Here is a 53,030-nt window from a genome sequence, read left to right as displayed (position 1 = left end):
AAAGGTAAAAGTTTAAAGGTCTTTGTACCTTAATTTCCTTATATAATTATTTAATTAAATCGCCTTTTTCACCAGCTACTGTGATTTTACCTTCTTTAATTTGATTGAATATTTCATCAACTTTATCTGTAGTTTCTTTACTTAAATTTGGATTTTCTTTTGGAATTCCAATTCCATCATTTTTAGCATCAAAAGTTAAAGTTTGTCCACCTGGGAATTTACCATCTAATTCAGCCTTAACCATTTCATATGAAGCTGAATCTACTTTCTTCATAGCAGAAGTTAAAATGATTGATTTATCATCTTTGTATATACCATCTGCATATTGGTCAACGTCAACTCCAACTATCCATGCTTCTTTTCCTGCTGTTGCTCTTGTCTTAGCTTCATTTATAGCTCCAACTCCAACTCCACCAGCAGCTGTAAATATAGCTTTAACTCCATTATCAAACATAGTTGCTGCTAATTGTTGTCCTGCTGCTACGTTATCAAATGAACCTTGATAAACTACGTTTTCTGCTTTAATATTCATCTTTGTTCCAAGATTTTCATTTGCATACTTAACACCTTGTTGGAATCCCCAGTTAAACTTTTGAACTGATGGTATTTCCATTCCACCTATGAAACCTAATTCACCTTCTTTTAATTGAAGAGAAGCAGCTACACCTGCTAAGAAACCAGCTTCATGTTCAGCAAAGAATATAGCAACTGCATTGTCACCAACTTTTTCTACTCTATCTGCTCCTGTTTTTCCATTGTTAGGAGCTCCGTCTATGATTACAAACTTAGCATCTGGATACTTATCTTGAGCTTGGAATATAGCTGTCTCAAATTTGAATCCAGGAGTAACTATAAATTTATAATCTGTATCAAAAAGATTTCCTATTTCTTTCATATAATCTGCTTCTGTAGTTCCAGCTGGCTTTAAATAATTACTTTCAATTTTTAAATCAGCTTTAGCTTTTTCTATACCTTCCCAAGTACCTTGGTTAAATGATTTGTCATCAATAGTACCTGCATCAGTAACCATACCTACTTTTAAATCTTTTTTAGCTTCTCCTTCTCCTTCATTTCCCTTACCGCCACAACCTACAAGACCAGTGACCATAAGAGCTGCAAGTGTTAGTGCTATTAGCTTTTTTTTCATAATAATCCCTCCATAAAATAATATATAGCAATCTTTGATATACAAAGAAGTGCGTCGTTAAATAATATTAATCATTGATACCGCTTACAAATCAGATTAAATTTTTTTATTGACCAACCTTATCTTCTGATCCATTTGAAATTACTTTAGGTGGTATCTTTATTCTTTTAATTTTATTTTTTTCATTAGATTCAAATATTTCTAGAAGCAGCCTTATAGATGATTGTCCCAATTCGATTGGAGAGTCTTCTATATAAGTTAAATTAATACCTACTATATCTATAAGATCAATTTTATTAAATCCAACTAAAGCTATATCCTTAGGAATCTTCTTTTTTCTTTCAAATAAAGCTTTAATAACACCTAAAGTCATTCTATTACTGCATGAAATTATTGCAGTAGGTGGATTAGTCATATCTAAAAATTCTTTAGTTATTTCATAAGCCTTATCTAAATTAAATTTTCCCTCTTTTATATAATGATCCATAATTGAAATATTATTTTCGATCAATGCCTTTTTATATCCATTAAGCCTATTTACTGCTGAACTTGAACTTATTATCCCTGTTATTATTCCTATTTTATTGTGTCCCTTATTTATTAATAAATTTGTAGCATCATATCCGCCTTTTATATCATCAACAAATACTCCATTTAAGTCTATATAATTTAGGTCTGCAGAAACCAATACAATTGGTATATTTATGCTGTTTATCATATCAGTAAATATATCTTGAAACTCAGTATCTCCAAATCCGGGCGTCATAATAACTCCCTTTAATCTATGTTTCTTAACCTCATCTAGAGCTTTTATCTCGCTTTTCACATCATTATTTGTGTTAAATAATATTATGTTCAAACCAACTTCTTCTGCAACTTTACTTATACCTTTTATTATCTCACCAAAATATGAATTTGTTATATCTGGTACTATTATGCCTATAGTGTTTGTCTCTCTTTTCGAAAGACTTCTTGCTATTGCACTTGGAACATAATTCATTTCTTCAATAACTTTTAGCACTTTTTCTTTTGTCTCGTCTTTTACATAAGATGAATTATTTAATACCCTTGAAATCGTTGCAGAAGATACACCTGCTTGTTTTGCTATATCATCTATGGTTACTGCCATTTCATTTCTCCTTATGCATCTCTGATCAAAATTAATAATTTTCTCCTATATGCATATTATATATCTATTATATTGATTTATACTAGTCCCAAATTCTAATAAATATAAATTTTGATATTTTTTTCTAACTTATAAGCTACGATAATAAAATTTTTCTGTCTTTTAATTAAACTTTTCTATAAATACAGGTAATATTACCATATACCATTAAAATACTTCTTACTATATTAAAATTTAGGTATTATTAATTCAAAAGTATTTAATATCCCTTAACTTCTTCATTATTCATTATTTTAATTATAGAACTTGTACCAAGTCTTGAAGCTCCCTTTTCTATAAATTCTTCTGCTTTTTCAATACTCTTTACTCCACCGGCAGCTTTAATCTTTACATCTTTTCCAACATACTTTTTGAACAACTCTATATCTTCAATAGTCGCTCCACCATTACTAAAACCAGTTGATGTTTTTATAAAGTCTGCTCCAGCTTTTGTAACACAATCACACAATACAATCTTTTCTTCTTCCGTTAAAAGACACGTTTCTATTATTACTTTTAATATTTTATCTTCACATGCTTCTTTTATTTCTCTTATTTCGTTAGTTATATAGTCATAGTTTTTTTCCTTTACCATTCCTATATTTATTACCATATCAATTTCATCCGCACCTTTTTGTATAGCATCTCTAGTTTCAAAAACTTTTACCTCTGTTGTATTATATCCATTCGGGAATCCTATTACAGTGCATATCTTTAAAGCTTCTCCAACATATCCTTTTGCTCTTTTCACAAAAGAAGGTGGAATGCATACTGATGCAACTCCATATTTCATTCCATCGTCACATATAACTTTTATTTCGTCCCATGTAGATGTTTGTAAAAGTAATGTATGATCAACTGTTTTTAATATATCTTTTATATCCATTTCTATCTCCTAACTCCTTTTCTTACTCAATTATCTTGTGTATTATGTCTACTTTAGCTGGCTTTTCATTGGACATTGTATATGCTGATAAAAGCATCTCTTCAGATTTTTCAATTCTGCTCATATCACTTGTATATATAGTAGCTAATATATCACCTTTATTAACATAGCTTCCCATCTTTTTAGATAATATTATACCTGCACCATAATCTATTACATCATCTTTAGTTTCTCTTCCTGCCCCTGCTAATAATGAAGCTATTCCTACCTTTTCTGCATTCAATTCATATACATACCCTTCTTCTTGGGCTTTTACTTCATGTGCTATTTCTGCAATAGTAAATAGATTCTTATCTTCTATTACGCTTACATCTCCACCTTGATTAGCTACAAGTTCTTTTAATTTTTCAAGAGCTTTTCCATTCTTAAGAACTTCCTCTAAAATAGCTCTTCCTTTATTTACATCCACCTCTATATTAGATAACTTAAGCATTTGAGCACCAAGTCTTAAACATAACTCTCTTAGATCTTCTGGACCTCTATCACTTAAAACTTCTATTACTTCTTGAATTTCCAACGCATTTCCTATTGCATATCCTAAAGGTTCTCCATTTAAAGTTATAGCTGCTGATGTATTTCTATTTAAGCCCTTACCTATAGAAACCATAGCTTCTGCAAGTTTTTCAGCATCTTCCTTAGTTTTCATAAATGCGCCATCACCATATTTAACATCTAATAATATAGCATCTGACCCTGAAGCAATTTTTTTGCTCATTATACTAGCTGCTATCAAAGGAATACTATCTATAGTAGCAGTAACATCTCTAAGTGCATATATTTTCTTATCAGCAGGTACTATATTCTGTGTTTGTCCAGCTATTACAAGTCCTGATTTATTAACAAAGTTTATAAAGTTTTCTTTTGATACATTTATATCAAATCCTGGTATTGCTTCAAGCTTATCAAGAGTTCCTCCTGTGTGTCCTAGACCCCTTCCTGATAATTTAGCAACCTTTCCTCCAGCTGCTGCAACCATAGGTACCAATATTAGAGACGTTTTATCTCCAACTCCACCAGTACTATGCTTATCAACTTTTATTCCATTTATTTCACTTAAATCAACAACATCTCCTGATTTAATCATAGCCATTGTTAAATTAACTGTTTCTTCTTTACTAAATCCATTTAAATATATCGCCATCAACAATGCAGACGTTTGATAATCAGTAACCTCGCCTTTAGTATAACCTTCTATAAAAAATTCTATTTCCTCTTTACTCAACTCTTTTTTATCTCTCTTCTTTGCAATAATATCAAAAGCTCTCATACTAAAACCTCCATTTATTCTTCGTATTTATTTAATTTAACCCAAGTTTCAAGTTCTTCTTTACTCTTAGGTATAGTTAATTCATCATTTACTATCTTTGATTTTATTTTGTTAACAGTTTTCATAACTATTGGATCTAATTCCACTTCTGATCCTTCCCTAGTAATATCTATAATCCCTTCTTTTAATCCTGATAAATGAACTCCATCATTCCAAGTATTATCATTCATATATTTGATTTCATTAAAAATAATTTGATTCATATATCTTGTAGCTGTAGAGATTATAACGCTCGGATCAAAATAGTTTTGATTTTCATCTACTCCAAAAGCATATCCGCCACTTTCCTTAGCTGCTGAGAATACCCCAAGCCCTGATGCTCCTGCTAAGTGTTGTATATATTTAACTCCTTTGCTATACATCAACAATGAAGTTTCTCTAGCCTTAAGCGGATTTTTAAAATCGTTTACTACTGCTGTAATTACTTCCCCATCTGGATTAATATATTTAAATCCAGCTTCAAACCCTATAGCTCCTTCTCTTAGATGTGGAACTTCCATTCCTAATATTACTCCAGCTTTACTCATATATCCTGTTTTTTCATAATCTCCTTTACTTAATATTCCTGAAATAACGCCATTTAAAAATGCTTGTTCTTCCCATCTTGTATAAATGGAACTTATATTTTTAGCATCAACCTTTGAATCTATTAAAGTAAACTTTTGATTAGGATATCTTTTTGAAACCGCTTTCACATCACCTTCTTGTTCAGGACCAACAGCAATTATTAATTGATATTCTTCTGTTTCTGCAAATTCTATTAAACTCTTTTCATATTCTTCAGGATATATAGGTTCTGAGTAATCAAATTCTACACCTAACTCCTTCTGTGCCTTTAGTAAACCATCGTAAATTAAATCATTAAAGGATTTATCTCCTAATCCACTTCCAGTAAAAACAACAGCTACTTTTAAATTTTTTTCTTCTTTTGGTTTTAAGCTATTATTCATATTAACACCTAAGGATGCTACAAAAATTATTGTTATAACTAATATTAATGCTCCCATCAATATTCTATTTAAATTTTTAATCATTTAATCTCCTTTATAATGGATAATAACTTGCAATATCTTTTATTCAATATAATTATACATAAATAAAATCCTACTTTATATAAAGAATATTGATATTGAATAGAATTATTTGGATATAATTTTATTAACATTTAATTATTATCTATCTTATATCTGTAAAATATTGATTTTTTATAATTTATTTGACATTTCGTTATAACATTATCAATATCTATCTTCCTCTGGTGAAATTCCTGTATACCTTTTATAGTTTTTAGAAAAATATCCAGCATTAGAATACCCTACTTCTAAGGCAATTTGAGATATCTTCATATCTGTATTTTTTATTAATTCTTTAGCTTTCTTTATTCTATAAATAGTTAAATAAGTGCTAAAGTTTTCTCCTACTTCTTCTTTAAAAAGTCTAGAAAAATATTCGTGTGATAAATATATATGTTTTGCTACATCCATAAGAGAAATATGTTTTTTATAATTATCATCTATATACTTTAAAGCTTTCTCTATAGATCTTGAATATGCTTTAGGCTTAACAATATTATGTTTATCCAATTTCTCTTCATCCTTAATTTCGATCTTGGATTTTATTATTGCATTTATTTTATTTAGTATTTCACTAAGCTCCTTGGGCCTAATATCTGATTTTATTAAATACTCATAAACTCCACAACTTATAGCTTCCTTAGCATATGAAAACTCTGCAAAATTTGTTAGTATTATTATATACACCTCTGGTATCACTTCTTTTATTCTTTTAGATAATTCTATTCCATCCATAACAGGCATCTTTATATCTGTTATAATAACATCCGGTGGATTTTTCAAAGCAATATCATAAGCTTCTTTTCCATTACTTACGCTCCCTATTATATTAAAATCATCTGAAATATTTTTTATAGTATATCTAATCCAGTCTCTTATTGGACCCTCATCCTCTACAACTAGTATATTTAACATAATTCATCCTCCTTTATTTAGGTAATTTAAATATCACTATTGTCCCTTTTCCTTCTTGGCTTTTTATCTCAATACCATATTCCTTTCCATAATTTAATTGTATCCTTTCATGAACGTTAATCACCCCTACCCTGTTTATAGATTCTTTATTCTTAAAAACATTATTTATTTGAATGCTACTCATTCCTTTACCATTATCACTTATTTCTATAATTATATATTCATGGTTTACATAACCGTTTATTTTTATTTCACCTTTATTATTTTCACTTTCCATACTATAAAAAATAGCATTTTCAACAATTGGCTGTAATATTAATGCTGGAACCATTGTATTTTTTATTTTTTCATCTATAGCTATATCTACTTTGAATCCATCAGGGTATCTAATTTGCTGAAGTTCTATATAAGTTTTAATTATTTCTATCTCATCTTCTAATGAAATAAGTTCGCTAGCTCTAGGCAATATATTTCTTAACAATTTAGAAAATTTATATAACATCTCTTCTGCATCATCATTTCTATTCATAGAAACTAAAAATCTAACCCCACTTAAAGTATTATATAGAAAATGAGGATTAATTTGAGCTTGTAAAAAGCTTAACTCTGCTATACGTTTTTGTTTCTCCTTTTCCTTTATTTCCTCTATGGAATCATCTAACCATTTAACCATATCGTTAAAAGATTCCTCTAACATACCGATTTCATCATCCCTATCAACTTTAACTTTAACTTTTAAATTTCCACACATTACTTTTTCTATTGTATTTTTTATATTTATAACAGGCTTAGTAACCCAAACAGAAATCTTATAAATAACTATAAATGAAACAATTACTACTAAAATTAAAGTAAGTAAGAATTTTTGTGTTATTTGCTTTATAGGTTGTCTAACTATATGTAGCGGTATTTCTTCAACTATTGACCATCCATATCTATCTAATGTAGATACTATCTTCATAAACTCTACATTATCTCTTTTAAATATGGAGTACCACTCCTCTGTTTCTATGTAGTTTCCGTAATCTAATTCTTTATAATAATTTTCTCCTATTAACCTTTTATCTTTACTTGATATTATATTTCCTTTTATATCTATAATATATATATTTCTACCATCTTTAATAATCTTATTATACCTATCATAAAGCATTTTTTCACTTACATCCATGATAAGCACTCCTAAGGTCTCACCTGTAATTAAGTCCTTTATTACTCTCCCCATTCTAAATATACATTTATAAGGACCTATCCCCTCTTCGTCTTCAAATGTACTAATAAGAACAGTTTTACCATTAGCCTCAATTATTTTGTTATACCAAAGCTCACTCTTTATTGAGTCCATAGTATATTTATTTTTAGAATACGTACTAAAATTTAAACCGTTTTCAGAAATTAAATAAAGCTCTGGCTTCATATTATACTTTCCATATTTCCATACTTGTTCGTTTAATAATCCTTCTACATATTTACTTGAATCAATAACATCCTCTGTATTTTCAATTACTTCATCTGCTCTAATAGATAATGCACTTACTAATTTATTATCTTCAACAATGTTATTTCCAATCTCTTCAATATTTGATACTAATATAGAAATATTATCTGAAACCTCCTCCAAAATTTCGCTGTTCATTTTCCCCATTTCAACTTGAACTATCTTATTTGTATCCTTTATCGACCATGTCCCTATGACTATAGAAACAGTTACTATAAATAAGTTTAAAAGTAAACATAACTTTAAAGTTATACTCTTTGTTTTCATAAGCTTAAATCCTCTTATAATATATTTGTATCTTTTATACAAATTATTTTACTAAAATTATCTCATATATGTCTATCTTTATTCCACTAAAAGTATTTAAATATATCAAATATATAAGTTACTATGATGATTTAATACTAAAAATATCTAAGTAATTTATAGTATATAAATACAGTCATTATTCTAGTAACTTATTTATATATTGTTATTAATAATAAAAGAAGCTGTATAAAAATAAATTTTGATATTATCTAATAAAAAGGGAAGTTCTAACTCGAACTTCCCTTTTTGCGAATATATAAATAATATATAAAAATTTCTATTTAAGTTTAAAAACGTCTTTAAGTAAGTAAAATAAATGGTTTAAAAGGGTCTCACGAAACGCAATTTCCTTTAGAAAAATAAAAGATTAACTTTTTTAAGTAAATAAATTTTACTTGAACTTAAATAAATTAAATTTTATATTAAATAGATTTCTGATATCTATTTTTTAACTAATGCAGCATTAATCAATCCAATAAATAATGGATGTGGTCTATTGGGTCTTGACTTTAATTCTGGATGGAATTGCACTGAAACATACCATGGATGATTTTTAATTTCAACAATTTCTACTAGTCTTCCATCCGGACTAGTTCCAGTGATATCCATACCGGCTTCCTCTACAGCTTTTCTAAACTCATTATTAAATTCATATCTATGCCTATGTCTTTCATATATTAATTCATTACTATAAACTTCATAAGCTCTACTATCCTTCTCTAACTTACAAGGATATAAGCCTAATCTCATAGTACCGCCTAAATCTTCTATATCCTTTTGATCAGGCATTATATCAATTACTGGATATTTAGTCTCAGGATCAATTTCAGCACTATTTGCTCCTTCATATCCCAATACATTTCTAGCAAATTCAATTACTGAACATTGCATTCCTAAACATATGCCAAGAAATGGCACCTTGTTTTCTCTTGCAAATCTTATTGCTTCTATCTTTCCTTCAATTCCTCTATCTCCGAAACCTCCTGGAACTAAAATGCCATTGCAATCCCCTAAAATTTCATTGCTATTATCTTTATTAACATCTTCTGCATTAATCCATTTAATCTCCACATTACAATTGTTAGCTAACCCACCATGATTTAAAGCTTCAACTATTGAAATATAAGCATCATGTAACTCTACATATTTTCCTACTAAAGCTATCTTTACATTTTCCCTTAGATTCTTTACTTTATGAACCATTTCTATCCACTCAGTATTATCTATATCTCTACAACCCAATTCTAACTTTTCACAAACTAATCTATCTAATCCTTCTTTATGTAACATAAGTGGAACTTCATACAAGTGTTCAGCATCTAAATTTTGTATAACACATTTAGCTTCTAAATTACAGAACAATCCTATTTTAGATTTTATATCTTCTGATAACTCCTTTTGTGATCTACAAACAATAATGTCTGGTTGTATGCCTATACTTCTTAACTCTTTAACTGAATGTTGAGTTGGCTTTGTTTTTAACTCTCCAGCTTTTCCTAAGTAAGGAACTAAAGTTACATGTATAAAGCATACATTTTCTCTACCAACCTCATATTTAATTTGTCTTATTGCTTCAAGAAATGGCTGAGACTCTATATCTCCAACTGTTCCACCAATTTCAGTAATTACTACGTCTACTTCTTTTTCTTTAGCTACTCTATAAACTCTATCTTTTATTGCATTTGTAATATGTGGTATTACTTGAACTGTTCCACCTAAGTATTCCCCTCTTCTTTCTTTAGATATTACAGACCAATATATTCTACCTGTTGTAACATTATTACTTTGACTTAAATTTTCATCTATAAACCTTTCATAATGCCCTAAGTCTAGATCTGTCTCTGCTCCATCATCCGTAACAAATACTTCTCCATGCTGATATGGACTCATCGTTCCTGGATCAACATTCAGATATGGATCGAATTTTTGTATAGAAACCTTAAGTCCCCTATTTTTTAATAATCTACCTAACGAAGCTGCTGTTATTCCTTTGCCTAAAGAAGATACTACTCCTCCCGTTACAAATACGTACTTAGTTTTCATACTTTTCCTCCAAAAAAATAAAATTTTTTAATTTATTTTCTTGACACTAAATCCCCTACTTGATATAATCATAATTACCTCACTATTTATGATGGGTTTATAATGCCTAAATTTAATAAGTAGTATGATATCATAGAAAAATAAAAAATTCTAGTACTTTTTTATTTTTATTTATATTATTTTATTTAATCCCTCTTCAATTTTGAAATACATTTCTCTAAACTCTTTATTTACCAATAATTTTTCTTGAGCTTTATTAATATTATAATTAATACTCTTATCACTAATAACTTCAAGCATTTCTTTTACTTTTTCCTTATCAAGACATTTATAATTCTTTAATAACAAAAGAAATATATATTTATTTTCTTTCTTTTTTAATTTTTCATTAATTTCTATTGCGTCAATTCCTAAGTGTGCACATAAAACATTTATAACTATAGTTGTTTTGTCTAAGTTATTTGCACAATTCACAATATCACCTCTATTTTCTATATTATTTCCATTATTTATATTATATATTCATTTCTATTTAAAAAATAAAAATCTTAGTAAAAAAGTTTAAATATCCCTTTAGTTACTAAGATTAATGATTTTAATTTAATTTGTCTTAACATTTACTGCTAATTTAGTTGTTATCGGAGGTTGTCCAGCAAGCTCCATTGAATATTTAGCTACTATGTCACCACCATTTTCATTTATATCCACATCTAAATATTCTGTATGTATTTGTAGATCTAAAACTCCGTATGGAGTATTATATAATGATATAGAAGTCTCACCTTTCTTAAAATCCATTTTTGCACTTGTACTACCTTCCCTCTCAAGTAGTAAAGCATCATCAAGCATAGTTAGAGTAGTTGTTGTTCCATTCATTCCTGATATTTCTGTCTCTTCATATACAGCTTTAAATCCATCTTCTGTTACAAAAAACTCTCCTGGGGTAACAACTTCTATAACATCATCCTTATCTAAATCATTAAAACTTCTTAATGATATAACTGCTTTCTTTTTCATCTAATCCCCTCCATTTAACTTTATATCCTTTAAATACTTTTGTAATTCTTTGTCCTTAATATCATAAAAACTAAAATAAGCTTGTCTAAATCATATATAAGCCTTTAAATATAATAAAATATTTTTATTTAGTAATATACTTTAGATTCATATTTAATTTTTATCATCTTATAATTTGTTTATAAAGTATAGTTTAAATTTATTATCATAAATTATCAAGATTTATATTTTAACTTTTATAGATTATTTCTCCTTGTCTTTAAACAGAACTTCAAATATTTTAGATTTAAATTTAATCTTAGCTTTTTTATTTTTATTTTTAGTTGTAGACTTTATATCATTTTCATCTTTATCTTTTCCTTCAGATATCTTTTTTTCAATTTCCTTAGAATCCACCGCATCCTTTGTTCCATCTACAAAGCACAAAGGAGGAAACATTACACACCACCAATTTTGTCCTTTTGCTTCACCTATTAAAATTCTATAAGCCTCATATTCTCCTTGAGGAAAAACTAAGTCACCATAAACCTTATCAGGGAAATTTTCTCTTGAAAGCATACTTGTTACTTCATATGAATGTCCATTTTCAATAATAGTATCTTTTGCAATAGATTCTATTGTAGATTTATTATTAACTATAAATTCTCTTGCTTCACTTAAATCTTTACAATCCTTTAATTTATCTGAAACATACTCTATAACTCTATCTCTTACCTTTAATTTTAAATTTTGATCTTCTTCACTATCGCTATTAGCTATAACATGAAATCTTATTATCTCATTTACAATATCTTCATAAGCCAATTCATTATTTTCTTCATTACCTTGTCCAATAATAGAGCTCGAGCATCCTGTAATACTAAATATAATAAATATTAAACACATAATAATAAAAATTCTTTTCCTCATTTTTAAAACCCCCTTATAGCTAAATTATTGCCACATTTCGGAGGTTTATACTTACAAACTAAATTGTTCTTGTAATAAATACATCAGAGTACTTTTCTTTCATTTTTTCGAAGCATCTTTGAGCTTTAAGCATATCATCAAAAAATGCAAAAACAGTAGGTCCACTACCACTCATCATAGTTCCCATAGCTCCATTATGCCTCATGTCCTCTTTAATATTTATAAGAATTTTATGTTTTCTCAAAGTAACATTTTCAAGTAAATTTTTCATATTGTCGCAAACCATTTTTAGATTATCATTATTAATAGCATCTATTATTAAGTTGGTATTAGGATGATTTCTAGCTTTTTCTATATTAAATTCTTGATATACACTATTAGTAGATACACCAAACGGTGGCTTAACTAGGACTATAACTTTATCTTTAAACCCCTTTAGCGCTGTAACTTCTTCGCCTATACCTTTACACAAAGCAGTTCCACCCTTTATACAATAAGGAACATCTGCACCTAATTTCAGCCCAAGAATCATTAATTCCTCATCAGATGCATTAATGTTAAATAGAGAATTCATTATCTTTAAAACAGTTGCTGCATCAGTACTTCCACCTGCCAAGCCTGCACATACTGGTATATTCTTTTTTATATTTATATTTACTCCACTATCTATATTATACTTTTCAATAAATAATTGGGCAGCCTTATAAGCTAAGTTTCTTTCATCCGTTGGGACATATGGTTTATTACATTTTATAGTTATTTCTTTTTTTTGCTTTTCTATAACTATTTCATCATACAAGTCTATAGATTGCATAATCATCTCTAATAAATGATACCCATCTTCTCTCTTTCCTACTATATCTAAAGATATATTTACCTTAGCATAAGCTTTCATTCTCATACTTTTTGTTTCCTTTCAACTATAATATAAATATTTTAAAATAAACTTCAGAGATAACTCTGAAGTTTATTTTAATTATATATTTTTTTAGTAATATAGTAAACTAGGAATACTTAAACTCTAATTTAAAGCTTCAATATTATATATATTTCTTTCTTCCTCGTAACTTGAAAATTTATTTATAATACTTACCAACGGTTTCATATCTTCAAAAAACACTATTACTGTATCCCCACGCTTAGCCATATTAAGTGCTTTTTCAAATGCATCTTCTTCACTTAATATAACCTCATATTTCTTTCCATCACTATCTTCCGTTATACCATCAACTATTAATTCAGCGACTTCGCCTTGTTTTCTTCCCCTTAAATCTTTATCTTCTTTAACTATAATATAGTCTAGATATTTAGATGATATCTTTCCTATTTCTTTTGCTGTACCGTTAGTCCTATCTCCCGGAATACCTATTACTCCATATAACATCCCACTATTAATTTCTTTCACTGCTGAAAGAACTGAATTATACCCATCTATGTTATGTCCATAATCTAATATAACATTTATACCATTTATATCATAACAATTAAATCTACCTGAATTTTTATGTGAATTTAATAGATAGGTTGTAATTCCATTTTTTATCATGCAATAGTCTATTCCCATTCCTACTAGAGCTCCACATATTGCTAATATATTTTCAATATTAAAAGTTAATTTTCCATCTAAAGTTATCGGAACTTCTTTTATCCCGCATATAACATATTCCTTCCCTTTATTGGAAACTACTATATCATCATTTTCTAAATAAACGGATATATTACTTATTTTACTTTGTTTTAGGAGTGGGTTATTGGAATCCTTGCTAAAAAATATTATATTAGCTTTTATTCTATTTAATATTGATTTACTCCAATAATCATCAGCATTTAGTACAACATACCCATCTTCTTTAACAGCCTCTCCTACTAATGATTTAACATAGCATAATTCTTCCATGCTATCTACTCCATCAATCCCTAAATGATCTTCTCTTATATTAGTTATTACCGCTACATCTGCTAAATCATAGGCTAATCCTTTTTTAATCATTCCACCTCTTGCTGTTTCTAGAACTGCTACATCAACATCGTGATTTAATAAAACAGCTTTAGCACTATCAAATCCTGTATCATCACCACTATCTATACATTCATCGTTTATATATATCCCGCTAGTACTTGTCATTCCTACACAGTATCCCATTTTACTTAAAGTATGACTTATTACCCTTGTTGTCGTTGTTTTACCATTAGTTCCTGTTATTGAAATAACAGGTATATTATAAGGTCTATCATTATATAACATATTAACTATTTCTTTACCTATATCCCTTGGAATACCAATACTTGGATTTAAATGCATTCTAAGTCCTGGGGCAGCATTAACCTCCATGATTATTCCATTATTATATATAGGTTTTGATATATCTTCTGTACATATATCTATTCCACATATATCTAAATTTAGAGTTTTAGCAGCTCTTATACATAAATTTATATTTTCTTCACATATTTCATCCGTATAATCTATAGCCTCTCCACCAGTTGATAAATTTGCATTTTTCCTTAAATATATAGTTTCTCCAGAAGCTAAAATATCATCTAATACCTTTCCTTTTTCATTTATACATTTAATAACTTCTTCATCAATCTTTATTTTAGTCAATGATTTTTCATGATCTTCTCCTCTTTCAGGGTTATCATTTAATTTATCTATAAGTTCTCTTATAGTATTAATTCCATTTCCCTTTACATAAGGTGGCATTCTAAGAGATACAGCTACAACTTTGTAGTTAACTACACAAACTCTAAAGTCATTTCCTTTATAATATTTTTCTATAATTATATCTTTAAACTTATCTTTAACAGTATTATAAGCATTTAGCAATTCTTTTTCATTTTTAATATTAAGAACTACACCCTTCCCTTGATTTCCATACTGAGGTTTTAGCACAACTGGATATCCTATTTCTTCCCCGCTCTTTAATAAATCTATTATATTTTTTACTTTAAGTCCTTTCGCAACTGGGATATTCTGTATTCCTAATAGTTCTTTTGTTAACAATTTATTGCAAGAAATATCAACTGAAACACAATTAGTATTAGTTCCTATCGATGCTTCAATTACCCTTCCTTGCTTACCATATCCTATTTGATGAAACTCCCCATTTCCAAGAGTAATGACTGGTAATCCAACTTTATTAGCATAATCACATATTGATTTTGTACTAGGTCCCATTGTTTCATCTTTCAAAATATATTCTAATAATTCTATTCTTTCATCATAATTTATAGGTATCTTATTTATCAATGCATTTATTATATCAACTGCTAGCTTAGAGCTTTCTATCGCTACATTTTCATATATATATTGATAAATTATATAATAATGGTCATCCTTTATTTCTCTAGATTTCCCATAATGCACGTCTATTCCTAATTTATTCTGTATTGCTATAGTAATGTGTTCACATATATGAGCTAAATATGTTCCTTCTCTTAACCTTTTTACAAATCCTCTTTCTTCATCAATTCCACATCTATGTGTATTTAGTTCTGGAATCATACTAATAAGATTATCATTAAAATCTTCTATATCTTTACTTGGTGTTTCACAGTATCCTTCTAAATCTACATCTATTCTTATGCACTTTTTATGAGAATAGATATTTTTCCCTTTAAAGACCTTAGTCTCTATTATTTTCATCTTTACTATTATCCTCCTCAAAAGGTAACTTAGTTAGGAGATTAAATTTATCCCCTTCTTTTAACACATGTAAACTTACATTAAACATACTTAATACTTCATCATAGTATTGCTCAGATACATTGCTATGTGTTATATTTCTAGCGTCTAGAAAATATACAGCCCCTGTACCTACAACTTGTGCTATTCCACTATCTTTTACCACTATAGCCGTGTCCTCATCTATTCCAATTCCTAAAACTTCTGGATTTTGAGCGATTCCTGTTAATAACCTCCCAATTCTTCCTCTTTGCGCAAAATGTTGATCTATCATTATTCCTTTTACAAAACCAAGACCAGGTGCCATTTTTAAAGTGCATTTTCTTGGGGACTCATCATCTTCCCCTTTAACCACCATAGTATCACTCATAACAGAAGCCCCTGCAGATGTTCCAACTATTATACATCCTCTAGAACTTGCCTCTTTTAAAGCATCATAAATAGGAGTTCCCCCTATTAAGCTTGTTATGCGTAATTGATCCCCACCTGTAAAGAATATAAGTGATGCTTCGCCTACCAGTTTTATATTTGCTTCCTCTAGTGAATCAGCCCTCTCTTTTATATTCAATCCTTTTATATTATTAACTCCTAATTGCTTAAATACTTTAGTATATTTTTCTAATGCTTCTTTTGGATATTCTGTTGCTATTGTAGCAATTAAAATATTATCTTTTTCTTTATCTATTGAACCACAGACTTTTTTTAATATTTCTTTATCGCCTTCTTTATCTTCTGCGCCTCCAATTATTATTAAATCGCCTTTAATTTTTTCTGACATTTTTTCACCTCTTATCTTATGCATTCCTTATTTTATCCACCCCAGCATAATATTATTCACTATAAGGTGTAATTACCATTTTTGTTGGCAAAAAAAATAATGATTATAGAACAAATAAAAATCTATTCTATAATCATTATTGAATATTCTAATTATTATTATAAATTAAAATGTGGCTCTACCTGGTATTATTAATTTATCTCCTGGTTTTATGTTTTCATTTCCATCTAATTCATTTAATTTATTTAATTCATCCATGGTTGTATTATATCTCTTTGCTAAATCCCACAAAGTATCATCTTCACCAACAACATATATAGTTATTGATGCTTTCTTTTCTTTGACTTCAGCTGGGCCTTCAATAACATTTATTACACATTCTTTATTTACTTTGTAACAAACCTTTATAGTAAGTCCAACATTAGCTCTTATAGAAATTGAGTTACCTTCTATATTAGCATCTAAAGTTTCTAGAGATACTTTAATTAATGCATTCATACCCTTTTTAGTATCTTTTATATCTGCAGCAGTAATAAATGGAACCTTACCTGTTACCATACCATAATTTAAGTCTTCACCTGCAAGTTTATAAATAACAGATACCTTAACTATTCCTTCAATTTTAACTTTATCATCCTCAACAATTTTATCTGTAATAATAGGATGACCAGTTACGCATATTATTTGTTCTAATCTCTCTTCTTCATTTTTTAGTTCTATGTTATCTTTAGCCATAGCTTCTATGTTTGTTATTGAATGTATAGCTCCAAACTCTTTATTATCTTTTTCAAGATCAATATTCATAGTTGGACAGTATGCATCTTTTAACATTTCAATCTTATCTCTTGAATAAACTTTAACTCTTCCTTTAACTAAGAACTCTATATCTACTACTCTATTTTCACCTAAATCATCTAAATTAATTGAACATTGTTGATCTTTAATACCTAAATTTAATGAACTAATCATATCACTTGATATTCCAGGCATTTCTTCTTCTTTTGATAAATAAACATCATCTTGTAAAGTTATAAGTTCCTTATTTTCTTTACCTTTATATAATACCTCAATTCTACAATAGCAACCAACATATACTTTATCTTCTACAATCTTGATTTCCTTTTTATGAACGTTCATTGCACACTTTAACACTTCTTCAATTTCAGGTTTATCCATAGTTACCTTAAGCATAGATTTTCCTATTAAATCAACTTCTTTTTCCCCTTTTACACCATTAAGAGTTTCATCCTTTTTCCTAATTTGTATATCTTCTTTACCTTCTATATCTTTTACGTATTCAAATTCGCCATTTTTATAAACTTCCCATTTTAAAGTTAGTATACCATCAATACCTACTTTTCTTTCATTCATCCAATCAGCTTCAATATGTTCTATCTCACCTTCAACATCGCATAATATATTATGTTCATCACTATTAAGATCAAGATAGTTGGCGAATTTATCAGTAAAAACAACTGAATGTATTTTATTTGATGGTGAATCTGTTATAGTTTCATCCTTTGGTAAATAGAATACTATATAATTTAATTGCCCTTCTACCATAATCTTGTCTCCAAGAATTTCCTTATTAGTTATGGTAGCTTTTGCATCTACTCCCAATACTTCTTTCATATCAGGATATTGTGAATCTCTTATTAGATATTCTCCCTTTAGTACATGATTAGTTGAATTTTCTCTAAGTAATTGTTCATAACGAACGACTTCTTTTATTACATCTATTTGTGACATATAATCCCTCCCATACGATACCTAGTATTATATATATTTATGACCATATATATTTATTCATACTTATTTAAAATGTTTCTAAAATAAAAAAATCAAATTTCAACATTTTAATTACTCTTATTTACATTATAGGATTGTTTATCTAAATAAATGTCGAATTATAAAAACAGTTTAAGTTTTTTTTGTATTTTTTTAAATAATATGTTGACATATAATAAAATATGTCGTATTATAAAAGAGGTTATTGACCATATAACCTCTCATAAATTCTCAATACCCTTTTATACCATAGTTGAAAGATGGAAACCCACCATCTTTCTTTTTTTATTTCCATACAAAAAAATATGGAGCTTCAAAAAAAAGAAGCTCCATTCTCTATAAAGCAAAATATAATTGTACTGTCTTAGTTAATACATCTGAATAGCTGTAAGTTACTGTCCTTTGAATATCATTCTCTAGCCTTACTACAAAAATGCTTGGGTGAGCACTTTCTATTACTCCGTTGTTTACTAGGATCTTTTTCCTCCCACCGTTTGCTTTTAGAGTTACTTTATCTCCTATATGGTCTTCTATATCTCTTTTTATAGCGGCGATAGTCTTTACTTTTTCCACATAAACACCTTCTTTCTAAATAATATTATACACCCAAACCCACTTTTTGTCAAACAAAATTTATATTTTATCACCTTTAATATAAGTTGTCAATGTAAACTTTTACCTTTTTTAGTGCTCTTTTATACATTTATTAGTATATCTATCTTTTGTTTTTTTATACATTTTATTTGTATATTTAATAAATTAGTCATATTTTAGTATAAAAATAAAAACCCACTGTATTTCAGTAGATTTTTAATAAAAAATTTTAAATATACGGTGACCTTGGATATCCTTCCCTATATTTCCCTCTAGTTTGTAAACCTCCAATCCCTTTTGTTCCCGTAATTGTATTATCTATAACATCTGTTATTGAAACAACCTTATCAATTCTTGTATATGCTATTTTTTCGCACACAAATACAGGGTCTAGGCAATGAATTAATACCCTATTAGGTGAGCTTGCAAAATTTGCTCCTGCATCTAACATACACTCATAGCAACTTTGACATGCTCCTGCAAAAATTACTAATTCATCATAACTAGAATTATAATTTCTTAAAGCTTTTACAGACTCTATATAATATCTTGAATTTCTATAATTATCTAGATTTAAATAATCATCTGTTACTCGCAGAACACTATCATGTCCTGTTAAAACAACTATATCCGGTTTCATTTCTTTAACTAAATCAACTATTAACTCTGGTTGCTTTCTTTCAGGAATCGCTCTACCTATAGCCTCTAAGGACAACTGCTTATAAACCTTAAGACACATTTCAAGGTATTCACTATCACCATCTATGTGTAGTATTTTCCCGGGTCTCCCAAAAATTAATTCTTTATTTTGCTGTGTCTTAGAGGACTTACTCCCCCTTGTTAAATTATTTATCATATTCATGGCTTCTGTATCGCCCCTCATTGATACAGCTTTCTTTATAGCTTCCTCTACTCTTGTATTTAATATCTTTTCTTTTGCCCCTACATATTGCCCATCCACTTCTTCTAGATCTTCCTTTTTCGAATCTGCTATAATTCTTATACTAATACCTTTTAATACATAAATAGGATTACCATTATCATCTTCTTTAATATCTATTATTTTGAACGTAATGTCTTTATCATATGATTTCCTAACTACTAAATCACCTATCTCCATTTTTCCCTCTTAGCTTATTACTTTATATTATCCTATGTCGAATTTTCTTTATTTGTACATAAAAAAAGTGCTCTTGGCACTTTTTTTAATCTAATTTATACTCTTTTTTAAATTCTTCTAAAAACTTAAGCATAGCTTCCTGCTCATTTATTATAGATTCAATTTTATTACCAAAAGTATTTTGCCCCCAGTTTACTTCGTTATAATAGTATCTATTAGCTAGTCTCCAATACCTTTGTGGAAATTGTAAATACGCATATAATACCTTATATTCACTATCTAAAAGCGGTGAAACTTCATTATATGATTCTATAATTGCATTTGCAAAATTTATATCCCAGTCAACTCTTTTTAGAACTTTTATCATAAAATTAGACATATCAAAAGTTCTTACTTCTCTTTTACAGTAATCAAAATCAATTACATTACAATTATTGATTTCATCCAAAATTATATTATGATATGTGAAGTCATGATGGCAAAAGCTTTTTTCATTTTCTGCTATTTCACATAACTGCATATATTCTGATTCTTCTAATGTTTTTAAAGCTTTTTTACCTATCTCTTTATAGAATTCCATTGATTTTAAATATAGTAAATCAAAACTATTTTTATTATTCTTCTTTCTTACCATATCTCTCATTTTATCAAAGGACTTTATTCTTTTATTCATAAGGTGAGTCCATCTACCCAAATCACTCTTCAGCTTAGAATTTTCTGGAGGATCATATCCCTTTGATGCCTCATGTAAGCTAGCAAGAGTCTTTGCTGCTAATTTCACCTCGTCTATGTTATGAAAATCACATTCTCTACCCTCTATCCATTCAGATAGCGTATAAAGATCTTCATTAACTAGGGCATATGGTTCCCCATCTATGTTCAAAAAATATCTATCAACACCTTTAAAGCCATTATTTATTAAATGCTCCTTAGCGCCATAAACAAATAATAGCTTTTGAGGACCATAATTAATCTTCTTTAAACACCTTTCACCCTTATTAGTCTTTAAATAATATACTCCTTTATTTGCTTTTAAAACCTCAATTTTTACGTCAAACTGCCTTTCTATTTCAAATTCTCTCATCATAACGCTCACCCCCATTATATTTATATGACTATATGTATTCTTTTATTAACATTTTATTCCTATATTTAATATAATAAATTAAAAACAATGTGAAAGGATTAAATCATGAAGATAGGCATAGATGGCAGAGCTGCAAAATGGTATAGAGGGACAGGAATTGGCACATATACTTATCAACTTATAAATAGTATAAATAAAGTTGATAAACTTAATGACTACTTAGTTTTTCTACCCGAAAATTCAGCTCTAGATTTAAGTGATAATTTCAAAGTTGAATCAGTAAAGGCCACTTCGAATTCTAATTTTTGGGATGAAGTTAGAGTTCCTAACATTTTAAATGATACTAATATAGATATCTACCACGTCCCTCAAAATGGTGTTGGTCTTTCTCAAAGCATAAATTGTCACAAAACTATTACTTTGCATGATATAATCCCATTGAGAATGCCAGAAACAGTTAGTGATCGTTATTTATATATATTTAATAACGAACTTCCTAAAATCATAAATAAATGTGATGGTATATTAACAGTTTCTGAATTTTCAAAGCAAGATATATCAAAAGAGTTTAATTTTCCTGAGGATAAAATTTTTGTTACACATCTTGCTGCTGAGGATATATATAGGCCCTTGAATAAGTGTCAATGCAAAAAAATTATTGAAGAAGAATATAATATAAAAGATAATTTTATTCTTTATGTAGGTGGTTTTAGTCCCAGAAAAAATATAGTAGGCCTAATTGAAGCCTTTTCTCTTCTTTCTAGGAATACAAACAAAAGTCTTAAACTAGTTATAACAGGTAAAAAAGGAATCTCATATGACATATATAAAAAGAGAACCGTAGATCTTAATATCGAAGATGATGTTATTTTTACTGATTTTATTCCTCTTGAAAAGTTACCCATTTTTTATAATGCATCTGAATTATTAGCTTATCCTTCATTTTATGAGGGATTTGGTTTGCCTCCATTAGAAGCAATGGCTTGTGGCACGCCAGTTATAACATCCAACGTGACTTCTCTTCCAGAGATCTGTTATGACTCGGCTTTGCTAATTAATCCTTATGATATAGATTCTCTAAAATCTGGGATGGAAAATGTTTTATACGATGACGCTCTTAAAGCAAGAATGATTAAACAAGGACTAATAAACAGTTCTAAGTATTCATGGAATATAACCGCTAAGTCAACACTTAAAGCTTATGAAAAAATTATTAAATCTTAATATATTTAAATTAAAAGGACATCAAATTTAAAAATATGATGTCCTTTTAATTATTAATAAAAATATTCGACCATTTCAGTTATAAAATTTTCTATAAAATCTTGTCTATGCTTTTCATTACCAATTTTATCTTTTAATCTATTTAAAAATACTTCGTATTCCCATTGCTTCTGTTTATAATAATAATCCCTTGATATTGTTATAAAATCCCTAGGGAAACTTATAATAGCATATATGAGTTTAATTTCTTGTTTGCTTAATTTTTCTATTGAATCATAAGAATCTAAAATTAATTTAAACTTATCAAAGTCATAACAACTATTTTTTATTACTTTTATTGAGTAATTTGCTATATCTACAGCTCTAGTATCTATCTTACAGTAATCAAAATCTATTATTTTAACATCATCTCCATCGATAATAAAATTATGATGTGCTAAATCATTATGACATAAAACTCTTTTATTAAAATCCTCTAACATTGAATTGTATTCACACATAGCTAAAAGTTCTATAGACTTTTGTATTTGATCAATATTACTATCAACATTTTCTAAAAATATTTTATCAAATTCACTTTTATGCCTAAATCTTAAGGCGTACTCTTTAATATTAATTAAATCTTCTTTTGCTTTGCTAAATTGATATGGCAAATATTCTCCTAAATTTCCTTTAACTATCTCTGTACTTAATTCATTAAATATTCCTTTTGATGCTTTATGCATATTAGCTATGCTTTTAGAACACATCTCAACTTCAACAGGATTAGTAAATGTTGCTTCCCTTCCCTCTATCATATTTAATAAAACGTAAGTATTAGAGCCAAATTTATAAGTTATTTCTCCATTCTTACCTTCATAATAACTAAGTACACTATTGTATTCCTTTGATATATAATTTAAAGCTTCACTTATAAATCTTATTCTTTCTTCGCTTGAATCAGTAAGTTTTAAAATTTTTTTACCTTCATTTGTTAATAAAACAAATACTTTTCTTAGAGGTATTATATCTTCAATTTCTAAAGATAACTCTTCAAAAAATTCCTCGTTCAAATCATATTGGCATAATATCTCTCTGTCTACATATCTAAATTTATTCATACTTGAAAATCCCCCACTAAATTATTAAGCATCTACTATCCATTCTTTTAGCTTTATATAGCATTTCTAAAACTCTATCTTCATTTGTATCTATCTTTTTTAGGATATATCTTTCTAGCACTTTAAACTCTTCATTTGGATATGAACATAAAGCTCTTAAATACTGCTTACTGTCACTTTCCAAATTAGCAATTTTAATATAATAATCTATTACTTCTTCTATGCTAAATTCTATATCCTTCCTCTTTATTTTCTTTATATATGAATATATATCATGCTCTTTTAGATTGTATGCTAGATATTTTATTGTCCCTATAAATATTTTATTATTTTCTTCCACAAATAAATTATTTTCATCAACCCTACTTAAGCAAACTTCATAATTCCTCATACTCCTATAAATTAATTTTCTATAATTATTGGAATATATATGATTTAATGCTTTTCTTCCCTTATTTAATAACATTTCTCCATTTCTTATTAAATAGAAATCAATTGAATTTAAGTTATTTTTATTTTCAATTTCTTTTATATACTTACCTATTAGAATCATTTGTGAGTTATAATTATCAATTTCCCTACCTATTGATGCTCCAATCCGAGGTAATAAGTTCTCCTTATAACACCCCATTCTATTATGAAATAAAACTATATTTTCAATTTGATTAAATGTACCTTCTAGATTTTGTTCTTTTACTTTGTTTGTCTTTCCATTTAATATATAAATATCTCTTTCTTCTAAATATGATTTTAGCTCTAACTTTTGCATCTCATCACCTCTATCAAATAAAGTTATCAACAAACTTTTCTCTTTCATTTCTATCTTTTAAATATTTATTTATCTTATTTAATAAAAACTCTTCTCCCCAAGGCTGCTGTTCCCAATAATATTGTAATCCTATTTGCCAAAACCCTTGCGGAAATCTAATAAATCCTTTTATAAGTTTTAATTCTTCCTCATATAACGAATGTGTTTTTGAATAACTATTTAATACAAGCTGAGCTTTATCATTACTCCAATTTCCATCCTTCATACACCTAATCAACAATGATGCTAAGTCATGTATATGAGTATCTAATAAACAGTAGTCAAAATCTATAATATTTAATTCACCATTCTTATCTATTAATACATTATGATTTGCATAGTCATGATGACAAAAGCCACGCTTAAGCACCTCATTCTCCATAATTCCAATATAATTATTCACTTTTAATTCCTCTATAGCCTTTTTACCTCTTTCTAATTCTTCATCTATGGCTCTTAAATATACTTCATCAAATTCAGATTTATAGGCTTTTTGATAAATTCTTTTCTTAAAATCTAGTATTTCATCGCATCTAGTTTCAAATACCTTTATCCAAGAAAACCAACCTATCCTCGGTCTCATAATATTGCTTGTTGTAAATCCTTCACTACATTTATGTAGTTCCCCTAGCTTCTGAGCTGCTAACTTCAACTCCCCTGAATTCTTATAGTTGCAGTTTCTACAATCAATCCATTTATTTAGATATGCGTAACTACTTCCAAGCTTTATATAGCCCAAATTTTCCTTAGTATTAATTATTTCAGGTATCTTATTAAACCCACGTTGTTTTAAATGATTTATTGCAGAAAAAATAAAATAAAAATGAGGAAATTGATATTTAATTACTTTAATACCATACTCCTCATCATCCGTTTTGATTCTATAACTATTTTTAACTTTTTCTATACTTATTATTTTTAATGGATAGTTAGATTCAATTTCTTTTTTTATATATAAAATATCCATGTAATTCTCCTTAATAATTACTCAATGCCATTATATGAAAGTCTATATTTTATTGTGTTTACTATCACAGAATTAAATTATTAATAATATTCTGTTATATATAAAAAAATAAATAATATCTATAAATATATAAGATAATTTAGGAGGATTAGTATGAAAATATCTATAGATGCTAGAGGAATTACCTTATACAATGGTAGTGGAATTGGTACTTATACTGAAAATCTTGTTAGAGAATTGCTTAATATAGATAAAGAAAATGAGTATTCATTATTTTGGACAGGTAAAAATTATGAAAGTTATAAAAGAGAAAATAGCCAAATAATCTTCACCTCAAGAAGGCATAGTGGATTTTACGAAAATTATTATTTTCCAAACTTTATTAAAAATAATAACATAGATCTTCATCATATCCCTCAAAATGGGATTGGGCTTTGTGAAAATTATGAAAACAACTGTATAGTTACTATACATGACTTAATTCCATATATTTTACCTGAAACTACTGGTCGAGGATATTTAGAGAGATTTTTAAAAAATATGCCTTCTATAATTGATAACTCCAAAGGAATACTTACAGTCTCAGAATATTCTAAAAAGGACATTTTAAAATTTTTTAATCACATTCCTGAAGAAAAGGTATTTGTTACTCCTCTAGCAGCAAACTCAAACTTCAAACCCCTTGATAAGGATTATTGTAAAAACTATATTAAAGAAAAATTCAATTTCAATAAACCCTATATACTATACATAGGTGGATTCAGTTTACGGAAAAATGCTCGAGGACTTATTTTAGCTTTTGATAAAATATCTAAAGATTTAAACGAGCCTCACATATTGCTTTTAGCTGGTTCACTTAAAGATGAAGGAAAGAAGCTTGCTGAGCTTGCAAAGTCATTGCCATCTAATGAAAATATATTATTTACAGGATTTATCGATGATGCTCTTCTTCCAACTCTATATAACGGAGCTGAAGCTTTTATTTATCCATCTTTTTATGAAGGATTTGGTCTGCCTCCTTTAGAAGCTATGAGCTGCATGACCCCAGTTATAACATCTAATACAACATCAATTCCTGAAGTTACTGGTGATTCATGTATATTAATAGACCCTTCTAATAAAACAGAGCTTGAAGAATCATTATTAAACTTACTAAATAACAATAATTTTAAAAAAGAATTATCAAAAAAAGGATATGAAAGAAGTCTCCAATTTTCTTGGAGGCAAACCGCCATAAAAACATTGGAGGCTTATAAAGAAATCTCTAAACACTAATTATATACGTTATATATTATTTCATTAAATTTATCATAACTTTTTATCTCTGGAGCCTTTTCCACTATATTGCTTAATATTAGGAAAGGGCTACTCCCTTGTACTTTAGTACCTTCTTTATTTATATTTTTTGTCCTTAAAGAATATAAAGAACTAGGTACAAAATTACACTCTAACATTTCCTTTGATAACAACTCCTTATTAGTTGATGCATATGAAATAAAACTTTTTATTGCTTCTTTATTATTTTCAATATTTAAAGCTACTAAGTTTTCACCACCTATATCATAAAATTTATTTTCACCTATATTAAGACTTGGTGGATTTTTACACTCCCATATTCCATCTATACTATTGTTTATTAAATCCTTATAAAAATCTATAGAGGCAATTCTACAAATATAATTGCTATCATTTATAAAAGATTCATTATATATTGAATTTATAATATCATTAATCTGATTATTTTCGTAACTTTTTTCTTCATAATCAACTAATTGTGCAGCTAACAAAAGCCTTATATTTTCTTTATCTTGACTAGAAAATATATTTATATCTCCATTGCTCTTAGTATAAATATCTTTACCAATCTCTATTAATCTTTCCCAACTATTAATATCCTCAGCCTTATATCCAAACTTCTTTAAAATATCACTTCTTAGATACAATGCTATTGGATTAGATGTAAAGGGAACTGCATAATAGTTATCCTTTATTTGCACTTCTTCTAACCTACTATTATTAAAATTTTTATTATATGTCTCTATTATTTGTTTATTTTCATTCGTAAATTCTATTTTATCTATAACACTATTTAATTCCTTGAAATTTAAATGAACTATACTAGGTAATTCATTTGGAACAGTATTTAATATTTTATATAAATAATCTTCTTGCTTAACACTCACGACTTTAATGCTAACTTTTTTATTATTTTTCTCAAACTCCTTTGCAGTAGAAGTAAAATATGAATAATATTTATCTTCAACCCATATATTTATATTTCCTTTTATTATATGATCATTTGTATTAGTTACTAGTGTATTTACCAACAATACAGTAAATATAATTATTATAAGATATATTGATAATTTTCTTCTAATTTTCATCTAAATCACGTCCTAATATATAATTAATAATACTTAACCACCCTAAATTTAATAACATTAAATAACTTTGCTTTTTAATGAGTATTATACTATAATAATTAAATATATAAAATATTAGATAGGAGATTGTTATGCATATAGATAGTTTAAATTATTTTTTTCAAGTTGCTAACTCAAAAAGTATTTCAACTGTAGCAAAAAATGCGCATATATCACAATCTGCACTAAGTCAACAAATATTAAAATTAGAAAACAAACTAAATGTAAAATTATTGAATAGAAGTAATAAAGGTGTTAGCCTTACTCCTGAAGGCGAAATTTTATTTAAGTATTGTGAATCTATACTTAGTGCTTATAATAAAATGCAAGAGGAACTATTAAACTCTGTAAATAAAAAAAAGTACATATCAATTGAAGCTGTAGAATCAATTAGCTTAACCATTTTACCTGTTATTGTATCAAAGCTAAAAAAAGTATATAATTCATACACAATAAATCTTAACACTATAGAGTGTTGCACAAACACAAACTTGATAAATAATATATGTGATATATATATATGTTATAGAAAACCTGAAGATCATGAAGGAATTATTACAAAAGAGATAGGACTTGATGAAATCGTTTTGATATCTGATGTTAATTTTCCAATTAACTCTATAAAAAAGGATCAGCTATTTGATTTACCTATAATATTTCCTTCTGATAAAACTTGTTTAAAAAAATCATTATGTTTAGCTTTAAATTGTGATGAAAAAAAGCTAGATAATTTAAATATACTATACAGCACTAATTCATATTTTGCAGCATTAAATGGAGTCTTATCCAGCAAAGCTGTTACTTTTGTTCCAATGAGCATATATAACAATTATTGTTCAACAACTAATATAAAAAGAATAAGGATTGAAGATTTTTCTCTTTCTCTTCCAATATACATAAATTATTTAAATTCATTTTATAAAATAAATACAGAATTCGTAAAATCACTAAAAAACATATTAAAGGGTTACTTAATTTAGTAACCCTTTAATATGTTCTAAGTAATAACCACTCGGCTATTTCCCTTAATATATTTTTGTATTCATTATTAGGAAGCATATCTATTCCTTTAAAGCATTTTTTCATATATTTTTCAGCTAATTCTTTTGCCATTTTTATTCCATTATTTTCTTTTACTAAGTTTACTATATTCCTTACTTCATCTTCCGTATAAAAGTCTTTTCCAAGAACATCATCAAATGCTGATTTATTATTTTTATATGCATAAATTAATGGGATAGTATATATTCCTTGCTTCAAGTCATTTGCCGCAGACTTTTTAATACTATTATCATTTCCTTCATAATCTAAAATATCATCTATTATTTGAAAAGCCATACCTAAATTATGTCCTATTTTTCCAAGTTCCTTACTAACCTTATCATCTGCATTACATTCAGCTGCTCCTAAATATAATGAAATTGAAAACAATTCTGCAGTTTTTCCTGAAATTCTATTTAAATAATCTTTTACTGATAGTTTCATAGAAAACCTAGAATTTAGCTGATTCACTTCACCCATACAAATTTTTGACATTGCTCTCGAATCTACTTTTATAGCTTGCAATGAAGCACTTGTAGCCAAAATTTTAAAACATACACAGAAAAGATAATCCCCTATGTATACAGCATAATCCTTTCCATATTTAGATTGGATAGTTTCTCTACCTCTTCTAAGTTTAGAATCATCTATTACATCATCATGTACCAGCGTTGCCATATGTAGCATTTCAATCACAGCTGCAGTTGGAATAGATTTTTCTGTATCATTGGTCCCAAATTTTGATCCTATTAAAACAAAAGCAGGTCTTAACAACTTACCACCTGACTCTATTAATTCTATTATGGAGTTTTCGATTTTCTTGTCCTTGCATTTAACATTCTTTTTCATTAAATCCAATACATCAACAAGTTCTCGTTTTATCTCAGGATAATTATTCCAAATATTGTCCATTACAATCCACCTTCTTAGTGATAGTCTAAGTCATAGACTTAATATCTTTACCTATTAATATAGTTAAATCAATGATCTACATAATAAATAATAATATTAATAGTTACTTAAGTAAAATATCGAATTTAAATCATATATTGATTGAATTTTATATAAGTTTATAAATACTAACATTATTTAAACATAATCAATTTATGATAAATTTTTTTAAATAAAAATCTTAATTATAATTTCTATATGTTTTTCTTATTTATATCATAAAATCAAGAATATATTATTGAACTTAACCTAGATAATTCTATTCAGTATTATCTAAACATTGGTAATCTTCTTAAATGTGCTACAATATAATTTGCAGCTATTCCAATAAAAATTCCTGTGACTATTCCTACAGTTGATAAAATAGGCAAATATAACATAACTCCTATATTTTTTACTATTAGGGATGCAATTATTAATTGTCCTACATTATGAAATATTGCTCCTGCTGAACTTACACCTATAATACTAACTTTATCCTTAAATAAGTCCTTTACGATACTCATTGCACCAAAGCTTAAGATTCCTCCAGCCGCACTATACATAAATGATGATAAGTTTCCTCCAAACATAGTGCTTAATGAAAGTCTTAAAAATAGTACTAAAAAAGCATCTTTTCTACTATCTAAAGTATATAAAGCAATAACAGTAATTAAATTTGCTAATCCTAACTTAGCACCAGGTGTTACAAATGGTACTGGGATCATTCGCTCAATAATATGTAAAACTAAGGCTTGAGCTACTAATAATCCTATATATACAATTTTATTAGTCTTTTTCATAGCTCCTCCTTAATGTGATAGTATAATATCATCATCTATCTTCCCTTTAATTTCTATCATAACTCTATGTGGAAGACAAACTAAGCTTTGCCCTGGCTTCTCTATGTATTCAGGATTCATACAAACCTTATCAGGACAATCTGCTTCAATTATACCAATTTTATTATCTTTTACTTTTATAATATTAAATCCATCTTTAGTCTTTACTTCAATACGCTCTTCTCCCTTATGTTCAGATAAAGGTATCGTCTTATATATTTTTCCTGCAATTGTTATTTCCGCATATGTATTATTATATCCCTTTCCTATTGAGGCTCCTAAAATAATTTCTGGAAGAAATGATAAAACCATTAACACTGCTATTATAACAAAATCTAATTTTTTAAACATAAATTAATCATCTCCATTATAATATAATTGGATGAATTTGTAATATAGTTTTATATGTTATAAGGTAGAGTATGAAACTCTACCTTATAATATTATTTTAGTATTATAATACTTTACTACACTTATTTCTATACATTTTTATACATTGGTTGTTTTTTACCATGCCAGAAATTATCTGCTAATCTCGTAATCCATGGCATTATATAATAATCTAATCCAAATGTTCTACCTGCACCACTCATTAATGCAATTGAACCAAAGAAGAACCAAAGTATATCCCAACCAGCCATAGCACATAAAACGAAGTTTACTACCATACCAGCTGAAACAGCACTAAATATGAATGTGAATAATCCTGCTATTAAACATAATCCCATTCCTATTTCCATTAATACAACAATTCTTTGGAACCATACAGCAACTTCTGGGTTTGGCATCATTACTTGCATTATTGCTGCGTACCAACCTGGAACTTCCTTAAGAATTGGTGTTGCAAATTCAGCTGCTGTTTCTGTACTTGCTGATGCACCTGAAGTAGCTTGTTGTAACCATTCAAATGGCATCTTAATATTTCCAGCTTTAGTCCAGCTATCAGCACCTATAGTTATATTCTTAAAGAAATCCCCTATGCTATCAGCTTTCCACATAGATTCCCATGTACTTTCACCTAATAATTTCTTTAATCCTTCAATTAACCATAAGCATCCTATATATAATCTTAAAGGTACTAACCATAATCTATTTGCTTTAGATGATAAATGACCTCTCATCACTGATCTTCTATCTTCCATAGTAAAGAATTCATGTTGTAAATAACTGTATATTGCATGTACATCATTTACATCAAATAAGTAGTGTATGTTAACTAAATGTTTCATTATCATTGCAAAAAATCCTGATAATTTAAGTCCCATTAAGTTTGCAACACAATATCTACCACCAATTGAAACCATAAATCCATGATATTTTCCTTGGAATTTTTGCATTTCTTTATTTTCAATTGATGCAACTATATTTTTAACAACTGTATCTGCTGTTTGAACTGCAGCTTCAACTATTTGAGGAGTTCCTTTTCCAGCTTCTTCCTCAAAATAAGCCATATCTCCAACTACGAATACATCTTTCTTTCCAACAGCTTGCATGAACTCATTTGTTTGTAATCTTCCTGCTCTTGCTGTATCTAATCCATATTCCTTAGCATCTTGATTTGCTTGTATTCCACAAGTCCATATTAATGTTCTTGTATTTATTTTTTCACCACTCTTAAGTACTATCTTATTTTCAGTAACTTCAACGATTGGAGAATTCTTTAATATTTCCATTCCATGTTTAACCATGTATTTCTCTGCTTTATCAGCTTGTTTTCTATCTAACATATTTAAGATAGTTCCCATAGCTTCAACAACTTTTAAAGTTACTTCACTTTCATCAACATTATATTCTCTTGCTAATCTAGTCTTCCACTCTAAAAGCTCTCCAGCCATTTCTATTCCAGTAAACCCAGAGCCAGCTACTATAAATGTAAGCATTTCTTTTCTCTTAGCAGCGTTTCTTTCTAGACTTGCTTTAGCAAACATGTCTTGTATATGCTTTCTTATTTTTAATGCATCTTCAAATGACCATAAAGTAAATCCATTTTCTTTTACTCCTGGAACGCCAAAAAATGCTGGTTCACTACCTGTACCTATTACTAAGTAATCATATGAATATTCTCCATATGTAGTCTTTACCACCTTATTATCTGTATCAACTTTTTCTATAAAGTCTGTAACTACATTAACCTTTGATTTACCAAAAATTTTGCATAATTCTACTTGAACTGATTCAGGGTGAACTCTTCCCCCTGCAACTTCATGTAATTCTGTCATTAAAGTATGATATGGATTTCTATCTATTAATGTTATTTCCACATCATTGTTTTTCTTATACTTCTTTGCTAGTTTTTTAGCAGTACGAACACCACCATATCCAGCACCAAGAACAAGTATCTTATTTTTTGACATGTTACACCCATCCCTTCATTTAAATAATTCTAAAATAGCATATTTAATTCTATACACTATTTTATAATATGTCTATATAGTACAAATTATTTTTTTGTGGTTTTTTTAACAATTTTTTTCACATGAATCAACGTTTTTTGAGGGTTAATCCCTTTAAATACAATGCTTTGACTTGATTGTATATTTTTTAACACTATCATTTATACTTATATACTATAAGAAAATCGAATATCAAAGATGTATTTTTTTGTGTATAATTATCTAGTAATTGAAACAATTCAATGGAAAATTTAAATAATTTTGAGGGGGATTTTTTTATGAAATCTAAAAGAGTTATAAGCTTATTAGCAGTTGCTGCATTAGCTACTACTATATTTGTAGGATGTGGAAACAAAGAAGAAGCTAAGAAGTCTGGATTAAAAGACGGAACATATACTGAAAAATCTGAAAAAGATGAAAGAGGATATGAAGCATCTATCGAAATAGAAGTTAAAGATGGAAAAATCGCTGCAGTTAAATATGACGAAGTTGGCGAAAAAGGAAGCAAAAAAGATGATGCTGAATACAACGCTAAAATGAAAGAAGCTAAGGGTACTAACCCATCAGAAGCTTTCCCTAAATTAGAAGAATCTTTAGTTGAAAAGCAAGATGTTGCTTCAGTTGATGTAGTAACTGGTGCTACTAGCTCAAGTGATTCTTTCAAAACTTTAGCAGAAAAAGCTTTAGGAAAAGCTAAATAATCTCTTTAATATTAGGCTTTAGGTTTTTTACCTAAAGTCTTTTGTTATTTCTACAATTTTTACTTATAATAGATAGTGATATATTATTTAGGAGGAAGATCTATGAAGAAAAAATATTTAAATTATTTTACTATATCCATCCTGTTAATTTTTTCTCTTACAATTTTATCCGGTTGTTCAAAAGATAACAAAGTTACTGAACCCCTCTCTAAAACTGAACTTCTAATGGGAACAGTAGTCACTGTAACTCTTTACGATAGCAATGATGAAGGTATATTAGATAAAGTATTTACCAAAGTCAAGGAACTAGAATCTACTTTAAGTATTAATGAAAATGGTACCTTAGTAGATAAAATAAATGAATCTGCAGGAATTGAACCAGTAAAAGTAGATTATGATACATATACAGTAATAAAGAAAGGATTGGAGTATGCTAAGCTTTCCAATGGTCTATTTGATATTTCAGTTGGTCCAATAGTTAAACTTTGGAATATTGGTCTTCCTGAAGCTAAGGTTCCAACGCAAGAAGAAATAGACTCAAGAATTCCATTAGTAGGATATTCTGATGTTGAGCTTAATGACGAAGAAAATTCTGTATTCTTAAAAAGACAAGGAATGATGATAGATCTTGGTGGTGTAGCAAAAGGATATACTGCCGATGTTATTTCAGATATCCTTACTGAAGAAGGGGTTAAAAGCGCTATAATAGATTTAGGTGGAAATATCTTCGCTCATGGATTAAAAGTTGATGGCAGCACTTGGAGAATAGGAATACAAAATCCATTTTCTGATCGTGGAGATATAATCGGCACAATCACTGTAAAAAATAAATCAATAGTAACTTCAGGTATATATGAAAGATATATTGAAAAAGATGGAATCAAATATCATCATATATTAAGTCCTAAAACTGGCTATCCTTATGAAAATGAAATAGCTGGAATAACTATAATAAGTGATAAATCATCAGATGGTGATGCTTTATCAACTTCTGTATTTGCTATGGGTGTTGAGGAAGGTATGAAATTTATTAATACACAAGAAGGGATAGATGCAATTTTTGTTACTAAAGATAATAAAATTTACATAACAGATGGAATAAGAGATATATTTAAATTAACAAATACAGATTTCACATTATCAAACTAAGTAAATAAGGGTTAAGATATTTTTCTTAACTCTTTTTTACTTAATTTTAATGCCAAAGCTATACCTAAAAATCCCGATATAAGTTTTACTAATATATATATTAGTGTTATATCTTTTGCCTCTATTACTACATACCCCAATTGTCCACCAAATACATATGCACCAGCTACTGAAAAAGCTGAACATACTAGCTTTCCTCTATCATCTAACTCGTCAAAATTAGTAAACACAATTACAGCTGAGGCTAAACTACCAATTAAAGCACCTACCGATGCTGAATTTATATTTAATACCTTTTCTAACATAGCAATTTTATTTTTAAATACTACTTTTATTATCTCTAACATTACATTAGCTCCTGCTAAGAAAATAGCTATTTTCCCGACTATTGTTAATGTTTCTTCCAATGCAAGTAAATTTTTAATAATAACTACTCCTGTTATTGAAGTAAAGCCTTGTACCCCTAAACCAATTAATCCTAATATCATTATAAATTTAGCCAAATATTTAAAACAAATTATCATTTTATTTGGTTTTTTATATAAACCTATTACTACAAATATGGAAATTATAACTATAGGCATAAGATTAATGAGTATAAGAGATAATTTTATTTTCAGTAAAATTCCTCCAACCAATAATCCTATTGGTAAAACAACTATTCCACATAAAATCCCTTTACATAATATATCTATATTTTTTTCTTTTACTATTCCTAATGCTAAAGGTAAAGTAAAACTTATAGTACATCCTAATATCGATGATATTAATATTCCTGAAAAATATATTATTCCTTGATCTGTTGATATAGATTGTACAATTTTATATCCACCCATATCAACTGCAATAAAGGATGATACTATTATAGTTGGATCTACAAGGATATTTTTAAATATTGTTAAAATATATTTAATGATTAAATCAGAAATTATCGGTGTTATAGACAATATCCCTATCATAGATAAAGCTAGCGACCCCATACTTTTAATCCCACTTTCTATCCCCTTTGATAATCCGTACTTTCCTCCAAATATATAATCTATTACACCAACCAAAAAAAATATTCCTATACTATAAAGCATTATCTTCTCCATATTTTGCTCTCCTTAATAAAAATTGACTATATAAATTTATTATTATATCATTTTTTAAAATCAATTCATATTTTCTCTTTTATACATTAAACTAAATTAATTTTATCAAAATTTATAATAACAAAAAAGCCTCTTATAATATTATAAGAAGCTTTTTTTGCTATTACTTAATCAGTCAAATTAAAAATCACATCCACATGATGTCTTGTCTGGAAATGGTTTTGGAGGTTGATTTCCGATATTTTCAGGTTTTCCTATACATTTTCCGTTATAAGATGATGTTTCTAATTCGGAATATTTTATTACTATATTATCTTTATAAATCTTTAACATATACTTTGTATTTGGACATAAAGGTCCTAATAAAAATTGTCCATGACAATCTGTAAAAGTATGAGTTAGTGGATAAGGATATCTACATCCATCAACGATTTGTAATAATTTCACAACTGCATCTACTACAGGCATTCTATTACAATCCAAAACTGTTCCAAATATAACTGATCTCTTTTCCTCAGGTAATCTAACTATTGCCTCTATTTGTTCATTACATCCTGTCTTTAATTCGCATGATGTTATTCTTCCGCTCATAACTTTGCCTCCTAAGTTTGAATTTAAATTTAAATTTTATATAATATAATCTATTCTATTATTTATAAAATGTTCTTTACGTTAGACTAATTTTAATAAAAAAAGACTAGTTTAGATAATCTATACTTTCTTTACATCCGTATATCTTATTTATAACTAGTCTTATATATTAAAATTTTATTATGGTTGTTTTTATCCTATTATTCCTTTGCTTCTAATTGAACATCAAAAGTTTTATTTTCTCCATTTCTAACTACTTCTACTTTAACTATATCTCCTTCTTTTTTAGTATCCCTAATAGCCCTTAACTCATCAAATGTTTTAATTCTTTCTCCATCGAATTTTACTATTATGTCTCCGCCCTTTAATCCTGCTTTTTCAGCTGGTGAGAACTCTGATACATCAACTATATATAATCCTTCTTGCATATCATATTGCTTTGCTAACTTTTCATCTACTTCTCTTATTGATACCCCTAAATTTAATATAGGCTTAGATAATGCATCTATTCTATCTTTAACTTCATTTATTGGAATTGAAAATCCTATTCCTTCAGCTCCACCTGAAATTTTTAATGTATTTATACCAACTACTTCTCCCTTAGTATTTATAAGAGGTCCTCCACTATTCCCAGGGTTAATTGCAGCATCTGTTTGTATTAAGTTTAATTTAACACCTGTACTTGTTTCTACAGTTCTATTAACAGCACTTACAAGTCCTCCTGTTACAGTTTGATTAAAGTCTTTAGAAAGTGGTGTTCCTATCGCTAAAACTTCTTCTCCTGGTTTTAATGCATCGGAGTCTCCAAGTTGTACTACTGCAGGAACTTTAACGTTATTATCACTTAATTTTAGCATTGCTATATCTTGATTTTGGTCATAATTCACTACCTTTGCCTTTACATCTCTACCATCTGATAGAGTAACAACTACTTCCTTTGCACCTTCTATAACATGATAGTTTGTTAATATATATCCTTCTTCGTTTATTATAAATCCAGAGCCTATTCCGTCTACTTGTTGAGGTATTATTCCACTATAATCAGTTACTCCATTCGCTGATACTATAACCACTGCTGGAGCAACCTTCTCAAAAGCTTCACTAGCTGTTAATGCCCCTTCAACAGTCTCAAAAGTTTGTGGATTTGGAGTTATTGCAGTAGATTGCTGTTTTGTATTAGCACCTCTCATTGCATAATATATACTTCCACCACCTAGTGCTCCTCCTAGAAGACCTGCTATAAGAGCAATTGCTATAATTTTAAATCCACCATTTTTTTTCTTCTTCTTATTGTAATTATTCATATTATCTTGATTTGAATCAAATTTATTATTTCTTTCTAATATCTTATCTTCATCGATAAAATCTTCATTTATATTATCTGTCAGTGTAGAATTTAAATTATCGTCTCCAATATTATTAACATCCTCATAATTTTCTACATCATATATATTATCATCACTCATCACAAAATTCCTCCTAGATATTATATTAATAATTCCTTTTACAGATATTAATATACCCTTTTTCTGTGACAATTATATGACATGTATATGGCAATTATATGACACGTGATTATAATTTAATTTTTACTTGCCTTTTTTTCTAGTCTTTCAATTTCATTAGCCTGTTTAATCACTTGTCTTATTCCTGTTATAACAGTATCAGGATCATACATTGATATTATATTACTCTCTGAACTTATATTATATACTTTAGTTAAATTTGAATCTCCAAGTGAAGCTAATTGCTCTTGTCCGCTTTTTGCTATTAAATAATATGGTTTTCCATTAAATACACCATCTGTTTGACTACTATTTTCACCACTGGTTATGTTTTTTATCTCATTATACACTGCACTAGTATAACTACTTTTTGTTCTATGTACTTTAAATTCATGTAAATTATTTTCGTCTAATTTATTTTCAAATTCATCTGTATCACATGCTATACCAAGCTTATCTAACAATGTTGTAAATCCTACTGAAGATCCTAGCCCCTCTATCTTTCTTCTTACTTTTTCCATTGTAAGACTCTTTTTAAATGCGCTACTATTTATGGTATCTTCAATTAATGGATTTACTAATACTATTCCTGCTACCAAATCTGGATACTCTTTAGCAAACTCAGTTAAAACTAAACTTCCATATTCCTCTCCAACTAATATATAAGGAGCTGGTACAGCAGCTTTTCTAAGTAATATTCTTAAATCCTCTGCTTGTTCCTTTGGCGTCCTTATTGATCCACTATCACTATATCCATATCCTCTTCTATTATAGACAAACGTTGTTATATCATCATATTCTGATGTCAATTTATCTGTTATTGAATTCCACTGATTTAAATTAGCTCCAATATTCCCATCAAATACAATAGTATATTTACCTTCTCCATCAGTTCTATAATCTAACCTTTTATCATCTACCCTAGCATAATCTACTCTTTGCTTTAAGGTTTCCTTTGCTATAAAATTACTTACTCTTTGATATATAAAACCTATAATAATTACTATTAATATTGCTAATAATACATTTTTTATTATATCCTTTGGTTTCATCTTATTTTTCATATTTACTTTGTAGACTCCATTTGAATGTGGTAAAAGCTTCACGTTAACCCATCCCCCTTATATATCATAGCTTCAAATTGGGTTTCGCATTTATATTTAATGGTGATTCTATTCCCTTAATAAAGTTAAAGTATGCTGCGCTTCCTATCATTGCCGCATTATCTGTACACAGTATTGGTGAAGGGAATAATACATCTATTCCTTCCTTAGATGCAGCTTTAATAAGTGATTCTCTAAGAGCTGAATTTGATGCTACTCCACCAGCTATTGCAATCTTATTAACCTGAGTTTTTTTACATGTTTTTAAAACATTTTGCTTTAACACATCTATAACTGCCTTCTGAAAAGATGCTGCTACATCCGCTCTATTTATTTCTATGCCTTGCATCTTACATTTATTTATATAATTTAATACAGCTGATTTAACCCCACTAAAAGAAAAATCTAATGTATCATCATGAAAATTAGCCTTAGGAAAATCTATAGCATTTTCATTTCCTTCCTTAGCTAGTTTATCTATTTTAGGTCCACCAGGATACCCTAAGCCTAATGCTCTTGCAACCTTATCATATGCTTCTCCTGCCGCATCATCCCTTGTTTGCCCTATAACATCATATACTCCATAATCTTTAACATGAACTATGAAAGTATGTCCTCCTGAAACTACTAAAGATACAAATGGTGGTTTTAAATCCTTATGTTCTATATAATTTGCACAAATATGACCTTCGATATGATTTACTCCTACTAATGGTTTCTTAGAAGAATATGAAAGACCTTTCGCATACTGTAGTCCAACTAATAAGGCTCCTACCAATCCTGGACCATAAGTAACTCCAATAGCATCTATATCATCTAATTTTACTCCAGCCTCTTCTAACGCTTCCATTACAACACCATTAACTACTTCAATATGCATTCTTGATGCAACTTCAGGTACTACTCCACCATACTTTTTGTGAGTATCTATTTGTGAAGCTATTATATTTGATAACACTTCTCTTCCATCTTTAACTACAGCTGCTGATGTTTCATCACAACTTGATTCTATTGACAATATTAACTTGCTTTCCATTTCTACTACCTCTTAATCTAACTATATTTATCTTAAAAATTCTAAAAGTATAATTCTTTTTCATTTTCTTGTTAAATCTATCTTATTATTGTATATTAAAATAAAGCTTATAGCTTATCATTATCACTGTTTATTATATAATGAATGACAAAATTATTCATTATTTTTTATTAGAATTAATGGATTTTTAAGGATATATTAATATTATTTAAAGGAGTTTACATAATGAATTCTTATGCAAAAGTAATTGTACCAGGGTCCCCCATATCTAAATCTAATTTTAAACTACATAATAAGGATGGTAGGGCGATTCTTCCCTATAATACTGGAAAGTCACACGATAGATATGCACTTTACGAAGAAGAAATTGCTTACTATGCTAGATTACAAAATCCAGATGTTATACTAGATGAATCCCTTATAGCAGTTCTTAAAGTTTATTATAAAAGCGAAAAAAGACATCCTGATACTGCAAATATAACTAAAAGTATTTTTGATGGTATCGAAAAAAGTGGCCTTATTGTTAATGATGCCCAAATAACTAGAATTATTACAGAAGAATTTTACGATAAAGAAAATCCTAGATTTGAACTAGAATTCTATGGAGAAAGTCAATATGAAATTTCTTATTCTATTTTACCTAAAGAAGAACATTCCATCAAAAAGCTCTACTCCCCTATTAGAAAAGCTAATGGCATACAGCCTAAAAAAAATAAAACTGAAAATAAATTAGATACTAGTGATAATATTACAATGATATGTGAATTCTGTAATAAAAAAATTACTGATACAAATTTAATCACAGCAAATGGTGGTAAAACATTAATTTGTAGATCTTGCTTTAATAAACTATTTTAGAAAGGAATTTTAAAGTGCTAAAAAATTCTTTTGTATTTATTGGAGATAGCTTAACTTATGGATATGGTGTGAATAAAAGCAATAACTGGGTAGAAAGATTAAAGCCATCTATATCCTTAGATATAATAAATAAAGGCATAAATGGAAACACAACAACAGATATGTTAAATAGATTTACTGAAGATGTTATTTCATATTATCCAAATAAAATTTTTATAATGGGAGGAACCAACGATTTTCTTTCAAATAGATCTCTAAACTCTGTTTTAGATAATTTAGAATTAATGCTAAAAGAAGCCTTGACCATAACAAAAGATATTATCATAGGAATTCCACCAATAATAATAAAAGAAGATGCTTATAGACTTTTTATGCCATCTTCTACCTATGATTATTGTGAAGAACAACTCTCATTATTAAGACACTCTATAATTAAACTTTGTGATAAATATAAAATTAATTATGTTGATTTTTACAGTTTAACATTTAAATTTTCATCCAATAATATTTTTACTGATGGTATTCATTTAAATAATAATGGTCAATCTCTATTATTTAATGAGTTCAAACAATTACTAAAAAATATGGATAATATGCTTTAATGCATACTATCCATATTTTTAATACATATATTTTTGTATATAATCAGCTACTATTTTCCCAACATGAGCGCCATTTGCTCCACTATTAAAAATATCTTTATCTCTACTTAATATAGTTCCACAAGCAAATATTCCATTAACCGAAGTTTCATAGTTGTTTACTATAAGAGTATTATACCCTTTTAATAATATATTGGTCTTTCTTACAAAAGATATTTCTGGACAATATCCAACTGTTAATATTAAAGAATCACAACTTATATTACTTACGCTTTCATCTTCTATACTTTTAATATCTATACTTTCTATTCTCTCGTTACCATATAGCTCAACTACATGATGATTTCTTATTATATTCATATCAAATCCATTAATAAATTGACTACTCTTCTCATCTAAAAATCCATTCTTAGAATTATCTATAATAGCTTTTACTCTAGCACCTTCTATTAATAACCTTCTTGCAAGAATTAAAGACCAATCATTATTTCCAATAATTATAACCTCTTTTCCCGGAAGAAATCCTTGAATATTAACTAGTCTGTGTGCTGAAACTAAAGTAAATATACCTGTATATTTATGAATTGGCATATTTATGTTTCCTGTAAACTTCTCCCTACATCCAGATGCTAATATTACAGCTTTAGCTTCAATCTCCTGAATCCCCTCTTGAGGATTTACATATGAAACCACCTTATTCTTAGTTACTTCTAAGACTTCAGTATTTAATTTATACACTCCACCTAGTGCTTTAAAATCTTTAATAAGTTGACTTCCAAGCTCTGGTCCTGTTATATCCTTACCTAAATAATATCTTCCAAATCCATTATGTATGAATAAGTTTAAATTTCCACCTAAATCATTATTTCTTTCTAAAATCAAAACTTTTTTAATTCCATTTTTCAGAGCAGAAACTCCAGCTGAAAGTCCAGATGCTCCCCCTCCAACTATAATTAAATCATATTGAAGCATATATAACCTCCATAAATGTTAAATAAAACATATATATTATAACATATCGTATTCATCTTACACTATTTCTTGTAAAATTATCTCTAATATTGAAATTTATTTTTGTACTGGATGTAAAAATTAAAAAATCTAAATTGCTTTATAAAAACTACTATACTATAATTTAAGTATTGTAAACTTAATAGTACAGATTTTTAAGTATTATTCCCATAAGTGTTATAGTACTTTATATATTTGAGGTGATATATTGGACAAACTTATTGAAAAACTAAGAAACAAATTTACACAGGTACTTAACTTTGATGGTTTTATGAGAATAATATTATTCTTAATTCCACTTATAGCCATTGTATTTAAAAGCATAATATTTCAAGGTTTCGTAGTTAACCAAGATCCTTATTCCCTAAACTTAAATCTTGGATATAACTCTGCAAAATCATTTATTAATTATTATTATGCCTTTACTTTAATTTTTATCAGCTTTTCCTTACTATTTAAAGGAAAAGGAAGGGTTATATATCTATTTATTATAGATATACTAATAACTTTATTAATATTATTAGACTTAGGATACTTTAGAGGATTCCTAACAATGCCATCTGCATTATTGTTAACTCAAACTGCTAATTTAGATAATATGGGTGGTACTATATCTTCAATGTTTAGTAATAAGGATTTCTTACTATTTATTGATTTTATAATACTAGGAATATTTGCTTTCTTTACTAGAAAGTCATACACAAGAGTTAAAAGGAGAGCCCCTATTACATTTATAGTTATACTATTATCAAGTATTATATATATAGGATATGTACCTTTTAATTTATACGTATTAAAGAATGAAGATGTGAAAAATGGATATATATTCTCAAATTATGATCCAACAAATACAGCTAGATATTTTTCACCTGTAGGCTATCATATTTTTGATTTATATAATGTTTATAAAGATTCAATGCCTTATGATTTAACTACTGAGGAAAAGTCCCAAATCGATGAATTCTTTAGTAAAAAAGAAGATTTACCTAATAATCAATATGCTGGAATATTCGAAGGCAAAAACTTACTAGTTATACAAGTTGAATCATTAGAAAGCTTTATATTAGGAAAAGAAATAAATAATCAAAAAATTACTCCTGTAATGGATGAATTAATAAAAACAGGACTATATTTCCCTAATATTTATGAACAAGTAAATGAAGGTACAAGCTCCGATTCTGACTTAATGATTAATACATCAATGTTTCCATTAAGAAGAGGAAGTACATTCTTTAGATATCCTTCTACTAAATATAATTCATTACCTCTTCTACTAGAAGAAAGGAATTATGATACAATAGCAATTCATCCTGATAAAGGTTCTTTCTGGAACTATGTAAATGGATTAACAGGAATAGGATTTAACAAATTTGTTGATTACTATTCATTCAATATAGACGAAGAAATAGGTCTTGGCTTATCAGATGAAAGTTATTTTAGACAAGTTGTACCAATGCTTAAAAACTTAGAAGATCCATTTTATGCATTTACAGTCACTTTAACTAATCATGGACCTTTTGATTTACCAAAGGAAAAGAGAGTGTTAAATTTAGATCCAGAATTAGATAAAAATGAACTTGGTGGATACTTTGAAAGTGTTAAGTATACAGACGCACAAATTGGAAGGTTCCTTGAATTATTAGATAAGGAAGGAATTCTTGATAATACCGTTGTAGTTATTGAAGGCGACCATACAGGTGTCCATAAATATTATAATAGCTCAATAGAAAAACTTTCTAATAAAGAAGATTGGTATCTAGATAATGGTCATCACACAATACCATTTATAATTTGGTCAAAGGATATGAAAGAGCCAAAGACTTTTGATACTATCGGTGGGCAAGTTGATATCATGCCATCATTATTATATCTTATGGGAGTACCAAATGATAAATATATAAATACTGCATTAGGTAGAAACTTACTAAATACAAATAAATCATTTGCAGTCCTTACAAACCTTGATGTAATCGGTGAAGGCTTAACAGATGAAGAAAAGGAACTATATAAGAATGTAGTTGAACTTTCAGATAAAATGATAAGAAGCAACTACCTAAATAATTGATAATTAAGAATGAATAATTGATAATTGTGTAAAAAACTCCCTTAGTGGAGTTTTTTATTATAATAAAGCTATTTTTATATTAAATTACTAAAAGTCTTATATGATTATAAATTAAAAATTAAAATCTCCATAAAGTTATATACTCTATGGAGATTTTTATTTCTTACATGATATAATTGCGTCATTTAAATTTATACTTTATTTGTTTTTTACACATATAAATCACATTTATTTTCCAGCTATTGATAATTCAGTAATCTTGACAGATGGACTTCCTATACTACTCATTGGGAATTTTAAGTCACTTCCTACTACCTCTATATTTTTTAATAAATCAAAGAAATTTCCTGCTACTGTTATTTGTTCAACTGGATAATCCTTTTTTCCATCCTTTATATAAAATCCTTTTGCAGCTAATGAAAAATCTCCAGTTATTGAATTTGCACCTGAATGTAATCCAGCAAACTCTGTTATTAATAACCCTTCTCCAACATCTTTTAATAACTCTTCAAAGCTTTTTTCACCTTTTTGAATATATAAATTTGTTGGTGAAACTCCTACTGGTGATGCATAAGAATTTTTAAATCCATTTCCTGTTGATTTTGTATTTCCTTTATTAGCAGTTTTTAAATTGTGAAGTAAAGTCATAAGTTTACCTTCATGGATTATATCCTTTTTCTTCGTAGCAACTCCTTCATCATCAAAAGGAACTGATGCCAAGCCATTTTCTAAATGAGGATCATCTAATAGTGTTACTTGTTTACTTGCTATTATTTCTCCTTCCTTTCCTTTTAACAAACTTAGCCCCTTTTGAACTGCATCACCACTAAATACTCCAGCAAATGTTGAAAGTATTGAAACCATAGCCTCATTATTTATTACAGCTTTATATTTACCAGATGAAACTGACTTACCACCTATTCTTGAAATAGCCTCATTAATTCCATCTTGTGCTAATTTCTTCGGATCTACATCTTCTATAGAATTAGCAGTTACATATCCCATACCATCATGCATATCTTCTCCATTTTTTATTATTGGAACTACGTATGCACTTAGTAAATTAGATTTATTTTCTAAGTTTAATCCCTTTGAATTAATTATTCCATACCTAGCTTTACTATATCCTATTCCACATCCGCCAAAGCTAGTAACTCTATTATCTAAAGTTTTTGCCTCTTTTTCCATACTCAAAGCTAAATCTATTAGCTTATCAGCCGGAAGATTTTCTAATGCTTTATAATAAGTATTTACTTCTGCATATTCTTTATCGCCTTCATATATAAATTGAATATCTTCATTTTCAATAACTAACGCACTTTCCTTTGCATTTTTAACAAGCATATTTATAGCATCATCATCTAGTATTTCTGTATATGAGTATCCTATTTTATCATTTATTTTTCCTCTAAATGATAAGCCATAAGAAGTAGTTAAATTGTACTTTTCCACTTCTTCATTATATGCATTTATACTTAAACTCTCTCTATCTACATAGTAAACTTCATATTCATTAAAACCATTATTCTTGGCTTCTTGAAATAATTTATTTATAAATATATTTAATTCCACTTTTATATTCCCCCCTTATCTTCCACCTACTGTTATTTCCTTGACTCTAATCATAGGTTGACCTACGTTAGTTGGAATACTTCCTGAAACAGAACCACACATTCCTTGTCCTTGAGCTAAGTTCTTTCCTACCATATCTATATTCATTAACACTTCGCTACCTTTACCAATAAGGCTCGCACCTCTAACAGGCTCTTGTATCTCTCCATTTTTCACTATATATCCTTCTGATACAGCAAAATTGAATTCTCCCGTCACTGGATTTACTGATCCTCCACCCATTTTCTTTGCATATAATCCATCTGATATTGATTTAATGATTTCAGTTTCATCATCATTTCCTGCTGCAATATATGTGTTTGTCATTCTCGAAGTAGGTGCATATTTATAGTTTTGTCTTCTTGAGCTTCCAGTTGCCTCCATGCCCATTCTTCTTCCATTTAATTTATCAATTAAATATCCCTTTAATATACCATTCTCTATTAATACATTTTTTCTTGTTTTGTTTCCTTCATCATCAATATTTAATGATCCCCATGCATTAGGTATAGTTCCATCATCAATTGCAGTAACTTTTGTTGATGCTATTTGCTTTCCTAACATATTAGTAAATACTGAATTTCCTTTTGCTACTGCAGTTGCTTCTAGTGAGTGTCCACATGCCTCATGGAATATTACTCCACCAAATCCATTATCTATTGCTACGGTCATTTTCCCTGCTGGACAATTCTTAGCATGCAACATAGTCTGTGCAACTCTAGATGCTTCTCTTCCATAATATTCTGGATCTATATCTTTAAATAATTCAAATCCCTTATGAGCTCCTGGTCCTTCATAACCTGTTTGGTTTTCTCCATTTGCAGATGCTACAGAGCTTATCATTAATCTTGTTCTAACTCTCTTGTCTTCTGTAAGTAGTCCTTCTGTATTAGCTATTAATATATTTTGTTCTTTATCCAAATATCCAACAGATACTTGAGTTATTTCATCACTATATTCCTTTGCAGCTTTATATCCACATTTCATTACTTCTATCTTTTTTTGGGCACTTATTGAAGATGGAATATATATAATAGGATTATTATTATATATAACCTTCTCGTTAAGCACTACACTTATATCCTCTTTTAACTCTCCAAGGGCCAATGCTGCCTTTTGTGCAGTATCTAATAGAGCATTTAAACTAGTATTATTAGTATAAGCATAAACGCTTTTTAATCCCTTAAAAATTCTTATACCTATTCCATGCGTTCTTCCTGAAATGGAATTCTCTACCTTTCCATTTAAAATACTTATAGACGTATCTATTGTATCCTCTTCAAATATTTCTGCAAAATCTCCGCCTGTTATTAAACATCTAGCTAATACGCTAGATAATATATTTTTTGATAACATACTACTCATCCTCCATACTTATTTCTTTTCCATCTTTAAAGGCCTTTGCCCATGAATCTACATAACTACCACTTGCCCACTCTGCCATTATTACTTCTTCATTATTATTTAAATCAATAGTAATTAAAGGACTTCCTTTAATATCCCTATCTTCCATTTCATAAACTAACAACTTGTCATTAAATAATATTATTGCCATTCTTCCAGTAGGCGATGTATATGCATCCCTTATAAATGGAAATTTTCCTTTTAAATCTTTCCATGAAACTAATAAAGTATCATAATTTAATATCTTCTTGTTTGGATTTAAGGATATTCTATATTCTATACCATCTTCAGTATTACCTATAGATGGAATCTTACCAACTAGATTCCATTTTCCTTCAATTCTTTTTATAGTAAAATTACTGTAATCTAAATTTGTATTCAAAGATTTTCTTTTTTCTTCCGATAAAGTCTCTAATACATCATTAAAATCTTTTTTATATTTTTCTTTGGCTTCATTAGAATATATTTCTTCGATATTAATCCCATTCTTAGAATTTATATTATCAATAGGAATTGTTTGATATATAGGAAAATTATTATTAAAGTTTTCTCCTTCGTACCTTTCAATTGAAATATAATCATTGGATATGAAATTTATATTCTTATATATATTTGCATTATTATTTTCTAATGTCTGCATTTCTGCTCTTCCATCTAGTGAATGTGCTGAAAAGTACTCAAAATGATTTTTATCATTATCTACAACTTCACTTTTAATACTCCATATTCCATTCATTCTTGGGAAGATTATATTATCTTTTTCTAATATAGGCTGTAATTCATTATCTTTAAAGGATATCCACAAAGTTTTATATGTTTCTATACTGTAACTACCATCTTCTAATTGTTCTCTTGGAGTTTTTAATCCTAACATTATACCCACATCGCTATTATAATCTTCTAATATTAACTCCGGCTTAATATCATTTTCTTGATAATCTAAATCCTTTGGATTCTCATCTATTTTTTTTAGTTTTAGTAACACTCCATCATAAAATAAATAACCATTTTCATTATCTACATAAATAAATTCTCCAATAATAGTATTAGAACCAATTATTGAGATTACATCCCACTTAGAATTTTCATCTAGTATATCTCCAAGTATATCCTCAAGCTTTAAATTTAGCTCATATGATAGAACATATGTCTTATCTACAACTTTTAATTTATATTTAGGATTAGAATATGAAACATTAAATACTGAGAAATTACTATTAGAAATACTTATTAAAGAATCTTTTAAAGATAGAATCTCCTCGTTATTTTCAGACTCATCACCTAATACATTAATATTATCAATTTCCCACACACCTTTTATCTTAAGGTTATTATTATTAGGAGCTTTTATGGCTTGTGTATCTTTTCCATTTACTTTACTACAACCAATATTTAATGTAAATATACTTATAATAATTATAGCTAAAAATCTTTTTATGATATTCATATTATTCCTCCTTATTTATCGGAATAATAATCTCAATTTTTGTACCTATTCCTATCTTACTATATATATTAAATACTCCATCATGTAATTTTATTATTTCATCACAAATGGATAAACCTATTCCATTTTGGGATCTAGAATTTTTCCCTTTAAAAAATTTTTGTTTTACATTCGGCAAATCTTCCTCTAGTATTCCACAACCATCATCTTCTATTACAAATTTAATTTTATCATTAAATTTTGTAGTTGTAAAAATTATACTTCCTTCTACTTCTGTGAACTTGAATGAATTATCTAGTAGATTAATAAATACTTGCTTTAATCTATTGCTATCTACGTACATATTCCCATCAGCTTCTGTTATGAATTTAAGATTTCTATCCTCTTTATTTGCTCTAGGGCACATAAAAGATTCTATATGATTTATAAATTCATTTATACTAACACTTTGTAGTTCCAATGTTACTTTTTCATTTATAAGCTTAGAAAAATCTAAAAGTTCTTCTACCATTAAAGATAATCTATCTGTTTCTTTTTCTATTATTTGAAATCCAAGCTTTAGGGTTTCTTTATCTGTCTCATCATTATTTAAGGTTATAGTCCAACCCTTTATAGCTGTTAAAGGAGTTCTTAATTCGTGAGAAACAGATGATATAAACTCATTTTTTAATTGCTCTCTTTTTGATATTTCATTTGCCATAAAATTTAGTGTGTTTGATAATTGCCCTATTTCATTTTTACTATCTATACTACTTCTAATACTTAAATTTCCGCTTCCCATTTTTTCTGCAACTTCATTCAAATACTTTATTGGATTTATTATACTATTAGCTAAAATTATACTTAAGAGTATTCCTACTATCAAAACAGCTATTGATATTCCTGAGAAAATTATCATTATATTAGTTATTACTCCATCTATGGCTTCTAAAGACGTTATAAACCTAATGACTCCTATTATATCTCCATCTATAATCAATGGATATGACACTGCCATAACTTTATTCCCATAATAATCTACTTTCCCTATCCATCTTGCTGATTCTCCTTTAAGCGCCTTCGATACATCTGGTGCATTAATTAACTTTAAATCCTTAATTCCAATAGAATCCATTAATAAACTTCCATCAGCATCAAAAATTTCAACTTGTGCATTATTTTCATTCCAAAATGTATCAACATTATCATAAATAGTCTCAACTAATGATTTCGAAGAAAAATACTTTGTATAGAAATTTATTGAAACTTGTATTCTATTTTTCAATAAATCCTCAGTATTATCATAATAATATTTTCTAACAAATATCATAAGTAAAATATTTAAAAACATTACTGTTGAGAAAATAATAATAAATATACCTTTAAGTAATTGATTTTTTATACTTCTCATTCTTTCGATTTCCACCTATATCCTATCCCCCATATTGTCTCTATATATTTAGGGTCTGATGCATTATCCTCAATTTTTGCTCTTAATCTTCTTATATTAACATCTATTATTTTTGCATCTCCAAAATAATTTTCTCCCCAAACTAAATCTAATAACTCATCTCTTGTAAATGCCTTATTAGGATTTTCTAAAAATATTTTCATAAGTAAATACTCCTTTGGAGTTACATCTATTTCAATATTATCTTTTAAAACTTTTTGTGAGTATAGATCTATCAGAAATGGTCCTAATTCTAATTTATCTTTATCTTCATCTCCAAGCCTCCTGAGTAAAGCTTTTATTCTTAAAACAACCTCCAATGGATTAAATGGCTTTACTATATAATCATCTGCCCCATACTCTAACCCCATAATCTTATCCATATCTTGCCCCTTTGCTGTAAGCATTATTATTCCCATACCCGGAAATTCACTTCTTAATTTGTTACAAACTTTAAATCCATCTATCCCTGGCAGCATTACATCTAATACAGCTATTTTAGGATTTTCTATATTTGCAAGCTTTAATCCTTCTTCTCCCGTTGATGCTTCAATAACTTGCAAATTATTTCTTTGTAAATTTATCTTTAGAAAAGCCCTTATACTTTCTTCATCCTCTACTAATAATATTTTATTCATTTTATCACCTCTAAACATAATAATATTATTAACTCTTTTAATCTCTTATAATCTTATAAATAGAAATAAGAGACGGTTTACCGTCCCTTTTATTATTTCAATGTTCTAAACTCAAATCCTTCTAATTTTAAATAATCTATTGCACTTTGTAAATATTCCACAGTTCCCTTTTTAGCATCTGTATCATGCATTAATACAATTATAACATCTTGACTTCCAACAGTCTCTTTTAATTTGTTTAATAAATATTCCTTTGGAAAATCCCTGCCTTCAGCATCTCCATTTAATGCATTCCAATCCACTTGAAAAATCCCCTTATTTTCCAACACTCCATCTAAATGTTCTGTTCCATTCCAACTAGCATGTCCACCAGGCATTCTTATCAACCTTGTAGAAAAATCTTTTCCTAATATTTCTTTTAATATTTTATCATTTTTCTCAAAATCTTTCATAAATGAATCAACATCTACTGTTCTATTTGGATAAAGTAAATGATAATCATGGGAATAGCCATGACTTCCTATAGAATGTCCTTCTTTCGCCATTCTCTTCAGTAACTTTTCCGATTCGTTATTCTTCTCAATAGAACTACCTAATGTAAAAAATGTTGCCTTTATATCATTTGCTTTTAATATATCTAAAATTTTTTCAGTAGAATGCTCAGATGGTCCATCATCAAATGTAAGATATGCAATTTTTTTATTATCTTCTCTATAAAAATTCCACTTATACATAGTTTCTGGTAAAACCTTTGAAGCATCATCTGCATTAGGATCTTGCTCTAATGAAAGATATTCAGAATTATCTAATACATTAGTATCTACATTATTTTGATTTTCTTCAGTAAATTCATTTTCATCGTCTATATTCTCTTGATTATCACTGGAAGAGTCTGATTTATTCTGATTAGAATTATTATTGTTACTATTAGTATTATTAGTTACAGCCTCTGCTTGTGTAACATTATTTTTTCTAAGATCATTAACTGTAAATGAAATCGCAAATGTTGATATTATTAAAACAAATATAAATAATATAAATCTTTTTTTATTTTTTATTCTACTTCTACTCATTATAAAACCACTCTTTCTATTTTTATAAACAACTGCTTGTCCTATAATTCAATTATATAGAAGTTTTTTCTGCAAATCATTACAATTTGTTAACCAAAGGTTACGAAAAAGTTACATTTTTTTCTATTAATAAAATAAAAAAGAGTTTTATAACAATAGATTTAAATCTACTCTTATAAAACTCTTAAAATTTAAATGGCTCCGTGGAGAGGATTCGAACCTCCAACCTATCGGTTAACAGCCGAGTGCTCCACCATTGAGCTACCACGGAATAATTCAGAGTGTTCTCTGAAAATTGCACACGAATTAATTTCAAGCCTATTTTTATTGGTCAAGCCCTCGACCTATTAGTATCAGTCAGCTAAATATGTTACCACACTTACACCTCTGACCTATCAACCTTGTGTTCTTCAAGGGGTCTTACTAGCTTACGCTATGGGAAATCTCATCTTGAGGGGGGCTTCACGCTTAGATGCTTTCAGCGTTTATCCCTTCCCGACTTAGCTACCCAGCTATGCTCCTGGCGGAACAACTGGTGCACCAGAGGTCAGTCCATCCCGGTCCTCTCGTACTAAGGACAG

The 53,030-nt window shown here is 28.2% G+C and carries 46 protein-coding genes, 1 tRNA gene and 1 rRNA gene; 8 read left to right on the top strand and 40 right to left on the bottom strand.

Annotation, left to right across the window (positions count from 1 at the left end; translation table 11 throughout):
* Nucleotides 1–46: 46 nt before the first annotated feature.
* The 18 genes from CSBG_RS01830 to CSBG_RS01745 form a co-directional block, all read right to left on the bottom strand.
* Nucleotides 47–1,147, bottom strand: coding sequence for a BMP family ABC transporter substrate-binding protein (locus tag CSBG_RS01830; RefSeq protein WP_008676577.1), 1,101 nt, complete (start codon nt 1,145–1,147; stop codon nt 47–49).
* A 106-nt stretch (nt 1,148–1,253) separates the two neighbouring features.
* On the bottom strand, nt 1,254–2,276 hold the full coding sequence (locus CSBG_RS01825; protein WP_008676576.1) for a LacI family DNA-binding transcriptional regulator: 1,023 nt from the start codon (nt 2,274–2,276) through the stop codon (nt 1,254–1,256).
* Nucleotides 2,277–2,535: 259 nt separating this feature from the next.
* Nucleotides 2,536–3,201, bottom strand: coding sequence for a deoxyribose-phosphate aldolase (deoC, locus tag CSBG_RS01820; protein WP_008676575.1), 666 nt, complete (start codon nt 3,199–3,201; stop codon nt 2,536–2,538).
* A 22-nt stretch (nt 3,202–3,223) separates the two neighbouring features.
* Nucleotides 3,224–4,528, bottom strand: coding sequence for a pyrimidine-nucleoside phosphorylase (locus tag CSBG_RS01815; RefSeq protein WP_008676574.1), 1,305 nt, complete (start codon nt 4,526–4,528; stop codon nt 3,224–3,226).
* Between the two features lie 14 nt (nt 4,529–4,542).
* Nucleotides 4,543–5,622 (bottom strand): BMP family ABC transporter substrate-binding protein, encoded by a 1,080-nt coding sequence (locus CSBG_RS01810; protein WP_008676572.1) that lies wholly within the window; start codon nt 5,620–5,622, stop codon nt 4,543–4,545.
* Nucleotides 5,623–5,826: 204 nt separating this feature from the next.
* The gene (locus CSBG_RS01805; protein WP_008676570.1) at nt 5,827–6,576 is read right to left on the bottom strand and encodes a response regulator; all 750 of its coding nucleotides are present in this window, start codon (nt 6,574–6,576) and stop codon (nt 5,827–5,829) included.
* A gap of 13 nt (nt 6,577–6,589) precedes the next feature.
* Entirely contained in the window at nt 6,590–8,341 is a 1,752-nt protein-coding gene (locus CSBG_RS01800; RefSeq protein WP_008676567.1) for a histidine kinase, read from the bottom strand.
* Nucleotides 8,342–8,824: 483 nt separating this feature from the next.
* Nucleotides 8,825–10,426, bottom strand: coding sequence for a CTP synthase (locus CSBG_RS01795; RefSeq protein WP_008676565.1), 1,602 nt, complete (start codon nt 10,424–10,426; stop codon nt 8,825–8,827).
* 171 nt (nt 10,427–10,597) lie between these two features.
* A complete protein-coding gene (locus tag CSBG_RS01790) occupies nt 10,598–10,900 on the bottom strand; it encodes a hypothetical protein (protein WP_008676563.1) in 303 nt (100 codons plus the stop codon).
* Between the two features lie 126 nt (nt 10,901–11,026).
* Entirely contained in the window at nt 11,027–11,443 is a 417-nt protein-coding gene (locus CSBG_RS01785; protein WP_008676561.1) for a DUF1934 domain-containing protein, read from the bottom strand.
* Nucleotides 11,444–11,686: 243 nt separating this feature from the next.
* A complete protein-coding gene (gene spoIIR, locus CSBG_RS01780) occupies nt 11,687–12,352 on the bottom strand; it encodes a stage II sporulation protein R (RefSeq protein ID WP_008676560.1) in 666 nt (221 codons plus the stop codon).
* A gap of 58 nt (nt 12,353–12,410) precedes the next feature.
* A complete protein-coding gene (gene ispE, locus CSBG_RS01775) occupies nt 12,411–13,253 on the bottom strand; it encodes a 4-(cytidine 5'-diphospho)-2-C-methyl-D-erythritol kinase (RefSeq protein WP_008676558.1) in 843 nt (280 codons plus the stop codon).
* Nucleotides 13,254–13,373: 120 nt separating this feature from the next.
* On the bottom strand, nt 13,374–15,998 hold the full coding sequence (gene cphA, locus CSBG_RS01770; protein ID WP_008676557.1) for a cyanophycin synthetase: 2,625 nt from the start codon (nt 15,996–15,998) through the stop codon (nt 13,374–13,376).
* Nucleotides 15,979–16,815, bottom strand: coding sequence for a cyanophycinase (locus CSBG_RS01765; RefSeq protein WP_008676555.1), 837 nt, complete (start codon nt 16,813–16,815; stop codon nt 15,979–15,981). Before CSBG_RS01765 ends, cphA begins: the two co-directional genes overlap by 20 nt.
* A 165-nt stretch (nt 16,816–16,980) precedes the next feature.
* The gene (locus tag CSBG_RS01760) at nt 16,981–18,564 is read right to left on the bottom strand and encodes an SPOCS domain-containing protein (protein WP_008676554.1); all 1,584 of its coding nucleotides are present in this window, start codon (nt 18,562–18,564) and stop codon (nt 16,981–16,983) included.
* Nucleotides 18,565–18,939: 375 nt separating this feature from the next.
* Complete coding sequence (locus tag CSBG_RS01755) at nt 18,940–19,176, bottom strand: Veg family protein (protein WP_008676552.1); 237 nt, start codon at nt 19,174–19,176, stop codon at nt 18,940–18,942.
* Between the two features lie 250 nt (nt 19,177–19,426).
* A complete protein-coding gene (gene yabG, locus CSBG_RS01750; RefSeq protein ID WP_008676551.1) occupies nt 19,427–20,317 on the bottom strand; it encodes a sporulation peptidase YabG in 891 nt (296 codons plus the stop codon).
* An 85-nt stretch (nt 20,318–20,402) separates the two neighbouring features.
* A complete protein-coding gene (locus CSBG_RS01745) occupies nt 20,403–21,404 on the bottom strand; it encodes a CotS family spore coat protein (protein WP_008676549.1) in 1,002 nt (333 codons plus the stop codon).
* Between the two features lie 105 nt (nt 21,405–21,509).
* On the opposite strand from CSBG_RS01745, the gene CSBG_RS01740 reads away from it, so the two are divergent.
* Nucleotides 21,510–22,628, top strand: a complete 1,119-nt coding sequence (locus tag CSBG_RS01740; protein ID WP_008676547.1) for a glycosyltransferase family 1 protein — start codon at nt 21,510–21,512, stop codon at nt 22,626–22,628.
* A 53-nt stretch (nt 22,629–22,681) separates the two neighbouring features.
* Here CSBG_RS01740 and CSBG_RS01735 read toward each other — a convergent pair whose 3' ends face one another.
* Genes CSBG_RS01735 through CSBG_RS01725 form a run of 3 tightly spaced genes read right to left on the bottom strand, consistent with a single transcriptional unit; the run spans nt 22,682 to nt 25,503 of the window.
* On the bottom strand, nt 22,682–23,728 hold the full coding sequence (locus CSBG_RS01735; protein ID WP_008676545.1) for a CotS family spore coat protein: 1,047 nt from the start codon (nt 23,726–23,728) through the stop codon (nt 22,682–22,684).
* A gap of 16 nt (nt 23,729–23,744) precedes the next feature.
* Nucleotides 23,745–24,545 (bottom strand): hypothetical protein, encoded by an 801-nt coding sequence (locus CSBG_RS01730; RefSeq protein ID WP_235840777.1) that lies wholly within the window; start codon nt 24,543–24,545, stop codon nt 23,745–23,747.
* Entirely contained in the window at nt 24,511–25,503 is a 993-nt protein-coding gene (locus tag CSBG_RS01725; RefSeq protein ID WP_008676540.1) for a CotS family spore coat protein, read from the bottom strand. The genes CSBG_RS01730 and CSBG_RS01725 overlap by 35 nt, the downstream gene beginning before the upstream one ends.
* 153 nt (nt 25,504–25,656) lie before the next feature.
* Between CSBG_RS01725 and CSBG_RS01720 the strand changes: the two genes are divergently transcribed.
* Nucleotides 25,657–26,778: a glycosyltransferase family 1 protein gene (locus CSBG_RS01720; protein ID WP_008676539.1), complete on the top strand. Its 1,122-nt coding sequence runs from the start codon at nt 25,657–25,659 to the stop codon at nt 26,776–26,778.
* On the opposite strand, the gene CSBG_RS01715 is transcribed toward CSBG_RS01720, so the two are convergent.
* A complete protein-coding gene (locus CSBG_RS01715; RefSeq protein WP_008676538.1) occupies nt 26,775–27,887 on the bottom strand; it encodes an ABC transporter substrate-binding protein in 1,113 nt (370 codons plus the stop codon). The genes CSBG_RS01720 and CSBG_RS01715 overlap by 4 nt on opposite strands.
* A gap of 131 nt (nt 27,888–28,018) precedes the next feature.
* Between CSBG_RS01715 and CSBG_RS01710 the strand changes: the two genes are divergently transcribed.
* Nucleotides 28,019–28,906: a LysR family transcriptional regulator gene (locus tag CSBG_RS01710; protein ID WP_008676537.1), complete on the top strand. Its 888-nt coding sequence runs from the start codon at nt 28,019–28,021 to the stop codon at nt 28,904–28,906.
* 7 nt (nt 28,907–28,913) lie between these two features.
* On the opposite strand, the gene CSBG_RS01705 is transcribed toward CSBG_RS01710, so the two are convergent.
* The 4 genes from CSBG_RS01705 to CSBG_RS01690 all read right to left on the bottom strand — a co-directional run bounded on the left by CSBG_RS01705 (nt 28,914) and on the right by CSBG_RS01690 (nt 33,093).
* Nucleotides 28,914–29,879, bottom strand: a complete 966-nt coding sequence (locus tag CSBG_RS01705; RefSeq protein ID WP_008676536.1) for a polyprenyl synthetase family protein — start codon at nt 29,877–29,879, stop codon at nt 28,914–28,916.
* Between the two features lie 308 nt (nt 29,880–30,187).
* The gene (locus CSBG_RS01700; RefSeq protein WP_008676535.1) at nt 30,188–30,700 is read right to left on the bottom strand and encodes a Gx transporter family protein; all 513 of its coding nucleotides are present in this window, start codon (nt 30,698–30,700) and stop codon (nt 30,188–30,190) included.
* Nucleotides 30,701–30,709: 9 nt separating this feature from the next.
* Nucleotides 30,710–31,090 (bottom strand): NusG domain II-containing protein, encoded by a 381-nt coding sequence (locus CSBG_RS01695; RefSeq protein ID WP_008676534.1) that lies wholly within the window; start codon nt 31,088–31,090, stop codon nt 30,710–30,712.
* 128 nt (nt 31,091–31,218) lie between these two features.
* Nucleotides 31,219–33,093 (bottom strand): FAD-dependent oxidoreductase, encoded by a 1,875-nt coding sequence (locus tag CSBG_RS01690; protein ID WP_008676532.1) that lies wholly within the window; start codon nt 33,091–33,093, stop codon nt 31,219–31,221.
* A gap of 317 nt (nt 33,094–33,410) precedes the next feature.
* On the opposite strand from CSBG_RS01690, the gene CSBG_RS01685 reads away from it, so the two are divergent.
* Both CSBG_RS01685 and CSBG_RS01680 read left to right on the top strand, forming a co-directional pair.
* Complete coding sequence (locus CSBG_RS01685; RefSeq protein ID WP_008676529.1) at nt 33,411–33,833, top strand: FMN-binding protein; 423 nt, start codon at nt 33,411–33,413, stop codon at nt 33,831–33,833.
* A gap of 102 nt (nt 33,834–33,935) precedes the next feature.
* Nucleotides 33,936–34,982, top strand: a complete 1,047-nt coding sequence (locus CSBG_RS01680) for an FAD:protein FMN transferase (protein WP_008676527.1) — start codon at nt 33,936–33,938, stop codon at nt 34,980–34,982.
* A gap of 11 nt (nt 34,983–34,993) precedes the next feature.
* Here the strand turns inward: CSBG_RS01680 and eutH are convergent, their stop codons facing one another.
* From eutH to tsaD, 5 genes are all read right to left on the bottom strand, one after another.
* Nucleotides 34,994–36,076: an ethanolamine utilization protein EutH gene (eutH, locus tag CSBG_RS01675; RefSeq protein WP_008676524.1), complete on the bottom strand. Its 1,083-nt coding sequence runs from the start codon at nt 36,074–36,076 to the stop codon at nt 34,994–34,996.
* Nucleotides 36,077–36,256: 180 nt separating this feature from the next.
* On the bottom strand, nt 36,257–36,667 hold the full coding sequence (locus tag CSBG_RS01670) for a hypothetical protein (protein ID WP_008676523.1): 411 nt from the start codon (nt 36,665–36,667) through the stop codon (nt 36,257–36,259).
* Between the two features lie 200 nt (nt 36,668–36,867).
* Nucleotides 36,868–38,133 (bottom strand): trypsin-like peptidase domain-containing protein, encoded by a 1,266-nt coding sequence (locus CSBG_RS01665; protein ID WP_008676521.1) that lies wholly within the window; start codon nt 38,131–38,133, stop codon nt 36,868–36,870.
* A gap of 116 nt (nt 38,134–38,249) precedes the next feature.
* Nucleotides 38,250–39,278, bottom strand: a complete 1,029-nt coding sequence (locus CSBG_RS01660) for an alpha/beta hydrolase (RefSeq protein WP_008676519.1) — start codon at nt 39,276–39,278, stop codon at nt 38,250–38,252.
* A 22-nt stretch (nt 39,279–39,300) separates the two neighbouring features.
* Nucleotides 39,301–40,311 (bottom strand): tRNA (adenosine(37)-N6)-threonylcarbamoyltransferase complex transferase subunit TsaD, encoded by a 1,011-nt coding sequence (gene tsaD, locus CSBG_RS01655; RefSeq protein WP_008676516.1) that lies wholly within the window; start codon nt 40,309–40,311, stop codon nt 39,301–39,303.
* 225 nt (nt 40,312–40,536) lie between these two features.
* On the opposite strand from tsaD, the gene CSBG_RS01650 reads away from it, so the two are divergent.
* Both CSBG_RS01650 and CSBG_RS01645 read left to right on the top strand, forming a co-directional pair.
* Nucleotides 40,537–41,169 carry a RusA family crossover junction endodeoxyribonuclease gene (locus tag CSBG_RS01650; RefSeq protein ID WP_008676514.1) on the top strand — a complete coding sequence of 211 codons (633 nt, stop codon included), beginning with the start codon at nt 40,537–40,539 and terminating at the stop codon, nt 41,167–41,169.
* 14 nt (nt 41,170–41,183) lie between these two features.
* Nucleotides 41,184–41,771 carry a GDSL-type esterase/lipase family protein gene (locus CSBG_RS01645; protein ID WP_008676513.1) on the top strand — a complete coding sequence of 196 codons (588 nt, stop codon included), beginning with the start codon at nt 41,184–41,186 and terminating at the stop codon, nt 41,769–41,771.
* An 18-nt stretch (nt 41,772–41,789) separates the two neighbouring features.
* Here the strand turns inward: CSBG_RS01645 and CSBG_RS01640 are convergent, their stop codons facing one another.
* Nucleotides 41,790–42,743, bottom strand: a complete 954-nt coding sequence (locus CSBG_RS01640) for an NAD(P)-binding domain-containing protein (protein ID WP_008676511.1) — start codon at nt 42,741–42,743, stop codon at nt 41,790–41,792.
* A gap of 310 nt (nt 42,744–43,053) precedes the next feature.
* Between CSBG_RS01640 and CSBG_RS01635 the strand changes: the two genes are divergently transcribed.
* Complete coding sequence (locus CSBG_RS01635) at nt 43,054–44,847, top strand: LTA synthase family protein (protein ID WP_051005300.1); 1,794 nt, start codon at nt 43,054–43,056, stop codon at nt 44,845–44,847.
* A 228-nt stretch (nt 44,848–45,075) separates the two neighbouring features.
* Here CSBG_RS01635 and CSBG_RS01630 read toward each other — a convergent pair whose 3' ends face one another.
* The 8 genes from CSBG_RS01630 to CSBG_RS01595 form a co-directional block, all read right to left on the bottom strand.
* Nucleotides 45,076–46,419 carry a TldD/PmbA family protein gene (locus CSBG_RS01630; protein WP_008676506.1) on the bottom strand — a complete coding sequence of 448 codons (1,344 nt, stop codon included), beginning with the start codon at nt 46,417–46,419 and terminating at the stop codon, nt 45,076–45,078.
* Nucleotides 46,420–46,434: 15 nt separating this feature from the next.
* Complete coding sequence (locus tag CSBG_RS01625) at nt 46,435–47,814, bottom strand: TldD/PmbA family protein (protein WP_008676505.1); 1,380 nt, start codon at nt 47,812–47,814, stop codon at nt 46,435–46,437.
* 1 nt (nt 47,815) lies between these two features.
* The gene (locus CSBG_RS01620; protein WP_008676504.1) at nt 47,816–49,309 is read right to left on the bottom strand and encodes a hypothetical protein; all 1,494 of its coding nucleotides are present in this window, start codon (nt 49,307–49,309) and stop codon (nt 47,816–47,818) included.
* A 1-nt stretch (nt 49,310) separates the two neighbouring features.
* Complete coding sequence (locus CSBG_RS01615; protein WP_008676503.1) at nt 49,311–50,699, bottom strand: HAMP domain-containing sensor histidine kinase; 1,389 nt, start codon at nt 50,697–50,699, stop codon at nt 49,311–49,313.
* Nucleotides 50,696–51,376, bottom strand: coding sequence for a response regulator transcription factor (locus CSBG_RS01610; RefSeq protein ID WP_008676502.1), 681 nt, complete (start codon nt 51,374–51,376; stop codon nt 50,696–50,698). The genes CSBG_RS01615 and CSBG_RS01610 overlap by 4 nt, the downstream gene beginning before the upstream one ends.
* 92 nt (nt 51,377–51,468) lie before the next feature.
* Nucleotides 51,469–52,449, bottom strand: a complete 981-nt coding sequence (locus CSBG_RS01605) for a polysaccharide deacetylase family protein (RefSeq protein ID WP_008676501.1) — start codon at nt 52,447–52,449, stop codon at nt 51,469–51,471.
* Between the two features lie 196 nt (nt 52,450–52,645).
* A tRNA-Asn gene (locus CSBG_RS01600) sits at nt 52,646–52,720 on the bottom strand.
* A 56-nt stretch (nt 52,721–52,776) separates the two neighbouring features.
* Nucleotides 52,777–53,030: ribosomal RNA gene (locus tag CSBG_RS01595) — 23S ribosomal RNA — on the bottom strand; the annotation flags it as partial.

The organism is Clostridium sp. 7_2_43FAA (genome assembly GCF_000158375.2).
Taxonomy (GTDB): Bacteria; Bacillota; Clostridia; order Clostridiales; family Clostridiaceae; genus Clostridium; species Clostridium tertium.
The sequence above is the reverse complement of the archived record's forward strand: the minus strand, read 5'-3'. Positions and strand labels throughout refer to the sequence as shown.

What these genes read in the sequence shown, in the direction of transcription:
- CSBG_RS01725 (WP_008676540.1), bottom strand. Translation starts at nt 25,503, where the DNA reads ATGGATATTTTATATATAAAAAAAGAAATTGAATCTAACTATCCATTA.
- eutH (WP_008676524.1), bottom strand. Translation starts at nt 36,076, where the DNA reads ATGGAGAAGATAATGCTTTATAGTATAGGAATATTTTTTTTGGTTGGT.
- CSBG_RS01665 (WP_008676521.1), bottom strand. Translation starts at nt 38,133, where the DNA reads ATGAGTGATGATAATATATATGATGTAGAAAATTATGAGGATGTTAAT.
- CSBG_RS01610 (WP_008676502.1), bottom strand. Translation starts at nt 51,376, where the DNA reads ATGAATAAAATATTATTAGTAGAGGATGAAGAAAGTATAAGGGCTTTT.
- CSBG_RS01730 (WP_235840777.1), bottom strand. Translation starts at nt 24,545, where the DNA reads ATGAAAGAGAAAAGTTTGTTGATAACTTTATTTGATAGAGGTGATGAG.
- CSBG_RS01800 (WP_008676567.1), bottom strand. Translation starts at nt 8,341, where the DNA reads ATGAAAACAAAGAGTATAACTTTAAAGTTATGTTTACTTTTAAACTTA.
- CSBG_RS01785 (WP_008676561.1), bottom strand. Translation starts at nt 11,443, where the DNA reads ATGAAAAAGAAAGCAGTTATATCATTAAGAAGTTTTAATGATTTAGAT.
- CSBG_RS01605 (WP_008676501.1), bottom strand. Translation starts at nt 52,449, where the DNA reads ATGAGTAGAAGTAGAATAAAAAATAAAAAAAGATTTATATTATTTATA.
- CSBG_RS01650 (WP_008676514.1), top strand. Translation starts at nt 40,537, where the DNA reads ATGAATTCTTATGCAAAAGTAATTGTACCAGGGTCCCCCATATCTAAA.
- ispE (WP_008676558.1), bottom strand. Translation starts at nt 13,253, where the DNA reads ATGAGAATGAAAGCTTATGCTAAGGTAAATATATCTTTAGATATAGTA.
- tsaD (WP_008676516.1), bottom strand. Translation starts at nt 40,311, where the DNA reads ATGGAAAGCAAGTTAATATTGTCAATAGAATCAAGTTGTGATGAAACA.
- CSBG_RS01720 (WP_008676539.1), top strand. Translation starts at nt 25,657, where the DNA reads ATGAAAATATCTATAGATGCTAGAGGAATTACCTTATACAATGGTAGT.
- CSBG_RS01625 (WP_008676505.1), bottom strand. Translation starts at nt 47,814, where the DNA reads ATGTTATCAAAAAATATATTATCTAGCGTATTAGCTAGATGTTTAATA.
- CSBG_RS01640 (WP_008676511.1), bottom strand. Translation starts at nt 42,743, where the DNA reads ATGCTTCAATATGATTTAATTATAGTTGGAGGGGGAGCATCTGGACTT.
- CSBG_RS01715 (WP_008676538.1), bottom strand. Translation starts at nt 27,887, where the DNA reads ATGAAAATTAGAAGAAAATTATCAATATATCTTATAATAATTATATTT.
- CSBG_RS01705 (WP_008676536.1), bottom strand. Translation starts at nt 29,879, where the DNA reads ATGGACAATATTTGGAATAATTATCCTGAGATAAAACGAGAACTTGTT.
- CSBG_RS01815 (WP_008676574.1), bottom strand. Translation starts at nt 4,528, where the DNA reads ATGAGAGCTTTTGATATTATTGCAAAGAAGAGAGATAAAAAAGAGTTG.
- CSBG_RS01740 (WP_008676547.1), top strand. Translation starts at nt 21,510, where the DNA reads ATGAAGATAGGCATAGATGGCAGAGCTGCAAAATGGTATAGAGGGACA.
- CSBG_RS01745 (WP_008676549.1), bottom strand. Translation starts at nt 21,404, where the DNA reads ATGATGAGAGAATTTGAAATAGAAAGGCAGTTTGACGTAAAAATTGAG.
- cphA (WP_008676557.1), bottom strand. Translation starts at nt 15,998, where the DNA reads ATGAAAATAATAGAGACTAAGGTCTTTAAAGGGAAAAATATCTATTCT.
- CSBG_RS01830 (WP_008676577.1), bottom strand. Translation starts at nt 1,147, where the DNA reads ATGAAAAAAAAGCTAATAGCACTAACACTTGCAGCTCTTATGGTCACT.
- CSBG_RS01700 (WP_008676535.1), bottom strand. Translation starts at nt 30,700, where the DNA reads ATGAAAAAGACTAATAAAATTGTATATATAGGATTATTAGTAGCTCAA.
- CSBG_RS01695 (WP_008676534.1), bottom strand. Translation starts at nt 31,090, where the DNA reads ATGTTTAAAAAATTAGATTTTGTTATAATAGCAGTGTTAATGGTTTTA.
- CSBG_RS01760 (WP_008676554.1), bottom strand. Translation starts at nt 18,564, where the DNA reads ATGTCACAAATAGATGTAATAAAAGAAGTCGTTCGTTATGAACAATTA.
- CSBG_RS01810 (WP_008676572.1), bottom strand. Translation starts at nt 5,622, where the DNA reads ATGATTAAAAATTTAAATAGAATATTGATGGGAGCATTAATATTAGTT.
- CSBG_RS01710 (WP_008676537.1), top strand. Translation starts at nt 28,019, where the DNA reads ATGCATATAGATAGTTTAAATTATTTTTTTCAAGTTGCTAACTCAAAA.
- CSBG_RS01805 (WP_008676570.1), bottom strand. Translation starts at nt 6,576, where the DNA reads ATGTTAAATATACTAGTTGTAGAGGATGAGGGTCCAATAAGAGACTGG.
- CSBG_RS01685 (WP_008676529.1), top strand. Translation starts at nt 33,411, where the DNA reads ATGAAATCTAAAAGAGTTATAAGCTTATTAGCAGTTGCTGCATTAGCT.
- CSBG_RS01680 (WP_008676527.1), top strand. Translation starts at nt 33,936, where the DNA reads ATGAAGAAAAAATATTTAAATTATTTTACTATATCCATCCTGTTAATT.
- CSBG_RS01735 (WP_008676545.1), bottom strand. Translation starts at nt 23,728, where the DNA reads ATGAATAAATTTAGATATGTAGACAGAGAGATATTATGCCAATATGAT.
- CSBG_RS01635 (WP_051005300.1), top strand. Translation starts at nt 43,054, where the DNA reads ATGAGAATAATATTATTCTTAATTCCACTTATAGCCATTGTATTTAAA.
- CSBG_RS01615 (WP_008676503.1), bottom strand. Translation starts at nt 50,699, where the DNA reads ATGAGAAGTATAAAAAATCAATTACTTAAAGGTATATTTATTATTATT.
- yabG (WP_008676551.1), bottom strand. Translation starts at nt 20,317, where the DNA reads ATGGAGATAGGTGATTTAGTAGTTAGGAAATCATATGATAAAGACATT.
- deoC (WP_008676575.1), bottom strand. Translation starts at nt 3,201, where the DNA reads ATGGATATAAAAGATATATTAAAAACAGTTGATCATACATTACTTTTA.
- CSBG_RS01795 (WP_008676565.1), bottom strand. Translation starts at nt 10,426, where the DNA reads ATGAAAACTAAGTACGTATTTGTAACGGGAGGAGTAGTATCTTCTTTA.
- CSBG_RS01690 (WP_008676532.1), bottom strand. Translation starts at nt 33,093, where the DNA reads ATGTCAAAAAATAAGATACTTGTTCTTGGTGCTGGATATGGTGGTGTT.
- CSBG_RS01620 (WP_008676504.1), bottom strand. Translation starts at nt 49,309, where the DNA reads ATGAATATCATAAAAAGATTTTTAGCTATAATTATTATAAGTATATTT.
- CSBG_RS01765 (WP_008676555.1), bottom strand. Translation starts at nt 16,815, where the DNA reads ATGTCAGAAAAAATTAAAGGCGATTTAATAATAATTGGAGGCGCAGAA.
- CSBG_RS01670 (WP_008676523.1), bottom strand. Translation starts at nt 36,667, where the DNA reads ATGAGCGGAAGAATAACATCATGCGAATTAAAGACAGGATGTAATGAA.
- CSBG_RS01825 (WP_008676576.1), bottom strand. Translation starts at nt 2,276, where the DNA reads ATGGCAGTAACCATAGATGATATAGCAAAACAAGCAGGTGTATCTTCT.
- spoIIR (WP_008676560.1), bottom strand. Translation starts at nt 12,352, where the DNA reads ATGAGGAAAAGAATTTTTATTATTATGTGTTTAATATTTATTATATTT.